This is a genomic window from Joostella sp., assembly GCF_048266025.1.
GTDB lineage: Bacteria > Bacteroidota > Bacteroidia > Flavobacteriales > Flavobacteriaceae > Galbibacter > Galbibacter atrarenae.
Genome location: NZ_JBLXAF010000001.1, coordinates 1,181,694 through 1,239,364 on the forward strand (window position 1 = coordinate 1,181,694; position 57,671 = coordinate 1,239,364).

The window sequence follows — 57,671 nt, forward strand, 5'->3', positions numbered from 1 at the left end:
TCCATCACCTTCGTTGTATGTGTTTCCATTTAGCCCAATGCTCAAATCATCATTAGAATCCGCTGTTCCAGTAACAATTGGAGTAGTATCATCAGTAACTATAAGATCTACAGTTGGCGTTGTAGGTGGCGTATTATCATCAGCAGTAATAACTGTAAGTTCATTTGTAGTGTTATCTGTTGATGAGTTTCCGCTATCGTTTGTAGCCACTGCGATAATATCATAAACACCTCCAGAAAGTGTATTTTCATCAGGAATTTGTAATGTCCAAGTATCATCTCCATTATCCGTTAAGTTTCCATCTTCTTCAGTATAGATATTTCCATCTAAACCAATATTCAGCGTGTCATTAGAATCCGCTGTTCCTGTGATGATAGGAGTTGTGTCTTCAGTAATTAATTGATTTACTGTAGGAATTGTAGGAGTGTTTGCAGGACTGGTTATGGTAAGTTCATTTGTAGTATTATCTGTTGATGAATTTCCATTGTTATTTGTAGCTGTTGCAACTATATCATAAACTCCTTCAGAAAGCATATTTTCATCAGGGATTTGTAATGTCCAAGTATCATCACCATTATCTGTTAGATCTCCATCACCTTCTGTATAATTATTTCCATCTAAAGAAACATTTAAATTATCATCAGAATCTGCAGTTCCTGTGATTATTGGTGTTGTGTCTCCCGTTGTTATTTGGTTTACTGTTGGAGTTATAGGGAATGTATTTTCATCAGGACTAACAATTTTAAGTTCATCGGTAGTGGTATCTGTAGCTGTTCCTCCAGAAGCATTCATAACAGTAACAACAACATCATACGTTTTTAAACTTAAGGTGTTGTTAGTCGGTATAGTTAATGCCCATGTGTTATCTCCGTTGTCAAAAAGACTACCGTCACCTTTCGTATATGTTTTACCATCTACTGTAACTATGAGGTTGTCGTTAGAATCTGCAGTTCCTGTAATTGTAGGAGTTGTATCTTCTGTAGTTAATTGATCAACAGTGGGAGTTGTAGGAGTAATAATTGCGCTGTTAATAGTCAGTTCATTCGTGGTGTTGTCGCTTGCAGAATTTCCAGCCATATCTGTAGCCGTTGCTATTACATCATAAACTCCTTCTGTTAAAGTATTTTCATCTGGAATCTGTAGCGTCCATGTATTGTCATTATTATCAGTTAAATTTCCATCACCTTCTGTGTATAGTATTCCGTTTACTTCAACTGTAAGATCCGTTGTAGAAGTAGCTGTACCATTAATCATTGGAGTGGTGTCTTCTGTAGCTAAGCTATTTACAGTTGGAGTGTTTGGAAGTGTGGCGTCAATCGTTAGTTCATCTGTAGTGGTGTCTACTGAAGTATTTCCGATAGGATCCATTACAGAGGCAACAACATCGTAAACACCTTCTGGAAGCTCATTAGTAGCAGGGATATTTAATGTCCATGTATTGTTTTCATTATCAATTAAATTTCCATCTTTTTCTACGTATGTGATTCCATTTACAGTAACGCTTAATTGATCTTGAGAATCTAGAGTCCCAGTAATTGTAGGTGTAGTGTCGTTTGTAATTAAACTATTTACTGTTGGAATTGTTGGATCGGCGGTATCAATTGTTAATTCATTTAATGTAGTATCAGAATTAGTATTTCCAAAGGTATCAGTAACTAGTGCTTTTACATCATAAAAACCATCAGGGAGTGCATTTCCATCTGGAATCTGTAATGCCCATGTGTTGTCACTGTTGTCGATTAAGTTTCCATCGGATTCTGTATAAGTAATTCCATTTACGGTTATCTCCAACTCATCAATGGAATTTGCGGTTCCAGTAATAGTTGGTGTATTATCTGAAGTTGCTAAGAAGTCTACGGTTGGCTCATCTGGGATACTAGTATTGATGTTTAGTTCATCTGTAGTACTATCATTTGCAATATTTCCAACTTCATCCGTGAGTATAGCCTGCACGTCATAAATACCATCTGGTAATTCATTTGCATCAGGAATTTGTAGTGTCCATGTGTCATCTCCGTTATCTGTTAAATCTCCGTTCCCTTCTAAATATGTAATTCCATTTACAATTATTTTAAGGTTATCCTCAGAAGTGGCTGTACCAGTTATAATTGGAGTTGCATCATTAGTGTCCTGTTGATTTACTGTAGGGGTTGATGGAGGAGTGGTGTCTATAGTCAGTTCATTTATAGTACTGTCGTTAGCGCTTAACATTCCATCTGAAGCTGTAGCGTTTACATCATAAATTCCGTCTGGAAGTGTGTTTGCATCTGGAATTTGCAATGTCCATGTATCATCTCCGTTATCGGTTAGGTTTCCGTCTCCCTCTGTGTATGTAATTCCATTTACTAATACAGTTAAATCATCTACAGAGTCTGCAGTACCTGTAATATTTGGAGTGTTATCATTGGTAGCAAGTAAGTCTACCGTAGGCGCATTAGGAGCTAATGTGTTTATTGTTAACTCATCTGTTGTATTGTCATTAGCGGTATTTCCAGCTATATCTTTAGCCGTTACCATGATATCGTATGTTCCATCCGGGATAGCATTTCCATCTGGAATTTGTAGCGTCCATGTGTCATTACTATTGTCGGTTAAGTTTCCGTCTCCTTCTGAGTATGTGATCCCATTTACAGTTATTTCTATTGTATCTTCTGACAATGCTGTACCAGAAATTTTAGGAGTATTGTCGTTAGTTGATAATGGAGTTACTGTCGGAATTTGTGGGTCTGTGAGGTCAATAGTCAGTTCGTTTATAGTATTATCTGTTGAAGAATTTCCAGCAGCGTCATTAACTGTTGCGATAATATCATAAACACCTTCTGGCAATTCATCTCCTGTTGGGATTTGTAACATCCATGTGTTATCTCCATTATCCGTTAAGTTCCCATCTCCTTCGGTATAGGTAATTCCATTTAAATCAATACTAAGTTGATCTGTTGAGTTTGCGGTTCCAGTTATTGCAGGAGTTGTATCATTTGTTTGTTGTTCATTTACCGTTGGTGCAGTAGGAGGAGTAACATCTATGGTGTATGTTTCTGTATCAGTACCACTACTAGTACATATAGTATTGTTGCTCTCTACTGTAGCTTGAATTGTAAGATCACTATCTGCCAGAAGATCACTTCCGTTTACTGGAATTTGAAAACTACCATCGGGTGCTACTGTTCCAGAATATTTCACTTTATTAATGGTAAGTGTGATCGAATCTCCAGGTTGTGAATCTCCTCCTGTATCTCCTGAAATAATGATAGATGTAGTAGATTCATTAATGTTAATAACATCATCGGCAGTAATATTAGTATCAAGTGTTATGGTAGGGTTTAGCGTGTTCGTTATTACATTTATTGTTGCTTGCGCTAAGTCGCCATTAGCATTATTACATCCTGTCTCATTATTGGTAATACTTACATAATAACTAATAGGAGTGTCTGTAGGTGTTAACCCAGAAACAGTAAGTCTTCCATTTTCATCAATAGTATATGTTATTGAACCTTGTGTCAAACCATCGGTAATTGGAGTTACTTTATCAGGGTCAAAAAACCAGTTGAAAGTTCCATTAATGCTGCTTGATGGTGTCAGTATAGCATTACTAGATTCACATATGTCATTTTCGGCTCCTGTTATCGTAATATCTGCAGCTGTTGGTCTATCTATCGCTCTAACATGAACAGCCACTCTTGCCGATTCTGTATCGCATCCTGATTTAACAGAAGCTACATAAAAGGTGGTGTCTTCGTTTATTGTTGGCGTCGTAAAAACATCTCCAGAGTTTGTAGATGCTATTAAGTTGCCTCCAGTTGCAGCATCATACCATCTTATTTGTAGGTCTGTTGGGTTTGTACTCGCCGTTAAGTCAGCACTTGTTCCTATGCATACTGACACATTTTTAGAACTTTCACTAATGATTGGTAAAGCAGGTGTTCTAGTAATTCCATAAAGATCCAAGCTTTGGGCAATCTCTACATTTAAAAGAGAGCTGTAGCGAACTGTAATTTTGTCTACAGGTACTCCGGGGCTAAAAGGAATTGATGTTGGTAAATTTTTATTTGCTTGTATTTGTATGAGGCTAAGTAGATCTACATCTAATAAACTTGAAAAAGGTATGTTTTGTACTATTTCACCGTCATTACTAGCGATAATATTGATGCTATTTAAAGCTCCCACTGAAATTAAAGCAGGCGATAGTTTTAATCGGATATTGAAGCTGTCTGTGGTATTTGATGATCCTTCAAAATAGATAGACTGTTGTATTGACGCTAAAACACTTAAGATTCCTAAATTTAATTCAGAGTGATTTGCTGGGTTCCCATCAATAGCATATTGAGGGTTTCTAACACCCGCACCTCCAATTTGAAGAAGGTCTAAGCTAATCCCGCTACCGTCAAATGATGTAAAGGAAGGATTCCCACATTCTAACGGATTGGTAGCATAGTAAACATCGTAAACACCAAGCCTTTTAGTGTTTCCTAGTCCTACAAGAGATCCTAATCTGTTGGTAAGTCGTACTCGGTCGTAAGCTTGGTTTGGAGTGATGGCAATAAAATATTTTCCATTTCCATCTACAACAATTCTCAATCTATCTGTGGCCATGCTGTTTTCAACCTCAGAACGGCCAGTAATAATACTAGTTCCTCCATTTAATGCTTGAACAGTAAACTCTTGATTACCTATAAGTACTGTTCCTAATACATCTGATAGCAAAGAACCTAAGCTTCCTCCTAATAAAGTGGGGAGTAGATTCTCGTCAGTGTCTATTTTTATATAAGAAGTTGTATTTGCTGGAACAGTTTGTGGAAACTTGAGTTCTATACGACCAGAATAGCTTCCCAGTCCTACTATTAATCCAGAACTTGCTCTCACATTTGCTTTGGTGTTTAAATTTCCATCGATTGCATTTCCAGAGTTGTCAGTAAATCTCTCACTAGTGATTGAACTAGTGAAAGTTTGCGATTGAGCATGAGACTCAATGTTAAACAAAAGCGCGCAAATAATCGCTGCGCAGAACTTTAATTGTGTGGTAAAATTTCTCATAGGTTATCGGTTTACGTTGGTTTGCGTAAGTAAAGGGGAAGTCAGTAATATTGGGTGTAGGGGAGGGAGTACCTATGTTTTTTGTAGCAGTATATATACTTTTTTTTTAAGTAAAAACTTATAATCCGCTAACGTGATATTGATTTTTGTATTAAAATTCATACAATCAATATTACTATATATACGAAGTTTGTTCAACCTTAGTTTTGTTAAAATGAAGTTAAAAACTCAATAATTTTGTTATGTTTTCATGTGAATAGTTACATAATTATGTTAATTGTTGCGGATATTATTAAAAGTTAATATTACTGTTATAATATTAAAAATTGAAGTTATCTATTATTAATAATATTTCTTTTTTTATGTTTTGAATTTGATTACCATATCTTTGCAAAAAATAAGTTTATGAGTAGAGAGGATAAATCAAGAAAAGGTAAGAGTTCTGGAAGAGATGCAGGAGGAAATAAAAAGTTCTCAGGAAGACAAGGAGGGAACATGAAAGGAAAGAGTTTTGCCAGAGGTAATTCCCCTGTAAAAAGTACTCCTTCTCCAAAAAAGAGTAAATCGGCTTCCGATGAAATTCGGTTAAATAAATATATCGCAAATAGTGGTGTTTGCTCTCGTAGAGATGCAGATATATATATTGCATCAGGAAATGTTACTGTTAATGGTAATGTTGTTATTGAGATGGGATATAAAGTAAAACTCTCCGATGAGGTTAAATTTGATGGACGTAGCATTACTCCTGAGAAAAAAGCATATGTTTTACTAAACAAGCCTAAAGGTTTTATAACAGGAAATTCTGAAGAAAAAGGAAAGCGTTCTGTGATGGATTTAGTAGGTAATTCTACCAAAAGTAGAATCGCACCTGTAGGGATGTTAGAGAGAAATTCTACAGGATTGCTATTGTTTACTAATGATATTGAATTATCTAGTCGCCTTACGCAAGGGCAAGGCTTTAGAAAAATTTATCATGTAACCTTAGATAAGACATTTAAACACGAAGATCTTCACAGAGTAAGAGAAGGACTAGTTATTGATGAAAAGGAGATAAAAGTAGAGGAGATTACTTTTATTGAAGGTGGAAATAAAAATGAGATCGGGATAAAAATCTATAGCAATAGAAATAGAATTGTTTCTCGTATTTTTAAACACCTAGAATATGAAATCATTAAAATTGATAGAGTTGCTTACGGCGGATTAACAAAGAAAGATCTTCCTAGAGGAACATGGAGACACCTTACAAATCAGGAGTTAATCAACCTAAAGATGCTTTAAAAGAGGTTTTTTAATAAAAACTTCTTTTAAAAAGTAGCTGTAAATAATTATGTACTCTAAGGCTACAATCCATAGGTTTTCTTTAAAAATACTTTGTGAATAGGCGTAATAGCTCAGTGCAACAACAAGAGACCAAATAATTGGATATTTATAGTTTGTAAATACACATAAAATTAGAGGAGTAGCAATATACCAAGGGTGTACGGTGGTACTCATAAAAAAGTAAAAAGTAACAGCCATTAGCATTGAAACAATCAATGTTTTTGGCTGATTGTTTTTTCTGAATATTGCTAGCGAGATAATAAATAATAAAACGGTAATCGCCATTCTAAAGCCTGCGGTTTCAATAATATTATATCCCTTTGTATAAAAACCAATCTCCCTTACGATATAATATATACTCGCATTGAACTCAAATTTTCTAAACCAAAGTCCAATAGTAGCACTATAATTATTAATTAGTTCTGAAGAAATAAAAGGGAGGAATGTTGCTAGTATCCCAATTCCAACTATAAAATAAAAAGCTGTTAGTTTTAGTGCTGATGCCTTTAATTGCTTTGAATCCTTTATAAACCACCGTAAAAAAAGAGGCAATAGGAGTAGCGGAAGGAGTTTCACTGAAATAGATATTGCTATCAATACAGCACCAAGAATCCATTTGTTTTTTAATATAAAATACAATGCTGCTACCAGAAAAAACAGCATTACACCTTCAAAATGTAGATTCCCAGTAAGTTCTATGACTATAAATGGATTTAAAAAGTACCAGAAGATCTGATGTTTCGGTAATTTTAGCAGCGATATTATTTTTAACCCAAAGTATAAGATACCAATGTCCGCAAGGATTATAAATAATCGGACTGTAATAATATTTCCTAAAATACTTTCGCTGCCAAAAAAAGCACTCAAGAAAAATAGTAACTGATTAACAGGTGGGTAATTGCTATAATGAGAGGCGCTTAGGTTTCCCATCCCGTTATAAAGAGTTTTAAAAACTTCAGAAGAAAATAAATCTTTACTTATTAGTTCGTTTGGAGTGTGTAAATAGGGGTTTATATCATTAAGAATCAACTTCCCGTCCCATATAAAACGATAAAAGTCTTGAGATAGGTTTGGCGTAGTTCCAATAAAAACTAGTCTGGCGGTAATTCCAAAAATCAACAACAATAAAAAGTTGCTCTTTTCAAAAACTATAATTTTATAAAAAAAATAGAATAAAGCGATGTATAAACTAATGAGTTTTATAAAATCTGTTCGCTCTAAATCATATCCAAAACTAAAATAGAATAGGATAGAAGCTATTATAAATAGCAAAGAATATTTATGCTTTTTCCAATAATCGAACATTTATACTCGTGACCTAATTGAATGGAAAAATACAAAACCAAAACCAATAACGAGCATTAGGTGAAAAGGGAATAAGCTAAAATCGTGTAATTTAAATGCGCTTAGCATTCCAAATAAGAAATAAATTATCAGGAGTGCTTCGAGTATAATATTCTTAGAAATGGACTTTACCATATATTTATTCCCTTTCCAAGAATCAGAAATATTTTTGATATTAAATTTTGGAGTTCTTACAAAATCACTTCGTTTTCCCATATGACCTTCGATTACAGCAAAACTGTTATGAAGTGTAAACCCAAGAATCACCGTAAAAAAGGTAACGAATATTTGGGTGTAAGCAATAAAGCCTTTAGTCCCTTTAGATTGGATATTTTTATACGTAAACCAATAGCAGACGTATAGAATTAGAGTGCTTAAAATAAATATCCCCGTGAGATCAAATATCCATTTCGGAATAAAATCTAGTTGTTTTATGAATAAAATAGGAACACTTAAAAAGGAAATAATAAAAGCACTAAGAAACATAGAGCTGTTTAATAGATGTATAAAACCGTGAAATTTTGTTTTTGCTGAAATATTTTTTGCGGCAAGTAGATTACTAACAATTTTTCTAAAATTTTCTGCTCCTCCTTTATTCCATCTAAATTGTTGTGTTCTAGCGGCACTGATAACTACTGGAAGCTCCGCAAGAGTTTCTACATCTTCTAAATACTTAAATTTCCAGTTTTTTAACTGTGCACGGTAGCTAAGATCAAGATCTTCAGTTAGGGTATCTCCTTCCCAATTTCCAGCATCTATAATGCAGCTTTTACGCCAAATACCTGCGGTACCATTGAAGTTTATAAAATGTCCTTTTGAATTTCTACCTACTTGCTCTATGGTAAAATGGGCATCTAAAGCGAAAGCCTGAATTTTGGTAAGCAGCGAATAATCTCTATTAATATGTCCCCATCGGGTTTGTACTACTCCAATTTCGGGGTCTTTAAAATAGGGAACTGTCTTTTTAAGCCAATCGTGAGCAGGAAGAAAATCAGCGTCGAATATTGCTATAAATTCTCCCGTAGCGCTTGCCAATCCTTCTTTTAGGGCACCAGCTTTAAATCCTGTACGATTCTCTCTTGTAATGTGTTTTATATTGATTCCTTTTTCTTGAAGGACTTTAATTCTTTTCGCAGTATCGTCAATAGAAGCATCGGTAGAATCATCTAATACTTGAATTTCTAACTTCTGAGAAGGGTATTCTATCTTGGCAATATTATTTAATAAGCGTTCGACAACATACTCTTCATTAAAAATAGGAAGTTGGATTGTAACGGTTGGGATTTGTTTTGCATCTAGAAAATCATACTTAGGCTCATTTTTAACAACCTTTCGATATTTTAAATAGTTGATAAGTAGATTTAATTGCGTTAAACTATAAAATAGAATAAGCATTAAAGCTAGTGTGTAAACCCCAAGAATGATGTATGAAAATATTTCAAGTATCATTTAAAACTGTATTTAAAAATCCAACTTAAAATTTTAATCCCTGCCATAATGCTTCCTTTTACAGTTCCAGAAACTTTAGAAACCCCAATTCTATTTTTATATCTAACGGGAACTTCTGCATAAGTATATTTCTTTTTTAACGCTTTTAATTGCATTTCTACGGTCCAACCATAGGTTTTATCTTCCATTTCTAACGCTAGAAGCTTATCATATTTAATAGCTCTAAAAGGGCCTAAATCTGTGAACCTAGCATTAAATAATATGCTCATTAAGGTTGTTGCTAGCCAATTACCAAAAACCTGCTGCGGAGTCATAGAGTTTTTAGCTCTTAATTCTTTCGTTCTAGCTCCAATTACAAAATCAAGATTCTCATCTACAATAGGGGCTATTACTTTTGTAAGTTCTTCCGGGTAATCAGAATAATCTCCATCTAGAAAAACAATAATATCAGGTTTGTTTTCACTCCTTTGAATGTAATCCATCCCTTTCAGACACGCATATCCATATCCCTTTCTGTCTTCAGATAAAACTGTTGCACCAGCTTTTTTAGCTACGATTTCAGTATTATCAGTAGAGTTATTACTGACAACAATAATCTCATCAACAATTTCAGGAATGTCATTTATAACATGTGCAATAGAAGCCTCTTCGTTGTAAGCGGGGATGATTACCTTAATAATATTCATTAAAAAACACCTAAATTATTTTGCAAAAGTACCACCTTCATTGTAATAAGTCGGAATAGATATGATATTATTTATTTTGTTTGATAAGATCTAGTAAATCAACATCATTACCCAGTAAAACGGCATCGCTATTAATACGACCTTTAGGAGTATCGTTTTCTAGTTTTAAAACACCTCGAGGGCAAACAGCTGAACAAATACCACATCCAACGCAAGAAGCTCTTACAATGTTTTCCCCTTTTTGAGCATAGGCTCTCACATCGATTCCCATTTCACAATAGGTAGAGCAGTTTCCACATGAAATACATTGCCCTCCATTGGTTGTAATTCTAAATTTAGAGAATAAACGCTGTTGCAATCCTAATATTGCCGCCATTGGACAACCAAAGCGACACCATACACGATTTCCGAAAATAGGATAGAAACCTGTACCAATAACACCAGAAAATATAGAACCGATTAAAAATCCGTATGTACTTCTTAGTGTTTCAGGGTTGAAAATGAAAACATTACTTCCACTGAAATAGTGAATAGCAATAAGTCCCAATGTAATCGCTAAATAACCTATTGCACCATATCGAGCGTCTTTTTTAAGTTCTTCTTTTTTAAAGATCCAGATTACAGCAAATAAAACACCTAAGAATACAGCTACTCCGATTAAGAAAAAGTCTTTATTAAGCCAATATTTAGCTGCATCGTAGCTTAAATAGCTATGGATAACAGCAGTAGTCATTAATACAGAAAAAACAAGTACGCTATGTACAACCCATCGCTCAATTTTCCATGCGTTTAAGCTTTTATCAGATAACTGTCTAAATGCATCACCAGAAGTTTCTGCCAAACCGCCACAACCACAAACCCAAGAACAATACCAGCGTTTACCGTAAAAGTAAGTTAGGATTGGAGTAATTATAAAAATAGAAGCGATTCCGAAAATAAGAAGTCCCATTCCTAAATCTCCAGAACTTATAAAGCCATCCATTCTATATTGCTCAAAATTATAATAGTTGAGAGGCCAGATATTCTTTAAGTCATAATAAGGGATATTATATGCTTCGGATGAATTAAGACGAGCCATTAACTCTGGAATTATGAAAGCAAATGCGGTCTGAAAGAACATAACACTCACTGTTCTTATAATTTCATAATTGTTATGTCTGTGTTTCCATATAAACTTTATTCCAAAGGCTAATATAGAAACGGTATAGAGCGTTCCGTATACAAACCATTGACTAGCAGGATTTCCACTTAAAAGCTCGCTTAATGGGTCGAATAAAGCGATTAAACCAACATTGCCCCCTTCTGATCTTAACCCGATGTATTGTGGGTAGAAATAGAGAACTATATAAAATCCAGTTAGAACGAGTCCGAGTAGCCAAGCTAAAAAACCTCTTGAAGAGATTGATTTAAACCAAACACCATCATTTTTTATCCCAGCAGATTTATCGCCATAAGCTCCATACGAGAATAATATTATTCCAGCAGTGATGGCTCCTAAAGAAATTGATAACCAGAGTCCTTTATTAGGAAAATTAATATTGAAAGTAGCGAGTAATAAAACCCCTAGCCCAAACATTCCTAGTACAACAGATAGCTTCTGTATTACATTAAGAGCAACTGGTGGCTCTCCAGATAAGGACATGTTTTTTTGTACTGTATTGTTCATATAAAGTTATCTTTTATGCCGTTTTAAGTTGACCTTTAAATGCTTTTTTAATTGCTGAAAAGTGTTTGCTGTAAAATTCAGGATCGAAACTCGCCTTTTTAAGGTTCTCAATTACAAAGTCTATTTTTCGACCTTCAGAAATCCATTGATCCATTACCTTATGTTCTAATCGGATTCCAAAAGTATTAATACCTAGAAATGTATTGTTTTCCTTATTATAAGAAATAGTGATGCATTTTTTACCATCTGGATGTTCCCAGAAAAAATGATTTTCATTCACTTTAGGTTTTGCCCATACCCAACCATATGTTTGGTATTCGATGTCGAAAAATTTAGCCGAATTAAACCAATTACCAGGATGATATGCTGTTTTATTTCCACAGATTGTCTGTGCAACAGCTTCTCCCATCATCCTTCCTGTGTACCAAACTGCTTCAATTGGTTTACGTTCTCCAGTAGGTTCTAATTGCTCTGCGCAATCGCCAATTCCATAAATATTTGGGATATTAGTTTCTAGATATTTATTAACCTTAAGGCCTCTTCCTGTTTCAATAGCAGTATTTTTTATAAAATCTATAGCAGGACTTACTCCAGCTGTTAGACCCACAAGATCACATTCTATTTTTTCTCCTGTGGAAGTTATAACTGCTTTCGCGCGTCCATTTTCATCAGCTATAATCTCTTTAAGTTCTGTTTCTAGTTTTAAATCAATATGATGATCTCTAATATGTCTAGTTATAAGATCGGCATCTCCTTTTGGAAGAACACTTCCCCAGAAAGATTTATCACGAACTAAAAAAGTAACAGGAATTTCTCGAGTATGAAGCATTTCTGCCATTTCTACACCTATGAGTCCGCCACCAACAATAACAGCACGTTTGCACACTTTATTATTTGGCGCATTGACTTCAAGAAGTTCTAAATCTTGTTTTGAGTAAAGACCTTGTACGCCTTTTAAGTCTTGCCCTGGCCAACCAAATTTATTAGGCTTGGAGCCAGAAGCAATAATAAGATCATCATAATTTAACGTAGATCCATCAGCAAAGAGAAGTTGTTTGTTATCAATTTTAATTTCATTTACAAACCCTTCCTTTAATTCAATTCTGTTTTTCTCCCAAAACCAATTTTCATACGGTTGCGTGTGTTCAAACTTCATATGCCCCATATAAACATACATTAATGCAGTTCTTGAGAAAAAATATTTAGACTCGGCAGAGATTACAGTTATTTTATAATCGCTTAATTTGCGAATGTGCCTTGCTGCAGTAATTCCGGCAATGCCATTACCTATAATTGCGATATGTTTCATGTGTTTTTTGATATAGAATATACGTCGTAATGCAAGGTAAGAACTTATAAGTGGTTTTTAATTTAGAAGCATTTTAAATTAATAATTGATTATTTTCACTTGATAGCTACCTACTTAGAATTTTAAGTTTAATAAAATTTTTTAGTAAGGTGACTAGTTTTAACGATATAAGCGAATATGAGATACAGTATTATTCTATTTGTGATTTTGATAATATTTAGTTGTAAATCTGAACTAAAAGAAAAAGTAAAGCGGATAAATGGAGTTAGTTTAGTGGCATCAAGAGCACCAGTATCTCCTGAACAGGCGATAGCAGTAAAAAATATCAATGCAAATTATGCGGCATTAATGCCTTTTGGATTTGTAAAAGAATTAGACCATCCAGAGATAATTTTTAATAAAGAAAAGCAATGGTTTGGGGAAACAGAAGCAGGAGTTGCCCAATATGCTGAGGTTCTAGATTCTATAGGGATAAAAGCGATGTTAAAACCTCAATTATGGATTTGGAAAGGTGAATTTACGGGAGATCTTTCTATGCGAAATGAAGAGCATTGGAAAGAATTTGAAACTCAATATCGAAGTTTTATTTTGCATTATGCGGCGGTTGCAGAAAAACTGAATATTCCTATTTTTTGTATTGGGACCGAACTTAACAACTTTGTAAGTGAACGTTCAGAATTTTTCGAGATCCTTATAAAAGAGATTAGAGAAATATATCATGGGGAACTTACATATGCTGAAAATTGGGATGTATATGCGAATGTGCCTTTTTGGAAGGATTTAGATTATATTGGAATTGATGCATATTTTCCTTTGTCTGAAGATAAAACACCATCCGTAAAAGTTTTAAAAGAGGGATGGGAGAAACATAAAGAACAAATGGAAAAGCTTTCAAAGTCTATAGATAAACCTGTTCTATTTACAGAATATGGGTATAGAAGTATGGATTATGCTGCAAAAGCACCGTGGGAGCATCATCGTTTGGAAGCTGTTGCAAATCATGAGATTCAAATAAATGCATTATCAGCATTATACGATACATTTTGGGAAGAATCTTGGTTTGCTGGTGGATTTTTATGGAAATGGTTTCCTGAGGAAACAGCGGGAGGAGAAAAAAATAACCGGTTTACTGTTCAAAATAAACCGGCTTTAAAAACTGTTACATCGTATTATAAGAAAACGAAATAATTATTTTCTTGCTTCTAAATATCTGTCGATATATTGTTGATCTAATTCTGGAGAATCCTTGTATTTCTTTCTTAGATCTTTAAGTTTTACCTTTAATTCATCAACGATATCTTTATACTCAGGATCGTCATAAACATTATTCATTTCTTGAGGATCATTCAATCGATCATAAAGTTCCCATTCGTCAACATCATAATAAAAGTGAATTAGTTTATACTTTTTAGTCACAATCCCATAGTGTCTTTTTACTTGATGAACTGCTGGGTATTCGTAATAATGATAATAGGCAGCTTCTCTAGTCCATTTTTCGTTCTCTCCTTTTAAAATTGGAGTCATGCTCTCACCTTGCATATCCGATGGAATGTCTATCCCTGCAGCGTCTAAAAATGTAGGGGCAAAGTCTAAATTCTGAACCATATCGTCATTAGTAGTTCCTTTTTCTATAACACCAGGCCAGCTAATCATCAACGGAGTTTTAAAAGACTCATCATAGATAAAACGCTTATCAAACCAACCATGCTCTCCAAGATAAAAACCTTGATCAGAAGTATAAACAATAATGGTGTTTTCGGTAAGGTCGTTTGCTTCTAAATAATCTAAAAGACGACCAACATTATCATCAACAGAAGAAATAGTTCCTAAGTAATCTTGCATATAACGTTGGTATTTCCACTTCATCTTTTCCTCATCGGTCATAGAAGGCCAATGCTCTTTAAAGTCGTTATTTATCGCATTGATAGTAGGGTCATACTTTGCCTTTTGTTCAGCATTTAATCTATTATAAATTCCTGTAAATCCACCAGGAACTTTTTTAATTTCAGGCTTAACATCTCCCATTTCCGCAAGTGTCTTAGGGCGAATTTTACTGTCGTGGCTGTATCGTAAATGATATAATAAATTCATTTCAGCAGTCTTTGCAGCAGTACCTCTATTTTTATAATCGTCGAAAAGAGTTTCAGGTTCTGGGAATGTTTTTTTAGAAAACTCTGCAAATTTTTCAGGATTAGGCCACCAAGGTCTGTGCGGTGCTTTATGCAAATACATCATCATAAATGGCTTTTCTTTGTCTCTTTTTTTATCCAGCCAATTAATAGTGTAATCCGTAATAATATCTGTTACATAACCTGTAATTGTAGTGTCTCCTTCTTTAGTAATAAACTTAGGATTAATATAATTTCCTTGCCCCGGAAGAATAGCAAAATCATCTACACCTTTAGGGTTGTTTCCAAAGTGTAACTTTCCAAACATAGCCGTTTGATATCCTGCATTCTGAAATAGCTGTGGGAATGTAACATTCGTAGTGTCAAAAGGAAAATAGTTATCTACTTTACCGTTTATATGGCTGTGTTTTCCTGTTAGAATCACGGCTCTAGAAGGAGCACAAATAGAATTAGTAACAGATGCATTATTAAAAAGCATTCCATTTTTTGCAATCCTATCGATATTTGGAGTGTTTATTAGTTTATCGGAGTAAGCGCTAATTGCTTGGTAAGCATGATCGTCCGACATGATGAAAATTATATTCGGACGCTTTTCTTCGGTTGCAGTTTCCTTTTTATCTGCTTTTTCTTGACAAGAAAATAAGGCAATGGAGAATACTGCAAATAGTAGTTTCTTAAAGTGCATTAATTTATTTTTTCTAGTTTGGTTTTGTGATAGCAATTTACGGAAAAATAAATTAAAAGTTTCGAATACTTTTTAATTAAAAAGTCCCGCCGAAGAGGCAGGACTTTATTATTTTTATGAAAGAAGTGGTTATTCTAAAATCCCATCTACAATTCCATATTCTAAAGATTCTTTGGCATCTAACCAGTAGTCACGGTTAAAATCTTTCATGATTTTCTCGAAAGACTGTCCGCAATTATCAGCTAATATACGAGCTCCAATTTCTTTAGTCTTAATAATTTCTTTAGCTTGAATTTCAATATTCGAAGCCTGTCCTTGTGCTCCACCGCTAGGTTGGTGAATCATTACTCTTGCATAAGGATAAACAAAGCGTCTTCCTTTTTCTCCTGCTGAAAGTAATATAGATCCCATAGAGGCAGCTAACCCAGTACAAATAGTAGAAACTGGACTTTTTAGCGACTTCATAGTATCATGAATAGCAAAACCAGAGGTTACATAACCACCAGGACTATTAATTATAAGTTTAATCTCTTCATTTCTAATAGCATCTAAATAAAGTAACCTGTCGATTACATGCTTAGCTGATTTATCGTCTACTTGTCCCCAAAGAAAAACTTTTCGCTCTTCTAAAAGGGAAGCATCTATTTTATCTTGAATTTTATTACTAGCCATATTTTTATTATTTATTACTGTTCAAATATACTTATTTCGATTTACTTTTTTATTAACGATTGTTAAAGGATAATAGTAAGTGAAATTTTATTAGTCTTTATTTTTTTTAGAAGCACTCCATGGATATAATTCCTGATTTATAAACTCCTGCGGGAATTTATCATCATCATGAAAACCGAGTTCAATATCTCTTCCGTCGTAAGGAATGTAATCAGTTTTAAAAATATAATCCCAGACACTAAGAGTAATTCCAAAGTTAACGCCATATTTATTTGGCATTTCTTTACTATGATGCCAAATATGCATTTTAGGATTATTGAAAATATATTTTAAATATCCGTAATCCCAACCAATATTAGCATGATTTAGATGGCCTATTGCAATATTGAAAAAGTGAACAATAGCAACTGCTTCAATATTAAAACCTCCAATAATTGCAATCGGAATGTATAGAATCGATTTATAAACAATGGGCTCCATCCAATGGTATCTAAAATGAGCTGCAAAAGCCATTTCTTTTACCGAATGGTGTGTTTTATGGAAATTCCATAAGAAAGGAACACGATGGAGTAAAATATGTGTACCCCATTGGATGAAATCTGCGGTAAGGAAAAATATAAATAGTCCTAAAAGCCATGGTAATTTTGTGGAATCAAAAAGCTGAAAACTGTCCACTGATAACCCAAAAATTCCAAGGAAATCGTTAAATATTAATTCTGCTGTATTGGAAAGTGCAATTAGTGCAATAAGATTCAGTAGAAAAAAATTAAAGAATAGATAAAAGGTGTCTAGCCAGAAATCTTTTCGGAATATCTTTTGATCTTTCCGCCACGGGAATAATATTTCTAGTCCCCAAATGGTAAGGGATATTATAAGAAGCCCATAAAAATAGTTTTCCCAATGGAAATTAGTAATCTCCGATATTAGGTAATTAAAATAACCCGAATAAGAGTTTTTTATGGTTTCAATGTATTTATTCATTTACTATTATATTTAGAGACTACTTTTAGCCTTCCCGTAAGATTTTTTAAAGTTGCTTTATTAATTTTTTGAAAAGTGTAATCATTTTTGGTTCTGCTTCTCCTGCAACTTTAATTATCTCTTGAATATCTATAGGCTGTAGGTTATCTGGATCTCCTTCATCAGTAATAACAGAAATAGCGGCTACAGGTAAACTTAAATGATTGGCAACTATAACTTCAGGAACAGTGCTCATTCCTACGGCATCGGCGCCAATTAATTTTAAGTAGCGATATTCTGCTTTTGTTTCTAATTCCGGACCAATTACAGAAACATAAACTCCTTTCTGAAGCGAAATATTTTCATCAGTGGCAGCGTCGATAATTGTTTTACGCATCTCCACATCATAAGGTTCGCTCATATCTACAAAACGATGACCAAAAGCGCCTACATCTTTAAATGCTAGAGGAGAACCTCCTTGTAAGTTTATATGATCTTCAATAAGCATTAAATCGCCTTTTTTGAAATCTAAATTTATAGATCCTGCGGCATTAGAAATTAAAAGTTTTTTAATTCCAAGTTCATGCATTGCTCGAATTGGATATGTAATATCTATAAAATCATAGCCTTCGTATAAATGGAAGCGACCTTGCATTACAACAACCTTTTTGCCTTCAATTTCTCCGAAAATTAATTTACCACTGTGAAACTCTACAGTAGCTAACGGAAAAAAAGGAATTTGGTTATAATGCGCCACAATCGGATCTTTAATCTCGTCTACCAATTTCCCTAATCCTGTTCCTAAAACGATCCCAACTTCTGGGTTATCAAATCCTTTACTTTTTAAATATGCAGTAGTTTCTTGTAATTCTTTTTTTGTCATAATTTTATTTTTTTAAAAATTTCTCAAACGCAGCATGATCCTTAATATCGTCATATACATCTACGTCGTTAAGTTCTTCTAACAAAGCTACATCAACTGTTTTTAAATCTTCTAAAGTATCTCTTAAAACAGTATTTGTGCCCCATTTTTTTTGCTGAAATATTTCTGGATATAGTTTTTTCATTCCTAAAAGATAATAGCCTCCATCTTGAGCAGGTCCAATAACAACATCATTAGTTTCTAGTTTACTAAAAGCCTCTTCAATGTGTTTTTCTGTAATATCGTATAAATCGCTTCCTATTATAATTGCTTTTTCATAACCAATAGAAAAACTATCTTTAAAAGCATTCATCATACGGATGCCTAAATCACTACCTATTTGAAGTTTTTTATCAAAAGGAGGTGTTTCCCAGATGTCATTTTCTGCCATTTCTTCAGAATAGTAAACTTTCTTCTCGCAATCACTATTTCTAGTTACTTTTGCTGTATGCTCTAATAAAAAGATATAGATTTCTAATGCTTTTTTATCGCCTATAGTTTTTGCAAGCCTAGTTTTTACCTTCCCTAACTTTGGGTTCCTAGTAAATATAAGGAGTGTATTTTTATTGTTCATTATATAAATAAATTTCGAGCTAAATTTTTATGTCCCATCAGCAGATTTGTATGTTGATATACTTCCTTAGAATAAAAAAACAAGAGCAAATTCTCACTGTTGGTACGATAAGATCCATATATGTTGATTATTGGACGTTTTTGTGGTTATTTCTTACATAAAAACATAATATATCGTAATTTAGTTCCATCAGTAAAAGTAACAGAAATAAATATATTGAATAGATGAAAAAAGGATTTTTAATAGATATGGATGGTGTTATATACGGAAACGACACACTAATCCCTGGAGCAGATAAATTTATAAAAACACTTCAGAAGGAGGAGATTCCATTTTTATTTATGACAAATAATAGCCAACGTACACCTTTAGATACGGTTAATAAAGTGGCTAGAATGGGAATTAAAATAAAAGAGGAGAATGTTTATACCAGTGCAATGGCGACAGCATATTTCTTATCGTTTATGAATCCTAATGGAACTGCTTATGTATTGGGGGAAGGTGGTTTAATTACTAGTTTACACCAACATGGTTATACTTTGGTAAATCAAAACCCAGATTTTGTTGTTGTTGGAGAAGGAAGAAATTTCACTCTTGAAATGGTAAATAATGCTGTTGATATGATTCTTTCTGGCGCAAAATTAATCGCTACAAATTTAGATCCATCTCCAATGAAAGAAGGGTGGTCTAACTTAGGAATTAAAGCAATTGTGGCTATGATAGAGGAAGCTACAGGGAAGAAAGCTTTTTCAGTAGGGAAACCGAGTCCTGTAATGATGCGTTCTGCAAGAAAATATCTTGGTTTAGAGGCTAGAGAAACGATTATTATAGGAGACACCATGGATACAGATATTTTAGGTGGTGTGCAATTAGGATACACAACGATTTTAACGCTATCTGGTGTTTCCAAAGAGAAAGACCTAAACGATTATGCTTTCAAACCAGATATGATTATTAATTCTTTAGCAGAGCTAGATCTTAAAAAAGCATTAGAGCTTCAGTAAAATTATTATCTTTAAAACCAATTAAACATACCTGCTTTATTTAAACTTTAAAGCTTTTAAAATACACCTGAATGAGTAAAGTATTACAATGGGCCATCATTATTTCCCTTGGTGGCTTTTTATTTGGATTCGATACTGCTGTAATTTCTGGAGCAGAACAAGCTATACAAAAAGAATGGGGACTTAACGATTTAATGCATGGATTTGCTATTGCCGTAGCACTTTATGGTACATTGGTAGGAGCTATTTTTGGAGGTTTTCCATCCGATAGAATTGGGAGAAGAAAGACCTTATTCTGGATTGCCATTTTATTTTTGGTTTCTGCAATTGGTTCTGCTTTAGCGCCAGATGTATACTCTTTTATAGTCTTTCGTTTTATAGGTGGAATAGCCGTTGGAGCCTCTTCTGTAACCGCGCCAATTTATATTTCTGAAATTTCTCAGGCTCAAAATAGAGGGAAATTAGTGGCTTCCTTTCAGCTAAATCTTGTGTTGGGTATCTTAATGGCTTATGTGTCTAATTATATAATTAGTTTATTAAGCCTAGAAAATTCATGGCGTTGGATGATGGGAGTAGAGGCAATTCCTGCATTAGCATTTGCACTATTAGTAAGAAAACTACCTCGAAGTCCGCGTTGGGTACTCTTAAAACATGGAGCCGAAGAAGAAGCTTTGGATACATTAAGGCAGATAAATGCAAATAATTATAAAGAAGAGTTTGAGGCTATAAAAGTATCGATGGCAGAAGATGCGTCTAAGTCGTCACTTAAAGAACGATTTTTTTCAAAGAAATTCAGTTTTGTAATTCTATTAGCTTTCCTTTTTGCTTTCTTTAATCAGTTATCAGGAATTAATTCGGTAATTTATTATGCACCTAGAATATTCCGTGACGCTGGTTTAGGGAGTGAATCTTCGCTATTTTCTACAGTAGGAATTGGAGTTGTAAACTTAATTTTCACACTAATAGGAATGTATCTTATTGATAGAAGCGGTCGTAAAAAGTTAATGCTAATTGGGTCTATAGGATATATTATTTCTTTGTTTTTTATAGGTAGAGCTTTTGATACAGGTGAAACAGAAGGGAGTATTGTGCCTATACTTTCATTTATTTTTATAGCATCGCATGCAATTGGACAAGGGGCAGTAATTTGGGTTTTTATTTCTGAAATATTCCCAAATAGAGTAAGGGCTTTCGGAATGTCTTTAGGGAGTTCTACGCATTGGGTTTTTGCGGCATTAATTACAAATTTCTTCCCTTACTTTACTGAAACTGTAGGGCCTGCTACTATATTTTATTTCTTCGCAGGAATGATGGTTCTTCAGTTATTATTTGTTATCTTTTTAATGCCTGAAACTAAAGGGAAGTCTTTGGAAGATCTATCAAAAACACTGTTGAAAGAGTAGTTTTTGAAATTGATTTTTTAGGGGAATGTTTTAGAAAGATAGCCTAAAATAGAGCACTATTTTAAATGAAGCACAACAATAATGTTAAATAAGTAACATGGTGACTTCAATTCTCCTGTTTTTATTTAACTTAACATTGGATAAACTCTTTTATTGAAATTTAATAAGAATTATAGCGATTATGAATGTTTTACTATTTGGAATTACAAAAGAGATTGTTGGGGATAGTCCCTTACATATCTCTGTGGAAAGTAATGTGAAGAATGTAAGGCAGCTGAGGTCTTTTCTATTAAAAGAATATCCTAAACTCCAAGAATTATCTTCTTTGGCAATCGCTGTAAATAATAAGTATGCCCAAGAAGACGATAATATTACAATTGATGATGAAATTGCATTGATTCCACCAGTTAGCGGCGGATAATTTTTTTGTGATTTTTAATAATAGGAAGTAGATTTTATGTTGATAGATAACCATAATAGAGTAATAAATTATTTAAGATTGGCGGTTACAGACCGTTGTAATCTACGTTGTAATTATTGCATGCCCGAAGAGGGAATCAATTTTGCAAAGCGCGATAATTTGTTCACTATGGACGAGCTTTGTAGCTTGAGTAGTATTATGGTTTCTCAGGGGATTAATAAAATTCGTTTAACGGGAGGAGAGCCTTTTGTTCGTAAAGATATCATGGTGCTTTTTCGACATTTAGCATCTTTAAAAGGGCTCGAAGATATTTCTGTAACTACAAATGCTACATTAATTGGTCCTTATATTGATGAATTAAAATCTTTGGGGATAAAAAATATCAATGTTAGTTTAGATGCTATAAATAAAGAAGCATTTGAACGTATAACGAGAAGAAATCAATACGATACTGTTTACGAAAATCTTATAAAGCTTATTTCTGAAGGCTTTAATGTTCGTGTGAATTGTATTGCATTAGAAGGTCAAAATATTGAAGAGATCCTTCCGTTAGTGGAACTTACCAAATATTATAATGTTTCGATTCGGTTTTTAGAAGAAATGCCATTTAATGGAGGTTCTAAAAGCTTTAATACTATTACGTGGGATTATAAGAAAATCTATAATTATATCTCAGAACACTATTTCAATATAGAAAAGCTAGTGTCAGAAAGTACATCTACTTCTATTAATTATAAAATTAAAGGGCATAAAGGTTCTTTTGGTCTTATTCCTTCCTTTTCAAGGACTTTTTGTGGGAGTTGCAACCGACTCCGGATTTCTGCTACAGGTGATGTTATTACATGTTTGTATGGCAAGCCAAGAATGAATATCCGAGAGATTTTACGAAGCGATAATTCTGAAGCGAAAATTAATGAACATATTTTAGCTGCCATCGGAAGTCGTTCTAAAACAGGTTTTGAAGAACAGCAAAAATATGATGGTGTTTTTAATAATTCAATGACCTCAATTGGAGGATAAAAGGAATTATAAAGTTATAAGTATGGGAAGTTAAAACCTCCATACTTAAAATCACTACTATAAATAATACGATGAATAAATTATCACATATAAATGAACATGGGGAAGCAACTATGGTCGATGTTTCCGATAAACAGGTTACGGCTAGAGTGGCAGTCGCTTCTGGCGAGGTTATTTTCCCCCAAGAAGTTTTTACGGAACTTGAGAATGCTCATTTTTCAAACAAAAAAGGAAGTATTATTCAAACGGCAGTTATTGCAGGAATTCAGGCGGTAAAGAAAACAGCAGATTTAATTCCTCTTTGTCATCAATTGGCATTGTCTAAAGTGCATATCGATATTCAGCCAAAAGAAAATTCGCTATTTATTTTGTGTACCGTAAAATGTACGGAACGTACTGGAGTAGAAATGGAGGCTTTAACGGGAGTTTCAGTTAGTGCACTTACTATTTATGATATGTGTAAGGCCTTGTCTCACGATATAAAAATCACAAACATTCAATTAGATCAAAAGTCGGGTGGCAAAAGTGACTTCAACAGATAAATTATATGGTTTAGTAATGGCTGGCGGGCAAAGTAGTAGGATGAAGTCTGACAAAGGACTTATTGATTACTACGGAATGCCACAGCGAGAGAAAGCTTATAAATTATTGAGTGAAGTTTGTGATCGTGTTTTTTATAGTATTAGAACTGATCAAAAAAGGGAATTCTCTTCCGAAGAAAATATTATTGAAGATCAGAATATTCACGTTGGTCCTTTAAACGGAATTTTAAGCGCTCATGATTACGATAAAAATGCAGCTTGGTTTATTCTAGCCTGCGATTTGCCTCTCATGAATATAAATGCGCTAAAACAGCTTAAAGAGAATAGAGATCCTAATAAATTAGTAACAGCTTTTGCTACTGAAGAGCGTAGTATTCCAGAGCCTCTCTGTGCTATTTGGGAGGCAGATGGATTAAAAGCAGTTTTAAATTTTGTTTCAGAAAAGGGAACTTATTCTCCTGTGAAATTTTTATTGAATAGTGATATCAAGATTGTGAATCCATTACAAGAAGATGTACTTTTAAATGCAAATTCAGAGGAAGATCGTATAAAAGTAATGCAAAAGTTAGCAGGTTTTGAACGAAAATAGATACATAAGGCAAACGGTTTTAAAAAGCTTCGGAGTAGAAGCACAAGAAAAATTAAAGAACGCAAAAGTATTGGTAGTTGGTGCCGGTGGGTTAGGTGTTCCTGTGTTGCAATATCTAAATGCAATGGGAATTGGTACGCTTGGTATTGTAGAGAAAGATACCGTCGATATCTCGAATTTACAACGTCAAGTTTTGTATGGAGAAGGCGATATTGGCTTGTCTAAGTTAGCTGTAATTACACAAAAATTACACGCACAGAATTCAGAAACCAAAATACAAGAATATCATACCTTTTTAACTCCTGAAAATGCTCTAGAAATAATAGAGAAATATGATCTGGTAGTCGATGCTACAGATAATTTCCCAACGAGGTATTTAATTAACGATGCTTGTGTAATTTTAAAGAAACCTTTTGTTTATGGGGCACTTCATGAATTTGAAGGGCAAGTAAGTGTTTTTAATTATAAAGGAGGGCCAACGTATCGTTGTTTGTTTCCTACCATGCCAGGAAAAGGAGAAATGCCAGATTGTAATGAAAATGGAGTATTGGGGGTTGTCCCAGGGATTATCGGGAATTTACAAGCGTTAGAAGTAGTAAAAGTAATTACAGGAATCGGAAATACACTTTCTGGAAGATTATTGATTTTTGATGGTTTAAAACAGCAATATCAGCAAATATCTTTTTCATCACAGCTAGAGAATTTACAAAGAGCACATTTGGAGTCCAGTTATGAAGCTGTTTCTTGTGATATCAATACGCTTATTTCTGTGGATGATTTTTCTGATTTCCTGATGAAAGGAACTCCTTTTCAAATAATAGATGTTCGAACACCAGCAGAATATGAAGACTTTCATTTTGATAACTCTTTAAACATCCCGTTAAACGAACTTTTGGAGAGAGTCTCAGAAATAGATAACTCTAAATCAGTTTATCTAGTCTGTCAGTCGGGGATTAGAAGTAATAAAGCACTACAACAATTAAAAAGTAAAATAAGCGCCTCTATTTTTGAATTGGAAGGCGGGATAAATAATTATTTACAACATGCAGTTAACACCTGAATCTCTTAGCATCCTTGCATTGTGTTTTTTTATAATCGCAATTTTATATTCTTCAGTTGGTTTTGGAGGAGGAAGTAGCTATTTGGCGTTGCTAACATTATTTTTTGCTAGTTTTTTTGTAATTCGTTCTGTAGCTTTAGTTTGCAATTTAATAGTTGTTTCTGGGAGCACATATTTGTATTATAAAAACGGACATTTTGATGTTAAAAAGTTCATTCCCTTTGTTGCAACGAGTATTCCTCTAGCTTTTATAGGGGCATCTTTTAGGCTGAAAGAGTATGTTTTCTTTATCATTTTAGGACTCGCTTTAATGTTGTCTGCAATATTATTGGGGAGTCAAAGTATTAAAGAACGAAAGCAAAAAACACGACTTACAGCAAAGAAATATCCAGTTTGGGTAACTTATGTTTTAGGAGCAGGAATAGGGTTTTTGTCTGGATTAGTAGGTATTGGAGGAGGTATTTTTCTGGCGCCTATTTTAAATCATATGCGCTGGGATTTTTCAATAAAAATAGCTGCCTTAGCAAGTTTCTTTATCTTAGTAAACTCTATTTCTGGGATTGCAGGGTTAATCTCTACGGGGATGTTTGTATTCCCATGGAAAGAAGGATTGGTATTAGGAGCTGCAGTCTTAATTGGAGGGCAAATAGGAATCCGAATCAGTTTAAATAAACTCAGTGGAAGAGGGATAAAACTGCTTACCGCAATATTAGTTCTTATCGTAGGAATTAGAGTTTTATTGAAAAACGGATTAGGAGTGATTGATTTTTAATCGCATAATTTAAAATAAATACAACATGATTTCTTTCGAAGAAGCACATAGTAAAGTACTAGAAAAAACAATTTCTTTTGATACTGAAAGTGTATTATTTACCAATAGCTTGGGGAGAGTTTTGGCAGAAGATATTCTTGCAGATCGCGATTTTCCACCCTTCGACCGTGTTACTAAAGACGGTATTGTTGTAAATTATGAAGCTATTAAAAATGGAAAAACAGCATTTTCTATTGAAGGAGTAGTAGCTGCAGGAACACCAAAAAGTAAATTAAAAGATAAAAATAATTGCCTTGAGATAATGACGGGAGCAGTAATGCCAGAAAATGCAGATACTGTTATTATGTACGAAGACATTACTATAAAAGAGGGAAAAGCGATTTTAAATTCTTCAGTAAAAGCATTTCAGAATATTCATAAGCAAGGAGTAGATACCCAGAAAGGAGCTATTCTTGTTAAGAAAAATACTAGAATTACAGCAGCAGAAATAGGAATTTTAGCAGCTGTAGGAAGCGTGGAAGTTGAGGTGAAAAAGTTGCCACAAGTAACATTGATATCCACAGGAGATGAGTTAGTAGCTGTGCACGAAAAACCTGCTGCACACCAGATAAGAAACTCTAATATGCTTTCTTTGCATGCGTTATTATTAGATGAACATATTCATTCCAAGCATATCCATTTAAATGATAATAAGGAGGAGATTAAAAACAATCTTATCGAGTTGTTTTCTAATAGTGATATACTCATGTTAAGCGGGGGAGTTTCCAAAGGGAAATTCGACTATATTCCTGAAGTTTTAGAAGATTTGGGTGTAGAAAAAGTGTTTCATAGGGTAAAGCAACGCCCGGGGAAACCTTTTTGGTTTGGAATTCATAAGGCTTCTAAAACAGTGATTTTTTCTTTCCCAGGGAATCCTGTTTCTACTTTCGCAAATTATCATGTTTATTTTAAAGATTGGTTGCATAAATCTTTAGAATTGGAGATGATTAAAAATACCATTATTTTAGGGGAAGAAGTTTCTAATAAAACTGATTTAACTTTATTTATTAGCGTGAAGGTTAAGGATCTTAATGGAGAAAAAAGAGCTTTTCGTGCTAAGGAAAATGGCTCTGGAGACCTTACTAGTTTGGCATTAACAGATGGATTTATCCAGCTTCCGCCAAGAGAAAATCCTTATAAAAAAGGAGAAGCAGTAACTTTTATAGCTTCGAGATAAATTATTCATGACGCACGAATTTAAAAACATAATTGAGGGTCATTTACGAGCTGTTACAAAAGATTTAAAAACAGTATTGGCTTCTGTAGTTGCTCTTGAGGGGTCTTCCTACAGGCGCCCCGGAGTTAGAATGCTTATTCGAGAGGATGGTAAAATGACGGGAGCAGTAAGCGGAGGATGTGTAGAAAAAGAAATTTTAAGACAGTCGCAGTCGGTTTTTGCAAATGGGAAACCAAAATTAATGACTTACGATGGGCGTTATAGACTTGGGTGCGAAGGGATATTGTATATTTTAATTGAGCCATTTTCAGTTAATAAAGAATTTCTTGAGGCTTTTAATAAAACTCTTCAAGAGAGAACCCCATTTACAATAACTTCTTATTTTAATAGAGATGTAGAAGAGAATGCAAACTTTGGTTCTTATGTTAAGTTTGAAGGGGAGTTGTTGTATCCTATATCAGAAAACATTTCAGAAGAAAAAGAAAACTTAGAAACGTTCTCACAAACTCTAAAGCCTTCTATAAAGCTAATAATATTAGGAGCGGAGCACGATGCTGTGCAACTATGTGCATTGGCATCTTTAAATGGGTGGGAAGTTACTATTGTAGCCCCAGAAGACGATCCAAAGACAAAATTGAATTTCCCAGGAGCAAATGTTATTATTAATACAAGTCCGCGGTCTTTTGATTATGATTTAATCGACCAAGAAACAGCAGTTGTTTTAATGAATCATAGCTTCTCAAAAGATATAGAATTCCTATCTCGTATGGTAAATTCTTCTCATAGATATATTGGAATATTAGGTCCAGGAAGGCGAAGAGAGAAGCTTTTTGATAAGTTATTAGAAAACCTTTCAGATATTGATCCTTCTTTTTTTGATAGTATTCATGCGCCAGCGGGAATAAATATTGGAGCGGAAACACCTCAAGAAATAGCAGTTTCTATTATTGCTGAAATATTAGCAGTATTTAGAGAGCAAGAGGTTTATCAGCTAAAAGATAAAAAGGGAAGTATACATGCTGAAAATTAGATTTAAGAGCTCGTTTCAGTATTATAATCCGTAAAAACAACAATCTTCAGTAATGAATAAAATAGGAATTATTGTTCTTGCAGCGGGAGCATCCAGCAGAATGGGATCTCCAAAGCAGCTTTTAAAGTGGGGAGAAACTACTTTATTAGCGCATGTGATTTCTGTGGCAAAAAATACTAAAGCAACTGAGGTATTTGTTGTTCTTGGGGCAAATGAAGATTTAATAAAAAAATCGATCGCTGTAGACGCGAACATACTATCGCATAATGATTGGGAGCAAGGTTTAGGGAGTTCGATAGCTTTTGGAGTTAAAAAGTTACAAAAACTAGATTTTGATGGGATTCTTATAATGCTAGCCGATCAACCCCTAGTTACGGATGTTTATTTAAATCGACTTCTGAAAAACTTCATCAAAGGGGATAAAAAAATAATAGCTTCGAGGTTTTCAGGAAGCGTAGGAGTACCCGCAATTTTTTCTGCTGAATATTATGATGAACTTCAGAAGCTAAATAATGATTATGGGGCTAAACATCTTATTAAATCTCATTTTGAAGATGTATGTACATTGCAAGCCGACCATTTGGTGATAGATATTGACACTATAGATGCTTATAAGGAAATCTATAAACAACAATTTGGAACTTCTCATTAATAGTATTTTAACTAGCTATTTTCTTTTTTGTGACTGGGTAGGAATAAAAAAAATCTGTAAATTTAAGATGGATATCAGATTAATTAATCCTCATGTAGAATTATGGAATTTATAGATTACTATAAAGTTTTAGAACTCGATAAAAGTGCTACTACAGCAGAGATAAAAAAAGCATATCGTAAGCTTGCTCGTAAATACCATCCAGATTTAAATCCTAATGATAAGGAAGCAGAATTAAAATTTAAGCAGCTTAATGAAGCAAATGAAGTGTTGAGCGATCCCGATAAGCGGAAAAAATATGATGAGTACGGAAAAAATTGGAGTAATGCAGAAGCTTATGAGCGTGCTAAAGCACAGCAGCAACAAAGTAGAAGGCAATCATCTTCGAGGTCATATACTCATGGCGGAGGAGGTAACTTTGGGGGTTCTGAAGAAGATTTTTCCGATTTCTTTGAATCGATGTTTGGTGGCGGTTTTTCTGGACAACGTAGGCAAGCTGGATTTAGAGGTCAAGATTACAATGCGGAATTGCATTTAGACCTCAAAGATGCATATACTTCTCATAAGCGTACGCTCTCTGTAAATAATAAAAGTATTCGGATTACAATTCCTGCAGGGATAGAAAACGGTCAGACTATAAAAATAAAAGGACACGGAGCAGAAGGGGTGAATGGCGGTCCTAATGGAGATCTTTATATTACGTTTTCTATTAATAATGATCCTTTATTTAAAAGAGAAGGAGCTAATCTGTATAAAACAGAAAATATTAAGCTCACAACTGCTGCTTTAGGAGGTGAAATAACAGCTTCTACTTTTGATGGTAAGGTAAAGTTGAAAGTGAGTCCAGGTACTCAAAATGGACAACAGGTAAAACTGAAAGGAAAAGGATTCCCATTTTATAAGAAAGATAATGTTTTTGGGGATTTATATATTACTTATCAAGTGGAATTGCCAACTAAATTAAGTGCTGAGCAAAAGAAACTTTTTGAGGAACTAAAGAATACAAACCTTTAAAATACAGACATGGTACTTAAATATAAACTTTCCATACAGAAATTTTGTGAGACCTATCAAGTAGAAAAACACTTTGTAATACGTTTTGTAGAAGCTAATCTGATAGAGTTAACAAGAGATGGTAATGAAGAATATATTAGCGAAGATCAAGTTCCTAAGCTAGAAAAAATGGTGCGTTTACATCGAGATTTAGATATTAACGAAGAGGGATTGGAGGCAATAGCTCATTTGTTGAATAGGATTGAAGGTATGAATAAGGAACTCGTTTATTTGAGGAATAGACTGAACTTGTACGAGGAATAATTATGGATGCCTTTATTGCTGTTATTTTTTGGTTAAACAAAATTAAGTAGCAAATCAGCTACTATAAAATTCATAACTTCACGTAATCATATACTTGGTTATCTTTAACCTAGAGTTGTATTAATATTTAGTAGTCCAAGGCGATATCAGTTTAGAATATCATGTTTTTGTTAAAAAGTAAAGTAATTTAATATTATGAAATTATTATTTGTAGTAAACCCCATTTCTGGAGGAGTAGATAAGAAACCTTTTTTAAGAGAAGCTGAAAGCCTATGTAATAATTATGGAATCGAGTATTCTATTTTTAAGACTACTGGTGTTAATGATGAAGAGGGTGTCAAGAAAATTATTGATGAATTTCAACCTGATAAAGTTGCTTCTGTTGGTGGAGATGGAACTACACTTTTTACTGCAATAGCTTTATTGGAAACAAAAATCCCGATGGGAATCATCCCTTTAGGCTCTGCTAACGGAATGGCTGTAGAGTTATTTGTTAATCCAAAACCCATTGAAGCGTTAAAAAATATTATCATGTCCGATGTTATTGGGCATTTAGATTTGGTTAAGGTTAATGGAGAGCATTATTCTATTCATATTGGAGATGTAGGGATTAATGCACAGATTGTAGAGGCTTATGATAAGGACGAAAATAGAGGAATGGTTACTTATGCAAAGTATTTTATAGATGAAGTAAAAAAAGTCGATTTGATACATGTCTCTATCAATGCAAACGGTAAATCTATTGATAAGTCAGGTATTATGGTTTGTATTTGTAACTCTAGGAAATACGGAACTGGAGTGCCAATTAATCTTACAGGAAACCCAATGGATGGTAAATTTGAGATTGTAGTTGTAAAGAAAATTGATACAAATTCCATTATAAAAGCTGGACTTTCTAAGTTTGAAGAAGGCTTTTACGATAGAGAAAATATAGAAATTTTAAGTACTGATAAAGCTCAGTTGAGTTTCGATAAACCAAGATTGCTACAATTGGATGGTGAAGTTATAGGTAAATATAAAGATATAGATGTGGAAATACTTTCAGGTGGTGTAAACCTGATTTCTACAAAAAATAGCCTTTCTTCGATTGTAAAATAGAATTCAAGTTTTAACAAACACATGTTTTTTTGCTTTTGAAACATAATATTTTTAATGACAATAAGAGACGTATTTTTTATTTTAATCTGAATAAAAACACATTCAACAGTATAATTCATAGTTGTTTATGTTCGTATTATAATGGATTGAATGAATGTTATGATTGAAAGTAAAGTGCTTTTGTGTTAATAGAGCACTGTTAATATTTATATTTATTTTTTCGTAACTTAGTATAATAAGAACTAAATTTGTTCCGAAAATAATAGATATTTAATCCCTCCCCCTTTTAAACACTACAGATTTATTTTTAGGATATAGACTTTTTTTAAAAGAGCTGTAAGTAGTTGTGATTTCTTGATGAAATTCTAAATTCAGTTCGTGTAAAAAGTAGATAATAGTATATGTAGTATCAAATTATGCATAAAAGCTTTTAATAACCAATTATATACTTCAACTATGAAGAAATTACACATCTTAGCGTTCGCACTATTATTAAGCAGTGTTACTTTATTTGCGCAAGAAGAGGCTGCCGAAGGGGGGCAGTCTGCGGCTCAAGCTAATAACCCACTTGCAAACATGACGGCATTAAACTTTCACAATTACTACATGCCAAAGCTCTCTAATTCACCAGATGAGCAATATATGAATACTACATGGTTGCGTTTTGCAAAGCCATTTTCAGCGGGTAAACTTTTATTGAGAGTATCCTCACCTATAAGTACAATTGGAGTTCCTCAAGGTGGCGGTAATGTAAAATCTGTTAGCGGCTTAGGAGACGTTAATGCATTTATGTCTTATAATTTTGTTTCTAATTCGTCCTCTACAGTTGGTGCAGGACCATTAATTACAGCACCTACTGCAACAAATGAATTGCTTGGTACTGGGAAATGGCAAGGTGGTTTTGCTTTGGTGGCATTCATCTCAAAATCTCCTGTATTTCAGTATGGAGCTTTAGTAACTTGGCAAACATCTTTTGCTGGTCAAAGTGATAGAGAAAGCACAAATAATGCAGCCGTTCAGCCATTTTATTTTTGGCAACTAGGAGAAGGGTTTTATTTAAGAGGAGTGCCGATTTGGTATTTCGATTTTAAAAATGACGCTTATAGTGTGCCGATGGCTTTAGGTTTAGGTAAGGTTGTTAAAGTAGGGGATACAATGATTAATTGTTTTGTAGAACCACAATATTCAATAATAACAGGAGGTGTTCAGCCAATATTTCAAGTGTTTACGGGGATAAATTTACAGTTCATGTAAAACGAGAACACCTGTATGATTATAGAAGAACTATTTAATCTTATGTATGAAGATATTTAACAAGTCTACAAATGCCGTAATATTGGGAGGGATATTTTTCCTAATCCCTTTACTTATTTTTATAGTGCTAATAACGCATGCTATCCAATTAGCAACTCCTTTGGGAAGGAAGTTGGTTGACGTTTTTCATATTCATTCTGTTTTTGGAGCTGCTACAGTTACTATTTTCACAATTGTCATTTTAATTTTAGTATGTTACATAAGTGGGTATTTAGTTCAAAAAGGACTTGTAAACGACTGGGGACAAAAAGTAGAGGATAAGTTGTTTTTACTTTTTCCTAGTTTGCAGATGTTAAAATATAGAATGCTCGGTGATAAGCCAGCTAAAGAAGATGATGATAATTGGAAGTCTATTCTCTTGAAAGAAGATCAATTTTACAGAATTGCTTTCATTACAAATTTTAAAAACGGATTCTATAGTGTTTATGTTCCAGATGCTCCGCGGATGGATGCAGGAGAAGTACGTTTTATTGAAAAAACTGATATCGATTTTATACCAATTTCAATGAAAGATGCTATGAATTCTTTAAATAGCTTCGGTAGAGATGGTAAATTAGAGAAATACATCATTAATATAACTTCGAAAGGGAATATTTCGAATTCCAATTAAAACTTAAAATTATTAAGAATATAGAAACATGAGGTTTGAATACCTCATGTTTCTGTGCTTTTATTTAAAGCTTTTTCTTGATAAGTAATGATACGGTTAGATTATAATCTTTTCATCTATAAAAAAGCATTAGTTATTTTAGAGATTTTATTATCTTACCTATTGAAAATAAAACATATGAGGGGTGTTGAAAAAAGTACTTTTTTGAAAGTATTGATATTATTAATTATTGGAATATTTTTTGGAAATAATGTGTTTAGTCAAGACATAGCTATTAGAAAAGTTGATAGAATTCATAGGGATAGTTTGATGAATTCAGATTATCCATATGTATTACCTATTTATGGAGATAGAGTTCAGAAAATGGGTCACGATTTACCGCTGCCTTTTGGAATTATGGTGAATTATGTTGGGCAAGATACCGATCTAAATATAGATAATATTGCACTGAAATTAGATGATTCCGACTATGTGGATATGGGTTTTCTAGAGTTTGAAACTTTTGAGAATACTGCTAATGTTGTTAATGTAAGGTTAGAAGCCTGGCTATTTCCTTTTTTAAATGTATATGGAATTTATGCGCATTCCGAAAGTAACAATGCGATCAAGCTAATTAATCCAATTGAGTTAGAGATTCCAACAAATCCTACAGCGAGTACTTATGGATTAGGTACAGTTTTAGCCTACGGAACAGGAAATTATTTCGCTGTCTTAAATTTTAATGCTACTTGGTCTGATGTAAGTTCGTTAGATGATGATGTTTTTGGAACGATCACTTCTTTTCGTTTGGGGCGTAGTTTTGGATTCCATAAGCGCTTTCATAATATAAATTTCAGCATTGGTGTTCAGCATCAACATTTAGATAGAAATTCTAATGGAGCACTTAGTATTAGTGAGATTTTTTCTAAGGTAGATCAAGGAAAACTTCAGGAAATAAAAGATGATGTATCTGATACGGCTAATAATTGGTATGATGATTTAAGACCAGCACAACAAGTGGTTGTTAATAAAGTGGTAAAAGAAATTGACGATTGGTTAAGCGGTAGAACGCCAGGTGATAAAACCTTAGGATACCGATTTGAAAAGGAACCTGTAAGCGAGTTTTCTTTGCAATTGGGAGTTCAATATAATCATGGAAGGAGATGGTGGTATCGTTTGGAAACTGGAGTAGGAAAGGGAAGAAATCAGATAATGTTATCTGCAAATTACCGCTTTGGGATAAATAAGAGAAAATAAATTTAAGTGATAACCAATATAAGTAAATAATAATGAAGAAGTTTTATTATCTATTAGTGCTGTTTTTGGGTGTAAGCAGTATGCAAGCTCAAGAATTTTATGTCAATTTTTATGGTAATTATGCTTTTGATGATAGTTTTGATTCGTATTACGATTATCGAGCATATTATGATGGAAAGATAAAAGGAGGCTTTCAATGGGGAGCAGGTTTAGAGTATAAACCGAGTCAGTACATGGGGTTCGAGTTTACGTATTTCCGTCAAGATACAAATTCGCCAACTTGGTATCAAACATATAATACTATAGGGGAGAGGTTTACAAATTTTGATTTAGGAATAAATTATCTGCTAGTAGGGGCGAATCGCTATTTTTCTAGACCTAGTTCACAGTTTCAAGGATACGGTGGGTTGATGGCAGGTATGGTAATTGCCAATCTTGATAATCCAGATAACGGGCGAAGCTCTGATGCAACAAAATTTAGCTGGGGAGCAAAACTAGGAGGAGTTTATTGGATGAACGATTATTTTGGAATTCGTATGCAAGCACAATTACTTTCTGCTGTGCAAGGAGCTGGTGGTGGTTTCTATTTTGATGGATATGGACCGCAGGCTACCGTTGTAACATATTCTACGTTTTACCAATTTAGCCTTGGTGGTGGAGTTGTTTTTAGTTTGAATTAAGGAAGAACAAGAAATATAAAAAAAGCTTTAGTCTTCACTAGAGCTTTTTTTAATGTTATTAAGTAAATAAAATCTATAAATCAAAAAAACCTCTCAGTTTCCTGAAAGGCTTTTCTCTTAGTAGCGGGAACTGGACTAGGATGATTGAATTGTACTGAATTTGGCTGAACTTTGGATATGATATATCTTGTTGTTTATCAATTATTTATCTTGTAATTTTATTGAGATTGTTTGACTGAGTTTGAATTGGTTTAATTTTTTTCGGGAAAATATCGGGAAAATTATTATATTTGACTAAGTGAATTTTATAGTATGGCTTCAATACGATATACAGTTAAATCAAAAAAAAATCCTGCTAATATTTATATAAGATTTTATGATAGTAAAATTTTTGATATTATCGTAAAAACAGGTTTTATTATAAATCCTAAAAGTTGGTCTAATAAACAGCAAAGAGTTACTAATTCTCTAGATTCAATTTTTGAAGCAAAAAGAGTAAATCCACAGCTTATAGGATTAAAGGAGTTTATAATAGAGGAGTATAATGCTGCCTATTCTAATGGGGATTTAATAACTAAAAATTGGTTATCAAATAGGGTGTTGAGATATAATAACAGACCATCAGAAGAATTCTTAAACTATGAAATCTTTTTTGTTCCATTCGTAGAGAAATTTATTTTAGATTCAAAAACGAGAGTAAATCCATCTACAGGAAAAATACTATCGAAAAAAACTATACAGAAGTACAATACAACCTTAGAGAGGTTAAAAGAGTTTCAATTCGAAGAGGATATTACTTTAAAAATTTGGGATATAGATTTACAATTTCATAACAAATTTTTGCATTTTCTTAAAGTGATAGGGAATTATGGTTCTACTACAATTGAGAAATATCTTAGTCAGATTAAAACTTTTTGTAGAGAGGCAAAAACACTTGGTTATAGAGTAAATCCTGAATTTGAACATAGAAATTTTACAATAAAAAGAGAAAAGCCGATAGACGTTTATTTAGATAAAAATGAAATTCAAAAAATTTACTCATTAGATCTTTCTAAAAATAAGCGACTTGATAATTCTAGAGATTTAATGATCATAGGGTTATGGACTGGTTTGAGAATTTCAGATTTAAAAAGACTTTCAGAATTTAGTATTACTGATAATACAATAGATGTTATTGATTCTACAAAAACGAGTATAAGTTTAAAAATACCTATGCATGAGCAGGTAAAGTATATTTTAAAAAAGCGAGAAAATGATTTGCCGAAGATAATTTCAGATCAAAAGTATAATAAGGATATTAAAGAAATCTGTAAGTTAGCTAGAATTGAGCAGGTGGTTATGGGAAGTAAATTAAACTCCGAAACTAAGCGGAAAGAAAAAGGTTATTATCCTAAATATGAATTGGTTTCTAGTCATACCTGTCGTAGGTCGTTTGCAACAAATCATTATGGCGAATTACCAAACCAAACTATTATGTCTATAACAGGTCATAAAAGTGAGCAACAATTTATTAAGTATGTAAAGACAACTAAAGAGGAGCATTCTCAAAAAGTTAGAGACCTTTGGGCTGAACAGTCACAGTTGTCTAATTAGGGCTTATCATGGTTGCTTATTAAGCCGTTCATATACCTTTTTAAGCATATAATTTTTAACAATTGTTCCAAAATCTTTATCATCCATCATCTTTGAAAAAATATCCTGATTTTGTTCCATACGACCTATTAACTTATCCATAAAAGCATCGTTAAAACCAAACTTAAAATTGTCTAGTGTATTATTTTGAGCTTGTTCTGATAGCTTTTCATCAGAGATTAATTCTTCCTCTATTTGATCAAAAAATAACTTGTCGGCATCAGAAAACTCTGTGCCGAATTTAGAGTTAAGAACATTGATAATTTCGGAAAGTGCTTCTTTCTCTTCTTTAGTTGCTCTAATTCCAGATTCTGAAAGTCCATCTAATCCATATTCTCCTTGACTTTCTAATACCAAATTTTGTTCTGCTATTTTTTGAATTCTGTAATATTCCAATGAAACTTCATCACCTAACTTAAACCTATCACGTTGATTTTTACGTGGCAGTTTTTTTAAAAGAAATCTACTGTATGTGAATAGTTTTTCCAAATCTACATCTGTAAAAGGCATGATTTGGGTTAAGAATGAATAGGTTCTAGTAAACGATTGCAGAGCATGTTTGAAATTGTCTTGAGTGGTCTCAGTTCCAATGATATCTTCTTTAGAATTCTCTTCTGGAAGTTGTTTGTAGCGTTCAACCGCAGGATCTATAAATGCATTTAGTTTGGCTTGTTGCTTCACATTTAAAGCATTTATAGATTTAAAATACACATTACAGAAGTTATCAACTTCCGAGTGCCAAATTACTTGTGCTTTTTCAATTTCATTTTTTAAATCATACAAGTGATTTGGATCTGTATTGGATTCAATGCTTGTTAATTCATAATAAGGCTGAAAAGAATTTACAATGTCTCCTATCTCATTGGTGAAATCTAAAATAAAAGTATCTTCTTTTCCTGCACTCATTCTATTCAGTCTAGAAAGTGTTTGTACACATTTTACCCCAGATAATTTTTTATCAACATACATAGTATGGAGTAAAGGTTGATCAAATCCTGTTTGATACTTGTCAGCTACTAAAAGTAATTGATATTCACTTGTAGCAAATTTTTTTGGCAGTTCCTTTTCTTTAAATCCATTAAGCTCAACTTCTGTAACGCCTTCAGGGTAGGTGTCATAAATAACTTTGCCAGAGAATGCTACTAATGTTTTTACATCTGTATAACCTTTATCTTTAATGAATTTGTCAAATTCTTCTTTATAACGCACAGCATGAAGCCTAGAACTAGTTACAACCATTGCTTTGGCTTTACCTCCAATTTTTTTTGAAACTACTTGCCTAAAGTGCTCAATGATTACTTCTGATTTTTGAGCTAAATTATGTGGATGCAAAGAAAGGAATCGACCTATTGCTCTTGATGCTTGTTTTTTGTTGACCTTTGGGTCTTCCTCAATTTCTTTTGAGAGCCTAAAATAAGTTTTGTAAGTCGTATAATTTTGAAGCACATCTAAAATAAATCCTTCTTCAATAGCTTGTTTCATGCTGTATAAATGAAAAGGTTTTGGTGTTCCATCAATATTAGGTGTTCCAAACACTTCAACAGTTTTGGCTTTTGGAGTAGCAGTAAAGGCAAAGAAACTTAAATTGTCTTGTTTGCCTCTAGCTTCCATAGATTTTCTGATTTCATCTTCTGCATCATCATCTAAGCCAGAATCTAACTCAAGGTCTTGGGCTTCTTCTAATGTTTTTGCAGATAAAACCTCCTTCATCTTTTTAGTAGCTTCACCACCTTGAGAGGAGTGAGCTTCATCTATAATAACAGCGTATTTTCTTGTTGGTAATTCTCCAATTTTATCAAGAATAAAAGGAAACTTTTGAAGCGTTGTGATGATTATGTTAGAACCTGCTGTTAAGGCATCTGCTAATTGTTGCGAGTTCTTATCAATTTTTTGTACTACTCCTTGTTTATGCTCAAATTGATAAATGGTATTTTGTAACTGACTATCTAGGACCTTACGGTCTGTAATTACAATTACGGAATCAAAAATACGCTCATTATTGGTATTGTGTAAACTGGATAATCGGTAAGATAACCAAGCAATTGAATTGGATTTTCCTGAACCTGCCGAATGTTGAATTAAGTAGTTTTTACCTGCTCCATTGCTTTTAGCATTTTTGGTTAACGCTCTTACCACATCTAATTGATGGTATCGAGGGAAAATCATGGTTTCTTTATTCCTTTTTACTCCATTTAACTCATACTCTTCAACATGCAAATGAAGGAACTTGCCAATAATATCCATGAAGCTATCTTTAGCCCAAACATATTTCCAAAGGTAATCTGTTCTATAACCATCTTTGTTTGGTGGATTTCCTGCTCCATTGTTAAACCCTAAATTAAAAGGCAAATATCTAGTAGCTTTAGCATTTAGTTTAGTTGTCATGTAGCATTCATCCGTATCTACAGCAAAATGCACTAAAGCTCTTTTTTTAAATGCAAATATTGGTTCGGTTGGCTCTCTGTCAAAAACATATTGTTTTTTGGCATTGCTAACATTTTGACCAGAAAACTGGTTTTTAAGCTCTATAGAGGCAATTGGCAGTCCGTTTAAGCTCAATACCATATCTAAAGAGTTATTGCCATTACGCTCGTAATAAAGCTGTCTGGTAACGCTTAAATGATTTTTTTGGTATAATACCTTATCATCTTCGTTAAGTGTGGTTTCAGGCTTAAAATAGCCCATTTTAAACTTAACCCCATAATCTGTAAATCCATTTCTAACAACATCAAGAGTTCCTCTTAAATCCAATTCTCGAATTAAACGTTGAACAACTTTGGTTTGTACATCTTCTTTATGGATGTTACTTAATTTATCCCAAGCTTTAGGTTGAGAGTCTTTAAGAAAATTAGTTATATATGTAGGGAATAAACCTAATTGAGCATCAAAGTCTTTAGATAGTCCTTTTGCATAACCACCTTCTTCTAAAAGTGATGCCTCAATAGCTTCTTCAAATGTTAGTTCAGTATGAATACCTTTTGCCATAGTATGTCTTATCTTAATTACTCACCTAGTTACTACCTTAGTTACCATCTTAGTTACTACCTTAGTTACCTAGTTAGTTACTTCATCATTTTTATCTCTATTTTTAATAGATGTAAGAACACTCTTTCCAATATTGGTAGTTACATATTTTTGATTTTGACTAGTTGGTTTATCAGGAATAGTCAATTCAATCAGATTTAAAACTACTAGAGGTTCAATATGTGTGCTAAAGTTTTTAGTTTGATTAGAAAGCCCTAAACATTCTTCTAAAATCTCTTTTCTTTTGTGAGGTTTGAGAGTAAAGTTTAAAACTTCAATTTGTTCTTTAGTTAGTTTATTTGCTTGGTCACTCACTTGGTCACTCACTTGGTCACTCACTTGATCATCAAATTCAGGATGAATAGGAATTTCAATTAAAAAATGAGTTCTTTGAGGTTCATTAGTATCAAATGTAGGACTACCAGAACCATTATCTTTTAAAGCTTTTACAATAGTTGGAATACCAGTTCCTCTACCTTCAGTAAGCCTTAATTCTTTTAAAAATTCTCCAATACGTCTATTCCTGTAACGTCTAGCTCTAACAATACCTTTATCAAAATCTTCTTGTTTTAAAGAAGGGTCAGCACCATTGTAACTAATAATTTCAATAGCATCAGGAAATATTCTCACTTCGATAGGATCTTGTAGCTCGTAATTCCTATGATAAACAGCATTAGATAAAGCCTCCTCAATAGCATTAAATGGATAATTAAAAACCCTATCGGAAGCTTCTTTATCAGCATGTTTAATTACTTTCTCTTTAATTACATTGGTTTTTATATAGGAGAGAGCATCTACTAATTGTTTTTGTATTGCCCCTTTAAAAATTTTTTCAGTAAATTCTTTTCCTGCAACGCCATTTGGAAATTCTACAACATCTATTTGAACACCTTTAAAATATTTCTCTGAATGGTCTGAAAACATGAGTAAGCCAACATTTTTAGGAAACAAATGTTCGTTTGCTCCTTGAGATAAGTTCATTTTTTCAGCAAGTTCCTCTACGGTCATTTTATTGCTTTCCTCTAACAGCCTACTTTTTGTTTTCTCAAGATGTTCACGCATAAGTGAAGAACTCATATCATTTACACTAGCTTGTGTATTAACCCTATCATCAAAAGGGATTTTGGTTGTAAGTTGCAACAATTCGGCTTCTTGCTCTGGGTTTGGAACAATACTGTTGGAGTTAAAGCGAATGCGATAGTTATAGGTTTTATGTTTCGCTAAAACATCATCTGGCACTTTGTAAGGTCTGTTACTACCTGCTGGAATCCAAATAACCAGAACATGTTTACCATCAATAGCCTCTAAAGATGTACGAGGGAAATAAGAAGGTTTTATTTGATTGCAATATCCCAGAAGTTCTTTTTCAACCGACTCTAATTGGTTTGGGTTAAACCCCAAAACAGGTCTTATTGGCTTACCATCTACTTCATCTACACCTACAATAATATAGCCACTACCTTCATTCTCAAAATCGTTAGCAAAAGCACATACAGAACGCATAATGGGTTTAGGATTCCATCCTTTTTTAAACTCCATACGTGTACCCTCTACCACGTTTCCAGATAATAAATCTTCTATGCTAACTAATATGCTCATAGGTTATCAAGATAAGACTTTATATTAAATTTTGAGAACAATGCTTTTGATGGTAAATACAATGGATGTCTAGGATGGTTATGTTTAGTCAACTCATGCAAATAAATCCAATTCTTATCATAACCAATGGTTTCAACCAAATCCCTTAAACAATCTTTTAAATACTTCCTTCTATCTATTTCAGTTCCCCAAGCTGCACAGATGTCAAAATGTTTGTGTTCATCAATAAATTGTTTGACCTGTTCAATGTGTTCTTGGTGCATTACAGTATCAATCTCAAGGTGCATATCCTTTGGGTTTGTTGCCCTTTGAGGATATACATTAAGCATCAACCAACCATCATAACCATTGTTGAAAGCAAAACTCTCAACCCTTGCAACTGTTCTATCTAAATCGTCAGGTCTTGCAGTACTTGGATTAATTCCAACAAAAAATAACATTTTATTGCCTAGCTTACCAAGTGTATATCTAGCAGAATTATCTTCATTAGTTATGTAAGTCCATTTAATCATTAGATTTAAGCTTTAAGAAGTAGTAATTATTGATTTGAATCCAATTAAAGGCATAACTTTTAGTTAGAGTAATATTGACTTCATAACCACCAATTGGTGTAGTTCTTACAGTCTCTCCGTTTAGAAAAGTACCTTCTGAAATATCGTAATCCCATTTTTTACCATTTTTAGATTTAGGAAAAGGGATTCTGCCCAAATCGGTCATCACTAAACCAATACCATTACTGTAATGGGTGTTTTTTGAGTAACTTTCCAATAGCTCTAAATCTTGATACACATCTTTCATAAAAATATCAGAAGCTCCTCGTTTACCACCACTTGAGGCATACTCTTTATAGCATTTCATCTCTATAGGCAAATACAGTTCGGTTTCTCCTTTTGTCATTTGGATAACTATATCACATTCTCTTAAACGTCCATTTACAGGAATAGCTGTTTCCAGTTCGAGTTCCACTGACTCATCATCATTATAAACTGCTAAATCAAGACTGTTTTTTAAAATGTATGCAAATTGCAATTGCATAGAAGCTTCTTTGTTAATAACAACAAGACCACAGCCAACCTTTGCTGAAAAACTATCCCAACAAATATCAACTATGTTTTTAACTCTATTAACTAATTGTTCCATGTTTAATTTAAAACTTCTTCTCTAACATCAATTTTACCTGTAACTACATCGCTAATTAATGTGGTTTTGTATTCTTTTAAAAGATTAATTTCATTAGTGATTTTTATATTTAAATCTTCAATTTCTTTATTTTTTGAATCTAAAAAATCAACTATTTCAACTTGCTCTTCAATACTAGGGCATCCTAATCTAATATCTTTTAAAATTTGTTGACTAATATTTGGTTGACCTCCACCAATCGATAAATTTATAATATGTTCTTTCTTTGCTTTAAACCAATACTGTAGAAATTTTACAGAAATAATATCACTTACTCCAAATACACAACAAGCTTGATTTGTTGTAGTTTCAAAATTCAACAATGCTGTTTTACCGATAGTTGCTCCATACATTGCGATAACTAATGAGCCTTTTGGATAAGTTTTTAATGACGAATAATCTTCAATCGCTTTATTCGTTATTTTTTTAGAACAACTATTTAGCATTTTATCATTTAAATCTCCTGTGTTTAACCAGTTGATAGTACCGTTTTCATGATAAATAGGATTGCCAGATTCAGGAGTAGTCCCACTACCAATATTTTGAAATGCATGAGAGATTTTCCATGATTCCCAATGCTCTGGAATCTCACCCAACCAATCAATACCAGAATCTTTCATTGGCACATCTGAGTTAAGTCCTTTGGTTACTGCTTGATTTATAATGGCTATTCGCTCTTCTTCGAGTAGTTGAATAAGTTGTTCTTTTTTGGCAATTAATTCATCTATTTGAATTATTTTTTGGTCAAGGTAATTGGCTATTTGAGTTTGCTCCTGTATTGAATCTGGCAATGCAATATAAAAGTTGTTAAGTGTTCCAGAAGTCAATTGATTAATGGTGGATGTTAAAAAAAGTCCAGACTGCGATTTGAAAATAGGAGAGTTGAAAAAGTGTGATAAAAAACGCCAATTTTCAGACCTAAATATCATCATAAAAGCACCAAAGGTACTTCCTTCCGTTCTCTCATCAATACATATATTTTTGCCAATTAAATGCTTACTCCCATTTCTGGAACAAATCAAAATATCACCTTTTAAAAGAACCTTTTTGTCAACTATGTTAGTTTTTATATAGACATTATCTTTTAGACTTAATTGACCTTTTTGAATATTGGAAGACCTTAAAACCAATATACCTTCCTCCTCTGATTCTACAACATCATTTGGGGAATAGGTTACACCTCCAATGGAATTTCCAAGAAATTTCATTCTAGTAACCTTCCAATGTTCTGGAATTTCACCAATCCATCTTATACCAGAGTCTTTATATGCTTCGTAATGCTTCATTAAGAAATTACTTCTTTAATTAAACCATCGGTTTGTTCTTCTAAAGCTAAAATGTCAGCTCTAATCTCCTCTAAAGACCTTAATGGCTTATACTCATAAAAGTATTTTGTAAAGTTGATTTCGTAACCAATTTTGGTTTTCTTTTCATCGACCCAAGCATCAGGTACATGAGGCAATACCTCACGTTTCATATAGCTTGTAATATCTTCTTTTAAGGGAATGTTTTCGGTGTCTCTTAAACTACTATCTGGTTTTGGGTTGCCACTACGGTCTGTTACTATTTTGCCATTTTCTTTAAGAGGTCTTTCAACAGTTACTTTAGAATAGCCAAAATCTTCATTGTCAAAAATTTTGCAATATTTACTTTCTTTAAAATTACCATAAAGCTCTGTTATTTCCTTAATATGGTCATCACTCAATTCATTACGCTTATCGCCTAAAGACTTGCTCATTTTCTTGTAGAAATCTATTGCATTAACCAGTTGTACTTTGCCTTTACGTTCAGCAGTTTTATGATTGCTAATTATCCAGATATAGGTACTTATACCAGTATTGTAAAATAATTGATTAGGGAGTGCTATAATGGCTTCTAACAAGTCGTTTTCAATTATCCATTGACGAATGGAACTTTCATTCTTTTTACTACTAGGTGAACCAGAAAATAATGGAGACCCATTAAAAACAATGGCTAAACGAGAGCCACCTTGTTCTTTAGGCTTCATTTTGGACATTAGGTTCATTAAAAACAGGAAAGAACCATCACTAACAGAAGGTAATCCTGCTCCATAACGTCCACCATGACCAAGCTCGTTATGTTCGTCTTTTACTTCTTTTTCAACTTTCTTCCATTTCACTCCAAAAGGAGGGTTTGTAATTAAGTAATCGAATTTATGATTAACAAATTGGTCGCCTTTTAGTTTAGTGTCATCCTTACGTTTTAAACTATTTCCTTTTGCTACGTTTGAAGGGTTTTGCCCCTTAATTAGCATGTCGGATTTGCAAATAGCATACGATTCTGGGTTTAATTCTTGACCAAATACCTCCAAACGTGCATTTGGATTTAGTTCAGCTAAATATTCTTCTGCTACCGAAAGCATGCCTCCCGTACCCGCACAACAATCAAATATGGTTTTTACAATACCTTTTTGGGTGAGGATCTCTCGATCGTTCATAAATAATAAATTGACCATTAAGCGAATTACTTCTCTAGGTGTAAAGTGTTCCCCTGCTGTTTCGTTTGATATTTCAGCAAATTTCCTGATGAGTTCTTCAAACATATAACCCATTTCCATGCTAGAAATTTGTTCAGGATGTAAATCCACTTCCTGGAATCGTTTTAAGATCATAAATAACAAGTTAGCATCATCAAGTTTGGTAATTTGGTTATCAAACTCAAACTGTTCTATGATCTCTCTAGCATCTTCTGAAAAGCCGTTGATGTAATTTCTTAAGTTGGAGGCAATATTATTTGGGTCTGCTATCAATTTATTAAAGTCGAATAGGCTTTTGTTATGAAAGTTGTACCCAGCAATTTTGTTAAGGATAGGGTCAAGATTTTGGATGTTCATGGTCTTAACTTGTTCATGCTTTTTAAGCACATCTGCTTTAGTGCTTTCTAGTACACAATCTAAGCGCCTTAAAACAGTTAAAGGTAAAATAACTTTTCCATAGTCGCTTTGTTTGTAATCGCCTCTTAAAAGGTCTGCAATTGACCAAATGAAATTAGCTGACTCTTTTATGTTTGTCATAAATCTAATTAGATATATTTAATTTAATAATGGAGAGAATTAGCGATAAATATAGTGAAGTTAGTGTAAATAGGTTATAGTTTTTTTAATTTAGTTGAATGCTATCAAATGGTTAGAAAACTAAATAATATAAAATGAATTACATAAAGAATGATTTTCTGGAATCGAACGATTATTATAAGGAAAGAGAGACGCTTAGAAACTTAATGTTACAAATAGTAATGTGCCAAGATATTGATTTTTTATTTTATAATCATTTCTATTTAAAAGCCAAAAATCAATATCCAAAAGACTTTAAATCAGGAACACTGCTAGAGGATGAATTTACATATATTTTGAGTGAAGTTGAAATGAATAGTTTATTAGATGAGAATTCAAGTGATAATTATAAGCGCATACTTAACAGAAAATATTCGTCCTTTCATAACGATGTAAGGTTATTTCAATTAAAATTTCAAGAACAGGAATATGATTTTGATATGGTAAGATTGTTTATTGAATTTATGTATTCTATTCAGTATATGTTTAAAAACTATAACCCTAATCGACAAGTGAAAGGTTTAAGTATAGATATAAAAAATTTCTATTTATCAAAGAATAGACAATTGCTCCAAGAGCTTGTTAAAGATTTAGAGTGGAGAGCAGGTCGTCTAAATTACTTAAATCGATTTGATTATATTCCAGAAGACAAAGAATTTATGAAATGGGTTTCTTGTGTTTTTCGATCTGGAATTGGTCTTATTAATGAAGATAAATTTAAAGAGAATAGTAATGAAATATATGCGCTCATGGTTCCAAAGTTTATTGAGAAAATACCTTTTGAGACCTTTTGCGGTATTTTTTCTTCTTCAATGAGGGCTTTCCCAGCTAAAATCTCATGGGGGACATCATTAAATAGCCTTAGATATTTCATAAAACATCTTCAAGACCTAGGTAAAACTAAAAATAATAAAAATTTTAAGGTCGTTGAAGAGTTATTTGTTTGTAATGGTAATAGAATTACAAAGCTTTCTAACAATAAAAGTATGACAACTGAAGCTTCAGAGCTAGATTCTATTATACAGCTTTTCTAAATAGATACCATTAGATACCTTCATTTTAGTATTAGAATAAGGCAAGCCCTATTAAATTTAATTATAAATACCACTTGATACCATTTGATTTCACAAGGTGTTGATTGTTAGTAAATTGCGGAATAATTTTAAATTAAATAACATGAGTTATGTAAATTGGGGTTGGACAAGCCCTCAAGAAAAATTGTTCCGTAAGAATTTAGATTGGTGTGAAATTACTTCAATGGAGACTGCTAAAATGGAAGAAAAAGAAGAGTTTTTGACAAGAGAAGAAACTGCCAAATTATGTAGGGTGAAATCATTAACTACCTTATGGTATTGGTGTAAAAAAGGAATTTTAGTTCCTGCTTTGCGATCGGGTAGAAAACCTTTGTACAGAAAATCAGATGTTATTAACTATTTAGAAGGGAAGGAGGTTGATAATGATTAATTGGTATAATAATCTAAAGACAAGTAGGATAATGAAAACGACCAAAATAAATGAAGTAATCGAAACAATAAAGACTGGAGGTGGATATATTACGGATGTTTTAAAAGCTAGAGAAATGTATGGAGTTGATAAAAATGAGTATGACAGAATAAAGCAGAGCTGTTTGCCATGCTATGCTTTAAATTTTGAGTTTCACTCAGGTAGAAAAAAAGAATTGATTAAAGATAGCACGGGGTATATCTACCTAGATGTTGACGGAGAAACTGATTTTGACTATAAACATCATCTAGTTTATGCTTCATGGGTTTCGTTATCGGGTAATGGTAGAGGAGTGCTTGTAAAAACAGAAGAAGTTAATCCAAATAACTTCAGCTATGTATATACGGAGCTGTCAAATGCCTTAAATATTGAGACGGATAAATATGCATCTAAGCCAACTCAACCTAATGTATTGTCGTATGATCCAGAGATTTATATTAATGTTAATTCAGAAATTTGGAACAGTAATTCATCTTTAGAATTCCCCCATTACAATTACATTACTAATAATAAAAAAGAAAAGAAACATGATGTAAATGTAACGGGGGTGAATTTCTCTAATTTACGTTTTAATAATTTATGTGATATTGCTGAGCAAATAGATTTTAATGGAGAACTTTATAAAGATTTTCCTGATAAGATTGAATATGCAGAAGCTTATTTGCCATATGGGAAAATTTTGGAAGGGAGTAGGAATAATGTATTATATAGTTATGCCAAGCAGATTAGGGCTTTGTCAGTATATATTAATACTACATCTCTTTATAGATTGATATATAAAGCTAATAAAGATAAATGTGTTCCTATGTTAGAAGAAGGGGAGTTAAAGCAAATAATTAATAGCGTTATGAGTATTCCTGATAATCAATTAGTGCCTTTGTATAATAAAAGAAGAAGATTTTTCTATAATTCTGATTATGATTTATCAGTTCTTCAGAGGAAGCAAATATCTATGAAAGCGATAAATGAAGGTCGAAAGGAAAAATCAATACAAAAAATTACTGAAGTTATAAATAATTGGAATTTTGTTGAAGATGGTAAGATTACTCAAAAAAGTATTGATAAAAAAAGCACGCTGAATATTAAGACAATTGAAACACATTATCATGTATTCAAAAAAGATATAAAAAGATTAAATAAAGAATATAAGAGGAAAATGTAATAATTTATAATTGGTGACAACAACCCAACTGAGTTCTTCTTGGTTGGGTTGTATTATTTAAGTATGTATTTTAATTTTATTACCTAGTTGGGTTCTGTCTAATTTATATTATTAAGAAAGTTTTTAAATGCATTTTTTAATCTATTAGCTTCTTCAGGAGTAGTGGTAATCTCAAAAGAGCTTCTTATGTCGCATTGTATTACTTCTGAATTGCCATTTTCATCATATTTCGTTAGTCTAAGTTTAAATGCATCAGGATTCATATAGTTTGCAGAGAATGTCAACTGAGCAACATTGCTTTCATAGTATTCACTATAATATTCTGAAACTTCAATGTTGTTTGAGTTTAATTCTTGAAGCGGTACTTCCCAGCTTGTAATTGCTCTCAGCTTATTAGAGTAGTAATCAAATTGAACTTTTTCAATATAGAAATTTTGATTATCATCATTTAAATTGAAATAAATATCTGTTTTATATCCTGAACGAGTTTTTTCACCGTTAAACTGAATAACTTCTTTTGTCCTTAACTCAATATAGTTTGATTTTGAAAGAAGGTTTAAATACTTTTTAGCATTTGAATTTAATGACAATTCACATTTTCGTGACTTCTCATAGTCAAGAAACCCACATGTGTCTTGGTTTTTGCAAGAGAAAATGATTAGAAGTATAAGTGGTGTTAATAGTATTTTCATAATAGGAAGTTGAAGAGTTTATTAGGGAGGTTTTATTTTGTAAATCATTTACTTATAATCCAATCTGATGGATTAAAAAGTTTTGAGTAATGACATCATTGTCGCCTGTTGAAGTGTATTGGTTATTATTAAAAGAATAAAGGGGTGGTAATGTTATTTTTTTAACTTAATCAAGTTTATTAAATTCCGTGAAATTATATTTAATTGAGTTCTCATAAGAAACATGGGTTTTAATCCTCATAATTGTATTATTTTCTTTGAAAGTTATTATTGGTCTGCTGTCATTAAATGAATCGTATGGGTCTATGTTTTTATAGTAGAATGAAATTTGTCCATCTTCAAATTCAATCCAGTTGCGATCATCATATGAATTATATAAAATACACTCCCCATTATCGTTAATTTTATAAAGGTCTTTTATAAAAGTTCCGTCTTTATAGATGTTCCATGTTTCGGAACATTCTGGGTTGTAGTATTTTGTATTGACTTCTTCATCACTCGTATTTATTTTCCCTTCTCTTGACACTCTCCATGAACCAATAATTAATTCTGACGTTTTATTAGAGTTTGAATTCTCTGAGTCATCGGAGTCGGAAGAACAAGATAGAATGATAGTTAATATCAATGTTAAAAGTAGTTTGTTTTTCATTTTAAGAGTCTTATAATTAAATGGGTAGCAAATATTTCGAAATTAATTAAGTTATCATTACGGTATTCCTCATATGGGGAAATTTTAATTCTATAAATCAAAAAGACAGCCCAGCTCCTTTAGGTGATAATTTGTGTGTTTTTAAAGGTTCTACAATAATAATTTACACTATTGTGCATAATAGTTATTATGTACTAAATTTTAATTTTTTGTATAAAAAAGGGTATCGTCCTTCTTTTATGAGTGATATGATTATTTGTTTTTTTGCTTCCCCCTCCTGAGAATTGATAAAAAATAGAACTAATAATTTTGTATTTAAGTCTTTAAGAAGAGTAGCTATGTGTATTTGTCGGGAAAATTTCGGGAATAAAAAAAGCTATTTAGTTAATTTACAACCAAATAGCCTTTATTTTAGTAGCGGGAACTGGACTCGAACCAGTGACCTTCGGGTTATGAGCCCGACGAGCTACCTACTGCTCTATCCCGCGATGTTTGCGAGTGCAAATATACAACCTTTTTGCTTTTGTGCAAGAATAAAATGAAATTATTTTAAAAAAAGTGTCTTTTATCTATTTTCCTTTCCTGAATCCAAGTATTTAGTTACTTTAGTTTTTATGAACAAAATTAATGAAGCTATTAGCTCCCTAATTCCCTTTGCAGAATGGATTATGCTCTTTTTTGTGATTGGAGGAGGAATCTTTTTACTTATCTATTCTAGGTTTAAACCGTATCTATTATTTCGTCATGCAATCCAGATTTTAAGAGGTAAACATGATGATCCTAATGATCCAGGTGAAATTAGTCATGTGCAGGCCTTGTCTTCTGCAGTAGCAGCTACTGTAGGTCTCGGTAATATTTCGGGAGTTGCAATTGCTATTTATCAAGGTGGGCCAGGGGTGGTTTTTTGGATGTGGGTTACTGCAATTATCGGAATGGTTATAAAATTCTATTCGTGTAGCTTGGCAGTAATGTTTAGAACTATAGATGATAAAGGAAATATAGAATCTGGACCAATGCATTATATGACCAAAGGATTAGGAATTAGTGGAAAACCGTTAGCTATTTTCTTTTCCGCAGCAGGACTCATTGGTTTTTTAGGTGTTTTTACAGTTAATCAGTTTACACAAACATTTATGAGTGTTGTAAATCCTGATGTTAATATCGCCGCATTAGGAGATTTCAATTGGAAATTAATTATCGGATTAACTCTTTCAGCATTAACATCATTAGTGATTTTCGGGGGACTTAAAAAAATAGCTAAGGTAGCAACTGCAATCGTTCCATTTATGGTAGCACTTTATTTTATAGCGGTTTTAGTCATTATGTTTACCAATGTAAGTGATATTATTCCTTCTTTTAAATTAATATTTCAAGAAGCTTTTAATATAGAAACAGCTGTAAAAGGTGGTTTTTGGGGCTTGGTAATATTAGGAGTTCGAAGAGCTGTCTTTTCTAATGAGTCTGGTTTAGGAAGTGCGCCTATGTATCATGGAGAGTCTAAAACAAACGAACCTGTTCAAGAAGGACTTGTAGCGATGTTAGGTCCTTTTATAGATACAATTATTGTTTGTACACTTACAGCTCTTACTATAATTATAAGTGGTGCGTATTTAGATGTAGAAAGCAACGGTATTGCGATGACCTTATTGGCTTTTGAAAAGTCGCTGTTTGGATATGGGGATATTTTATTAATGTTTATAGTTTCTGCTTTCGCTATGTCTACGTTATTTACATACTCTTATTACGGAACAAAATGCCTCACATTTCTTACCAATGTTAAAATTGGCAAGTTTTTTAATATTTATTACGTAGCTACCATTACCTTTGCAGCAATTACTTCTGTGGGAGTTGTTATCAATCTTATAGATTTGGCATATGCTTTAATGTGTATTCCTAACATGATAGCAGTTATCTATTTAGCTCCAAAAGTTAATAGTTCTATGAAGGTGTATTTAAAAAAGATAAAAGATGGAGAAGCATAAAGCCGGTTTTGTAAATATCATAGGAAATCCTAATGTTGGGAAATCTACATTAATGAATGCTTTTATTGGTGAAAAGCTATCCATTATAACATCTAAAGCACAAACTACAAGACACCGTATTTTTGGGATTGTAAATGGTGATGATTTTCAGGTAGTATTGTCTGATACTCCAGGGATTATAAAGCCAGCATATGAGTTGCAAGAATCTATGATGGATTTTGTGAAATCTGCTTTCGAAGATGCAGATGTCCTTATATATATGGTAGAAATAGGAGAACGAGAGTTAAAAGATGAAGCTTTTTTTAATAAGATAACATCTTCGAAATTACCAGTTTTATTATTGCTGAATAAAATAGATATCTCTTCACAAGAAGTTTTGGAGGAGCAAGTACAATGGTGGAGTGAAAAAGTTCCTAATGCTGAGATTTATCCTATTTCCGCTTTAACCAATTTCAATATAGATACTATTTTCAACCGTATTTTAGAATTGTTGCCAGTATCGCCTCCTTTCTATCCAAAAGACCAGATTACAGATAAACCTGAACGATTTTTTGTGAATGAAACCATTAGAGAGAAAATCCTTATCAACTACAAAAAAGAAATTCCTTATGCTGTTGAAGTAGAAACAGAAGAGTTTTTTGAAGATGAAGATATTATCAGAATTCGTTCTGTTATTATGGTAGAACGAGAAACTCAAAAAGGAATTATAATAGGCCATAAAGGGGCTGCTCTAAAACGCGTAGGAATTCAAGCGAGAAAAGATTTAGAAAAATTCTTCGGAAAACATGTGCATATAGAAATATATGTAAAGGTTAATAAAAATTGGCGTTCTAATCAAAACCAGCTTAAGCGTTTTGGTTATAATCAGAAGTAACAATTTATTTACGCTATTTAGTAGTTAGATAACTCAAACTTACTATTCAACTAACACTAACTTAAAGGTGCTTCAGTTTCTTTGGGGGAATTAATAACTCTATCAAATGAAACTTAAACACATTCCCGCTATTGCCATAATGGCTATTGCGTTTGCTTCTTGCACTAATGATGATGACAGTGCAACTACAGAAGTTCCTGAAGCTGTAAATGTAAATTTTCAGCATATATCAACATTAAATCCTGGTGGCGCTACAGAAATTTCTGCTTTTGACCCAGTAACTAAAAAGCTATTTACTATAAATCCAGATGCAAATCAGGTAATGGTATTTGATTTATCAGATCCATCTGCGCCTATTCAAAGTACAGCAATCGATGTAAGCGCTAATGGAACTCCTAATAGTGTTTCAGTAAACAATAAATTACTGGCAGTTGCTGTAGAGGCTTCTAATAAGCAGCAAAACGGACATGTTTTAGTTTATAATACAGAAAATGAGACTTTAGTAAATAATTTCACTGTAGGGGCGTTGCCAGATATGGTTTTATTCTCTCCAGATGGAAAATATCTTGTTACTGCTGATGAGGGAGAGCCTAGCTCCGATTATTTAACAGACCCAAAAGGAAGTGTTAGTATTATTGAGGTTACTTCTGGAAATGTAATGACCCTAACTTTTGATGATTTCTCAGCTCAAGAGTCAACACTCAAGGATGGTGGCTTTAGAGTTTTTGGACCAGGAGCTACTTTAGCTCAAGATATAGAACCAGAATATGTAGCAATTTCTGAGGATTCTAAAACAGCATGGATTACATTACAAGAGAATAATGGTATAGCAAAGGTAAATCTAGAAACTAAGAAAATCGAAGCTATTTATCCATTAGGATTTAAGGATCATATGTTGGCTCAGAATATGTTAGATGCTAGCAATAAAGACGATGAGACAGTGCTTAAAAATTGGCCTGTTTATGGTGTTTTTATGCCCGATGCAATTAAATATGCTAAAGTTGATGGCGTAGATTATATCATAACTGCCAATGAAGGGGATTCAAGAGATTATGATGGTTTCTCTGAAGAGGAAAGAGTAAAAGATCTTGAGTTAGATCCGATTGCTTTTCCAGATGCAGCGTCACTTCAGGAAGATGAAAATTTAGGAAGATTAAAAATAACGACTACATTAGGTGATACAGATAATGATGGAGATTACGACGAACTTTATTCATATGGAGCGCGTTCTTTTTCAATTTGGTCGGGAGACGGTGTATTAGTCTACGATAGCGGAAGTGATATTTCCGAAAAAGTTTTAGCATATACTCCAGGAAGTTTTAATGCAGATGAAGGAGAAGTTGATGGTAGAAGTGATGATAAAGGTGCAGAACCAGAAGCTGTAGAAACCGTGTTAATAGGAGAAAGAACAATCCTTTTTGTTGGCTTAGAGCGTAATAGTCAGATTATGGTATATGATATAAGTAATCCGTCAGCTCCAGAGTTTATACAGTTTTTAGAACAGTCTGGAGATATGGCTCCAGAAGGAGTCCTTGCTATTTCTGCTGATGATAGTCCTTCAGAAAAAGAACTTTTAGTAGTTACAAACGAAGGGAGTGGAACGATAAGTATTTATGAAAACGAATAATATATAAGATTAATTTTAATTCCGCAGAAGAGGTTGTCTATTTTATAGTCAGCCTTTTCTTTTTTATATGAATTATTTTATGTTAAAGATTTATGGTGCAACTTTTTAATTACCGAAAAGCAATCATTAAAAACTGAAAAAATAGAATTACCTTTGCGCCATAAAATTTTTAGTATGAGTGCTATTGTAGCCATTGTAGGAAGACCGAATGTCGGGAAATCAACTCTTTTTAATCGTATGATTAAAAGAAGAGACGCTATTGTTGATGAAATTAGTGGAGTAACCCGTGATCGTCATTATGGAAAATCAGATTGGAATGGTCGTGAGTTTTCTATTATTGACACAGGAGGTTATGTTGTAGGAAGTGATGATATTTTTGAAAAAGAGATTGATAAGCAAGTGGAACTTGCTATTGATGAAGCAGATGTAATAATATTTGTTGTAGATGTTGTTTCTGGTGTTACAGGAATGGATGAGGAGGTAGCTCAATTATTACGTCAAGCAAACAAACCTACTTTTATTGCTGTAAATAAAGTAGACAGTGCTCTTAGAGAAGCAGACGCTGTAGAGTTTTATTCTTTAGGTTTAGGAGAGTATTATACAATTTCAAGTATAAATGGTAGTGGTACAGGAGATTTATTAGATGCTGTAGCTGCAAGTTTACCAGAAGATGTAAAGGAAGAAGCGCAAGAAGAATTACCAAGATTTGCTGTTGTAGGACGTCCTAATGCAGGTAAATCATCTTTTATAAATGCACTTTTAGGAGAAGATCGTTATATCGTAACCGATATTGCAGGAACTACAAGAGATAGTGTTGATACTAAATACAACCGTTTCGGATTCGATTTCAACTTAATGGATACGGCAGGAATCCGTAGAAAAGCTAAAGTAAAAGAAGATTTAGAGTTTTATACGGTAATGCGTTCTGTTCGTGCGATTGAGCATAGTGATGTTTGTTTGTTAGTATTAGATGCAACCCGTGGGTTTGAAGGGCAAGATCTTAATATTTTTTGGCTTGCTGAAAGAAATAGAAAAGGAATCGTTATTCTAGTGAATAAATGGGACTTGGTTGAAAAAGATACCCATACTGTAAAGAAATTTGAAGCATACATTAGAGAGCAGATTGCGCCTTTTACCGATGTCCCTATTATCTTTATCTCAGCATTATCAAAGCAACGTATATTTAAGGCGATAGAGACTGCTGTTGAAGTTTATAACAATAAAACAAAGCGTATTAGCACTTCTAAGCTTAACGAAGTGATGTTGCCAATTATTGAGAACATACCACCTCCTTCTCATAAAGGGAAGTATGTTAAGGTGAAATTCTGTACGCAGTTACCAACACCTACACCTCAATTTGCTTTTTTTGCTAATTTACCGCAGTATGTGAAAGAACCATACCGTAGGTTTATTGAAAATAAATTAAGAGAGAATTTCGATTTCCACGGAGTTCCAGTGCAAGTTTATTTTAGAAAGAAATAATAAAAGTTAAAGTATTATTAAAAAGTAAATAATACGTTTATTGGTAATGGTTTTGTTCTATTTTCGGAGAAACTATACCAAAAACAAAATGATGATAAATTTTCAAACAGACCTCTTTTGCTTTTCTGCATTAGAGGCTTTTATTTTCTGTAATTCAGTAAAAATTCCCCTAGCCGTTAAACCTTATTTAGAAATGAAAGTCTTAGAAGCATGATAAACTTAAAAGACAACCAAATGAAAAAGCAGTTAGCATTGTTATTTTTCCTAGTCACCACCTTTTACTCATATTCACAAGAATATGAAGTTACCGGAAAAGTAATTGATGAAACTACAAAAGAGCCTTTAGAGGCTTCTACTATTTATGCAGAAACTATTAAGGATAGTACGATGGTCTCTTATACAATTTCTGATCAAACAGGAAGTTTTATTTTAGATCTAAATTCTGCTCAAAAAAAACTCAATTTATATATAATCTACAATGGTTATTCTCCCGTTAAAAAAACAATTACACTCGATAAGAAAATAATTGCTTTAGGGGAGATAGCATTGGCTTTACAAGCAGAACAATTAGAAGGTGTTAGCGTTGTTGGAGAGCGTATTCCAATTACTATAAAAAAGGATACCTTAGAATTTAATGCTGACTCTTTTAAAACACGACCAGATGCCAATGTAGAAGATGTGCTAAAAAAGCTTCCTGGAGTTGAGGTTGATACCGATGGAAATATCACTGTTAATGGAAAAGAAGTGAATAAAGTATTGGTAAATGGACAAGTTTTCTTTAGTGATGATCCTAAAGTGGCTACTAAAAGTTTACCAAAAGAGATTATAGATAAGATTCAGATTTCTGATACCAAATCCAAAACACAAGAATTTACTGGAGATGAAGGTGATGGTGAAAATAAAACCATCAATATAACTATCAAAAAGGATAAAAATAAAGGATACATGGGGCGTGCTTCATTGGGGTACGGTACCGATGAACGTTATCAAGTAAATGGTTTGCTTAATTATTTTAAAAATAAAGAGCGAATTAGCTTTATAGCGAGTTCTAATAACATTAATAACGCTGGTTTTTCTTTTGATGATGTTTACGATATGGTTGGGAATACTCGAGGAGGGTATTCTACACTTACAGATAATGGTTTGATAAATAGCTACGGAAGGGGGATTACAACATCTTCTACAGTTGGAGCCAGTTATGCAAATGCTGAAAAAGATGCTTATGAATTGAGTGCAAACTATTTTTTTGCGTATAGCGATTCTTATAACGATCAAAAAACGTCTAGAGAAAACTTATTGCCAGAAGGTAGCTTCTTTACCAATAGTGAATCTCGTTTTGACGGTTCTACAAATTCAAATAGCGGTTCAGCAAATCTAGAATTTGACATTGACGAAACATTACGTATTTCCTTAGACCCATCTTTGAATGTGACAAGAACAAACTCTATGGATACGAGTATGACAAACTCTACAGATGTAGATGGAGAATTGTCAAATAGTAATGAAACACAAACCTTAGATGATGGGTTACAAAGAAGTTTTTCTAATAGTTTAAACATTATCAAGAAGCTAGATACAGTAGGTAAGTTTGTAAGAGTTACTTTTTCTAATAATAACTCTAAAAATGAAAATGAATCTAATTTTCAATCTACGAGAGAGGTTTTTGGAGATGATCCAACTTTAGAATCAGTAAATCAATTTACTGAAACGGATAATAGAACTGATAGTTATCAAGTTGGAGTTTCTTATAGACAGCCGCTTGGGAATCAGTTTTTTTTAGATTTTGGCTATGATTATGAAGATAAAAAACAACGTAATGAGAACGATGTTTTAGACTTTAATGAAAATACGTTAGCGTACGACGACTTTAACGATGACCTTAGTACTAATTTTGAATTCAGTAATACTCAACAAAGACCGTCTTTTGGAATACGTAGAGATGGTGAGAAATGGCGTTGGAGAGTAGGGGCAGATTATGCACTAACAGATATTGATAATCAAGATTATTTACATGAGGGGACTTTTGAAAGGAGTTACGAGAACTTATTACTTAGTGCTTCATCATCATATAGGTTCAGTCAAAATTCGCGTTTCCGAGTAAATTATCGAACAAATATTGACGTGCCTTCAGTTGGGCAGCTCCAGCCTGTAATAAATATCAGTAATCCATTAAATATAAGACAAGGTAATCCAGATCTTGATGTTTCTAAAACACATCGTTTGTCACTGAATTTCAATAATTTTAATTGGAGAGAGCGTACAGGAGTGTTTTTATATGCTGGAGGAGAAATTCAAGATGATAAAGTAGTAAGTGTTACTACAACGGATGAAAATCTTTTACGTACTACTACCTATACAAATGTTAATGGAAATTATAATACATACCTAGGTTTTGGATATTCTAAGCAAATTAAGAAGGATACTACGTATACTATAAAGCTTAATTTTCGCCCAAACATGAGTTATAGTAAAGATGTAAGCT

The 57,671-nt window shown here is 33.1% G+C and carries 48 protein-coding genes and 1 tRNA gene (1 of these 49 only partly in view); 29 read left to right on the forward strand and 20 right to left on the reverse strand.

Annotation, left to right across the window (positions count from 1 at the left end):
- On the reverse strand, positions 1–5,031 hold a 5,031-nt coding region (locus ACN0TY_RS04920; protein WP_417443594.1), incomplete at its 3' end, for a beta strand repeat-containing protein.
- A 405-nt stretch (positions 5,032–5,436) separates the two neighbouring features.
- Between ACN0TY_RS04920 and ACN0TY_RS04925 the strand changes: the two genes are divergently transcribed.
- Positions 5,437–6,309, forward strand: coding sequence for a pseudouridine synthase (locus ACN0TY_RS04925; protein WP_236957921.1), 873 nt, complete (start codon positions 5,437–5,439; stop codon positions 6,307–6,309).
- On the opposite strand, the gene ACN0TY_RS04930 is transcribed toward ACN0TY_RS04925, so the two are convergent.
- From ACN0TY_RS04930 to ACN0TY_RS04950, 5 genes are all read right to left on the reverse strand, one after another.
- Positions 6,295–7,656 carry a mannosyltransferase gene (locus tag ACN0TY_RS04930; protein ID WP_417443595.1) on the reverse strand — a complete coding sequence of 454 codons (1,362 nt, stop codon included), beginning with the start codon at positions 7,654–7,656 and terminating at the stop codon, positions 6,295–6,297. The two genes, ACN0TY_RS04925 and ACN0TY_RS04930, sit on opposite strands and share 15 nt — an antisense overlap.
- Complete coding sequence (locus ACN0TY_RS04935) at positions 7,657–9,144, reverse strand: cellulose synthase family protein (protein WP_236957923.1); 1,488 nt, start codon at positions 9,142–9,144, stop codon at positions 7,657–7,659.
- Positions 9,141–9,830 carry a glycosyltransferase family 2 protein gene (locus ACN0TY_RS04940; protein WP_417443596.1) on the reverse strand — a complete coding sequence of 230 codons (690 nt, stop codon included), beginning with the start codon at positions 9,828–9,830 and terminating at the stop codon, positions 9,141–9,143. Before ACN0TY_RS04940 ends, ACN0TY_RS04935 begins: the two co-directional genes overlap by 4 nt.
- 67 nt (positions 9,831–9,897) lie before the next feature.
- Complete coding sequence (locus ACN0TY_RS04945; protein ID WP_417443597.1) at positions 9,898–11,496, reverse strand: 4Fe-4S binding protein; 1,599 nt, start codon at positions 11,494–11,496, stop codon at positions 9,898–9,900.
- 13 nt (positions 11,497–11,509) lie between these two features.
- Entirely contained in the window at positions 11,510–12,805 is a 1,296-nt protein-coding gene (locus ACN0TY_RS04950; protein ID WP_417443598.1) for an NAD(P)/FAD-dependent oxidoreductase, read from the reverse strand.
- Between the two features lie 177 nt (positions 12,806–12,982).
- On the opposite strand from ACN0TY_RS04950, the gene ACN0TY_RS04955 reads away from it, so the two are divergent.
- Positions 12,983–13,993 carry a glycoside hydrolase family 113 gene (locus ACN0TY_RS04955; protein WP_417443599.1) on the forward strand — a complete coding sequence of 337 codons (1,011 nt, stop codon included), beginning with the start codon at positions 12,983–12,985 and terminating at the stop codon, positions 13,991–13,993.
- On the opposite strand, the gene ACN0TY_RS04960 is transcribed toward ACN0TY_RS04955, so the two are convergent.
- From ACN0TY_RS04960 to ACN0TY_RS04980, 5 genes are all read right to left on the reverse strand, one after another.
- Positions 13,994–15,619, reverse strand: coding sequence for a sulfatase (locus ACN0TY_RS04960; RefSeq protein ID WP_236957928.1), 1,626 nt, complete (start codon positions 15,617–15,619; stop codon positions 13,994–13,996).
- Between the two features lie 129 nt (positions 15,620–15,748).
- On the reverse strand, positions 15,749–16,291 hold the full coding sequence (locus ACN0TY_RS04965; RefSeq protein ID WP_417443600.1) for a ClpP family protease: 543 nt from the start codon (positions 16,289–16,291) through the stop codon (positions 15,749–15,751).
- Positions 16,292–16,381: 90 nt separating this feature from the next.
- Entirely contained in the window at positions 16,382–17,272 is an 891-nt protein-coding gene (locus ACN0TY_RS04970; RefSeq protein WP_417443601.1) for a sterol desaturase family protein, read from the reverse strand.
- 46 nt (positions 17,273–17,318) lie between these two features.
- Positions 17,319–18,134: a purine-nucleoside phosphorylase gene (locus ACN0TY_RS04975; RefSeq protein ID WP_417443602.1), complete on the reverse strand. Its 816-nt coding sequence runs from the start codon at positions 18,132–18,134 to the stop codon at positions 17,319–17,321.
- 4 nt (positions 18,135–18,138) lie between these two features.
- Complete coding sequence (locus tag ACN0TY_RS04980; protein WP_417443603.1) at positions 18,139–18,747, reverse strand: TIGR04282 family arsenosugar biosynthesis glycosyltransferase; 609 nt, start codon at positions 18,745–18,747, stop codon at positions 18,139–18,141.
- 224 nt (positions 18,748–18,971) lie between these two features.
- On the opposite strand from ACN0TY_RS04980, the gene ACN0TY_RS04985 reads away from it, so the two are divergent.
- The 19 genes from ACN0TY_RS04985 to ACN0TY_RS05075 all read left to right on the forward strand — a co-directional run bounded on the left by ACN0TY_RS04985 (position 18,972) and on the right by ACN0TY_RS05075 (position 36,304).
- A complete protein-coding gene (locus tag ACN0TY_RS04985) occupies positions 18,972–19,751 on the forward strand; it encodes an HAD-IIA family hydrolase (protein WP_236957933.1) in 780 nt (259 codons plus the stop codon).
- A gap of 71 nt (positions 19,752–19,822) precedes the next feature.
- Positions 19,823–21,154, forward strand: a complete 1,332-nt coding sequence (locus ACN0TY_RS04990) for a sugar porter family MFS transporter (protein ID WP_417443604.1) — start codon at positions 19,823–19,825, stop codon at positions 21,152–21,154.
- 181 nt (positions 21,155–21,335) lie between these two features.
- Positions 21,336–21,575, forward strand: a complete 240-nt coding sequence (gene moaD, locus ACN0TY_RS04995) for a molybdopterin converting factor subunit 1 (protein WP_236957936.1) — start codon at positions 21,336–21,338, stop codon at positions 21,573–21,575.
- 36 nt (positions 21,576–21,611) lie between these two features.
- Positions 21,612–22,595, forward strand: a complete 984-nt coding sequence (gene moaA, locus ACN0TY_RS05000) for a GTP 3',8-cyclase MoaA (protein WP_417443605.1) — start codon at positions 21,612–21,614, stop codon at positions 22,593–22,595.
- Between the two features lie 71 nt (positions 22,596–22,666).
- Positions 22,667–23,137 (forward strand): cyclic pyranopterin monophosphate synthase MoaC, encoded by a 471-nt coding sequence (gene moaC, locus ACN0TY_RS05005; protein ID WP_417443606.1) that lies wholly within the window; start codon positions 22,667–22,669, stop codon positions 23,135–23,137.
- Positions 23,112–23,726 carry an NTP transferase domain-containing protein gene (locus ACN0TY_RS05010; protein ID WP_417443607.1) on the forward strand — a complete coding sequence of 205 codons (615 nt, stop codon included), beginning with the start codon at positions 23,112–23,114 and terminating at the stop codon, positions 23,724–23,726. The genes moaC and ACN0TY_RS05010 overlap by 26 nt, the downstream gene beginning before the upstream one ends.
- Positions 23,713–24,786 (forward strand): ThiF family adenylyltransferase, encoded by a 1,074-nt coding sequence (locus tag ACN0TY_RS05015; RefSeq protein ID WP_417443608.1) that lies wholly within the window; start codon positions 23,713–23,715, stop codon positions 24,784–24,786. The genes ACN0TY_RS05010 and ACN0TY_RS05015 overlap by 14 nt, the downstream gene beginning before the upstream one ends.
- Positions 24,770–25,558 carry a sulfite exporter TauE/SafE family protein gene (locus ACN0TY_RS05020; protein WP_417443609.1) on the forward strand — a complete coding sequence of 263 codons (789 nt, stop codon included), beginning with the start codon at positions 24,770–24,772 and terminating at the stop codon, positions 25,556–25,558. The genes ACN0TY_RS05015 and ACN0TY_RS05020 overlap by 17 nt, the downstream gene beginning before the upstream one ends.
- 25 nt (positions 25,559–25,583) lie before the next feature.
- A complete protein-coding gene (locus tag ACN0TY_RS05025; protein WP_417443610.1) occupies positions 25,584–26,774 on the forward strand; it encodes a molybdopterin molybdotransferase MoeA in 1,191 nt (396 codons plus the stop codon).
- Between the two features lie 7 nt (positions 26,775–26,781).
- Entirely contained in the window at positions 26,782–27,804 is a 1,023-nt protein-coding gene (locus tag ACN0TY_RS05030) for an XdhC family protein (protein WP_417443611.1), read from the forward strand.
- A gap of 52 nt (positions 27,805–27,856) precedes the next feature.
- Positions 27,857–28,456: a nucleotidyltransferase family protein gene (locus ACN0TY_RS05035; RefSeq protein ID WP_417443612.1), complete on the forward strand. Its 600-nt coding sequence runs from the start codon at positions 27,857–27,859 to the stop codon at positions 28,454–28,456.
- Between the two features lie 102 nt (positions 28,457–28,558).
- Positions 28,559–29,470: a DnaJ C-terminal domain-containing protein gene (locus ACN0TY_RS05040; RefSeq protein WP_417443613.1), complete on the forward strand. Its 912-nt coding sequence runs from the start codon at positions 28,559–28,561 to the stop codon at positions 29,468–29,470.
- 9 nt (positions 29,471–29,479) lie between these two features.
- Positions 29,480–29,773, forward strand: coding sequence for a chaperone modulator CbpM (locus tag ACN0TY_RS05045; protein WP_236957946.1), 294 nt, complete (start codon positions 29,480–29,482; stop codon positions 29,771–29,773).
- Positions 29,774–29,968: 195 nt separating this feature from the next.
- A complete protein-coding gene (locus ACN0TY_RS05050; RefSeq protein WP_417443614.1) occupies positions 29,969–30,871 on the forward strand; it encodes a diacylglycerol/lipid kinase family protein in 903 nt (300 codons plus the stop codon).
- Between the two features lie 456 nt (positions 30,872–31,327).
- Entirely contained in the window at positions 31,328–32,125 is a 798-nt protein-coding gene (locus tag ACN0TY_RS05055; RefSeq protein ID WP_236957948.1) for a hypothetical protein, read from the forward strand.
- Between the two features lie 46 nt (positions 32,126–32,171).
- Positions 32,172–32,795: a hypothetical protein gene (locus ACN0TY_RS05060; RefSeq protein ID WP_417443615.1), complete on the forward strand. Its 624-nt coding sequence runs from the start codon at positions 32,172–32,174 to the stop codon at positions 32,793–32,795.
- Between the two features lie 204 nt (positions 32,796–32,999).
- Positions 33,000–34,031, forward strand: a complete 1,032-nt coding sequence (locus ACN0TY_RS05065; RefSeq protein WP_236957950.1) for a hypothetical protein — start codon at positions 33,000–33,002, stop codon at positions 34,029–34,031.
- 32 nt (positions 34,032–34,063) lie between these two features.
- Positions 34,064–34,711 carry a hypothetical protein gene (locus ACN0TY_RS05070; protein WP_417443616.1) on the forward strand — a complete coding sequence of 216 codons (648 nt, stop codon included), beginning with the start codon at positions 34,064–34,066 and terminating at the stop codon, positions 34,709–34,711.
- A gap of 312 nt (positions 34,712–35,023) precedes the next feature.
- Positions 35,024–36,304: a tyrosine-type recombinase/integrase gene (locus ACN0TY_RS05075; protein WP_417443617.1), complete on the forward strand. Its 1,281-nt coding sequence runs from the start codon at positions 35,024–35,026 to the stop codon at positions 36,302–36,304.
- Positions 36,305–36,310: 6 nt separating this feature from the next.
- Here the strand turns inward: ACN0TY_RS05075 and ACN0TY_RS05080 are convergent, their stop codons facing one another.
- The 6 genes from ACN0TY_RS05080 to ACN0TY_RS05105 form a co-directional block, all read right to left on the reverse strand.
- Positions 36,311–39,328 carry a type I restriction endonuclease subunit R gene (locus ACN0TY_RS05080; RefSeq protein ID WP_417443618.1) on the reverse strand — a complete coding sequence of 1,006 codons (3,018 nt, stop codon included), beginning with the start codon at positions 39,326–39,328 and terminating at the stop codon, positions 36,311–36,313.
- A gap of 69 nt (positions 39,329–39,397) precedes the next feature.
- Positions 39,398–40,966 (reverse strand): RNA-binding domain-containing protein, encoded by a 1,569-nt coding sequence (locus ACN0TY_RS05085; protein ID WP_417443619.1) that lies wholly within the window; start codon positions 40,964–40,966, stop codon positions 39,398–39,400.
- On the reverse strand, positions 40,963–41,478 hold the full coding sequence (locus ACN0TY_RS05090; protein ID WP_417443620.1) for a DUF1643 domain-containing protein: 516 nt from the start codon (positions 41,476–41,478) through the stop codon (positions 40,963–40,965). Before ACN0TY_RS05090 ends, ACN0TY_RS05085 begins: the two co-directional genes overlap by 4 nt.
- A complete protein-coding gene (locus ACN0TY_RS05095) occupies positions 41,471–42,106 on the reverse strand; it encodes a hypothetical protein (RefSeq protein WP_417443621.1) in 636 nt (211 codons plus the stop codon). Before ACN0TY_RS05095 ends, ACN0TY_RS05090 begins: the two co-directional genes overlap by 8 nt.
- A 2-nt stretch (positions 42,107–42,108) precedes the next feature.
- Positions 42,109–43,431, reverse strand: a complete 1,323-nt coding sequence (locus ACN0TY_RS05100; protein ID WP_417443622.1) for a restriction endonuclease subunit S — start codon at positions 43,429–43,431, stop codon at positions 42,109–42,111.
- On the reverse strand, positions 43,431–45,179 hold the full coding sequence (locus ACN0TY_RS05105; RefSeq protein WP_417443623.1) for a type I restriction-modification system subunit M: 1,749 nt from the start codon (positions 45,177–45,179) through the stop codon (positions 43,431–43,433). Before ACN0TY_RS05105 ends, ACN0TY_RS05100 begins: the two co-directional genes overlap by 1 nt.
- A 134-nt stretch (positions 45,180–45,313) precedes the next feature.
- Here ACN0TY_RS05105 and ACN0TY_RS05110 point away from each other — a divergent pair, with 134 nt between their 5' ends.
- The 3 genes from ACN0TY_RS05110 (at position 45,314) to ACN0TY_RS05120 (ending at position 47,883) form a co-directional block, all read left to right on the forward strand.
- Positions 45,314–46,252, forward strand: a complete 939-nt coding sequence (locus tag ACN0TY_RS05110; protein ID WP_417443624.1) for a hypothetical protein — start codon at positions 45,314–45,316, stop codon at positions 46,250–46,252.
- Positions 46,253–46,394: 142 nt separating this feature from the next.
- Entirely contained in the window at positions 46,395–46,682 is a 288-nt protein-coding gene (locus ACN0TY_RS05115; RefSeq protein ID WP_417443625.1) for a helix-turn-helix domain-containing protein, read from the forward strand.
- A gap of 31 nt (positions 46,683–46,713) precedes the next feature.
- On the forward strand, positions 46,714–47,883 hold the full coding sequence (locus ACN0TY_RS05120) for a BT4734/BF3469 family protein (RefSeq protein WP_417443626.1): 1,170 nt from the start codon (positions 46,714–46,716) through the stop codon (positions 47,881–47,883).
- Between the two features lie 98 nt (positions 47,884–47,981).
- On the opposite strand, the gene ACN0TY_RS05125 is transcribed toward ACN0TY_RS05120, so the two are convergent.
- The 3 genes from ACN0TY_RS05125 to ACN0TY_RS05135 form a co-directional block, all read right to left on the reverse strand.
- Positions 47,982–48,575 (reverse strand): hypothetical protein, encoded by a 594-nt coding sequence (locus ACN0TY_RS05125; RefSeq protein WP_417443627.1) that lies wholly within the window; start codon positions 48,573–48,575, stop codon positions 47,982–47,984.
- 166 nt (positions 48,576–48,741) lie between these two features.
- On the reverse strand, positions 48,742–49,224 hold the full coding sequence (locus ACN0TY_RS05130) for a hypothetical protein (protein WP_417443628.1): 483 nt from the start codon (positions 49,222–49,224) through the stop codon (positions 48,742–48,744).
- A gap of 415 nt (positions 49,225–49,639) precedes the next feature.
- Positions 49,640–49,712, reverse strand: a tRNA-Met gene (locus ACN0TY_RS05135).
- Positions 49,713–49,838: 126 nt separating this feature from the next.
- Between ACN0TY_RS05135 and ACN0TY_RS05140 the strand changes: the two genes are divergently transcribed.
- The 5 genes from ACN0TY_RS05140 to ACN0TY_RS05160 form a co-directional block, all read left to right on the forward strand.
- The gene (locus ACN0TY_RS05140) at positions 49,839–51,206 is read left to right on the forward strand and encodes an alanine/glycine:cation symporter family protein (protein WP_236957952.1); all 1,368 of its coding nucleotides are present in this window, start codon (positions 49,839–49,841) and stop codon (positions 51,204–51,206) included.
- The gene (gene era / locus ACN0TY_RS05145; RefSeq protein ID WP_417443629.1) at positions 51,193–52,080 is read left to right on the forward strand and encodes a GTPase Era; all 888 of its coding nucleotides are present in this window, start codon (positions 51,193–51,195) and stop codon (positions 52,078–52,080) included. Before ACN0TY_RS05140 ends, era begins: the two co-directional genes overlap by 14 nt.
- A gap of 106 nt (positions 52,081–52,186) precedes the next feature.
- Positions 52,187–53,707 (forward strand): choice-of-anchor I family protein, encoded by a 1,521-nt coding sequence (locus ACN0TY_RS05150; protein WP_417443630.1) that lies wholly within the window; start codon positions 52,187–52,189, stop codon positions 53,705–53,707.
- 174 nt (positions 53,708–53,881) lie between these two features.
- Complete coding sequence (gene der, locus ACN0TY_RS05155) at positions 53,882–55,189, forward strand: ribosome biogenesis GTPase Der (protein WP_236957955.1); 1,308 nt, start codon at positions 53,882–53,884, stop codon at positions 55,187–55,189.
- A 234-nt stretch (positions 55,190–55,423) separates the two neighbouring features.
- Positions 55,424–57,671, forward strand: partial view of an outer membrane beta-barrel protein gene (locus ACN0TY_RS05160; RefSeq protein WP_417443631.1) — the 5' portion only. The gene runs 521 nt beyond the window's last position; only the first 2,248 of its 2,769 coding nucleotides appear in the window; its start codon is at positions 55,424–55,426; its stop codon lies off the right edge, out of view.

Coding starts and splice junctions, on each gene's coding strand:
- ACN0TY_RS04925 (WP_236957921.1), top strand. CDS start 5,437: ATGAGTAGAGAGGATAAATCAAGAAAAGGTAAGAGTTCTGGAAGAGAT.
- ACN0TY_RS04930 (WP_417443595.1), bottom strand. CDS start 7,656: ATGTTCGATTATTGGAAAAAGCATAAATATTCTTTGCTATTTATAATA.
- ACN0TY_RS04935 (WP_236957923.1), bottom strand. CDS start 9,144: ATGATACTTGAAATATTTTCATACATCATTCTTGGGGTTTACACACTA.
- ACN0TY_RS04940 (WP_417443596.1), bottom strand. CDS start 9,830: ATGAATATTATTAAGGTAATCATCCCCGCTTACAACGAAGAGGCTTCT.
- ACN0TY_RS04945 (WP_417443597.1), bottom strand. CDS start 11,496: ATGAACAATACAGTACAAAAAAACATGTCCTTATCTGGAGAGCCACCA.
- ACN0TY_RS04950 (WP_417443598.1), bottom strand. CDS start 12,805: ATGAAACATATCGCAATTATAGGTAATGGCATTGCCGGAATTACTGCA.
- ACN0TY_RS04955 (WP_417443599.1), top strand. CDS start 12,983: ATGAGATACAGTATTATTCTATTTGTGATTTTGATAATATTTAGTTGT.
- ACN0TY_RS04960 (WP_236957928.1), bottom strand. CDS start 15,619: ATGCACTTTAAGAAACTACTATTTGCAGTATTCTCCATTGCCTTATTT.
- ACN0TY_RS04965 (WP_417443600.1), bottom strand. CDS start 16,291: ATGGCTAGTAATAAAATTCAAGATAAAATAGATGCTTCCCTTTTAGAA.
- ACN0TY_RS04970 (WP_417443601.1), bottom strand. CDS start 17,272: ATGAATAAATACATTGAAACCATAAAAAACTCTTATTCGGGTTATTTT.
- ACN0TY_RS04975 (WP_417443602.1), bottom strand. CDS start 18,134: ATGACAAAAAAAGAATTACAAGAAACTACTGCATATTTAAAAAGTAAA.
- ACN0TY_RS04980 (WP_417443603.1), bottom strand. CDS start 18,747: ATGAACAATAAAAATACACTCCTTATATTTACTAGGAACCCAAAGTTA.
- ACN0TY_RS04985 (WP_236957933.1), top strand. CDS start 18,972: ATGAAAAAAGGATTTTTAATAGATATGGATGGTGTTATATACGGAAAC.
- ACN0TY_RS04990 (WP_417443604.1), top strand. CDS start 19,823: ATGAGTAAAGTATTACAATGGGCCATCATTATTTCCCTTGGTGGCTTT.
- moaD (WP_236957936.1), top strand. CDS start 21,336: ATGAATGTTTTACTATTTGGAATTACAAAAGAGATTGTTGGGGATAGT.
- moaA (WP_417443605.1), top strand. CDS start 21,612: ATGTTGATAGATAACCATAATAGAGTAATAAATTATTTAAGATTGGCG.
- moaC (WP_417443606.1), top strand. CDS start 22,667: ATGAATAAATTATCACATATAAATGAACATGGGGAAGCAACTATGGTC.
- ACN0TY_RS05020 (WP_417443609.1), top strand. CDS start 24,770: ATGCAGTTAACACCTGAATCTCTTAGCATCCTTGCATTGTGTTTTTTT.
- ACN0TY_RS05025 (WP_417443610.1), top strand. CDS start 25,584: ATGATTTCTTTCGAAGAAGCACATAGTAAAGTACTAGAAAAAACAATT.
- ACN0TY_RS05030 (WP_417443611.1), top strand. CDS start 26,782: ATGACGCACGAATTTAAAAACATAATTGAGGGTCATTTACGAGCTGTT.
- ACN0TY_RS05035 (WP_417443612.1), top strand. CDS start 27,857: ATGAATAAAATAGGAATTATTGTTCTTGCAGCGGGAGCATCCAGCAGA.
- ACN0TY_RS05040 (WP_417443613.1), top strand. CDS start 28,559: ATGGAATTTATAGATTACTATAAAGTTTTAGAACTCGATAAAAGTGCT.
- ACN0TY_RS05045 (WP_236957946.1), top strand. CDS start 29,480: ATGGTACTTAAATATAAACTTTCCATACAGAAATTTTGTGAGACCTAT.
- ACN0TY_RS05050 (WP_417443614.1), top strand. CDS start 29,969: ATGAAATTATTATTTGTAGTAAACCCCATTTCTGGAGGAGTAGATAAG.
- ACN0TY_RS05055 (WP_236957948.1), top strand. CDS start 31,328: ATGAAGAAATTACACATCTTAGCGTTCGCACTATTATTAAGCAGTGTT.
- ACN0TY_RS05060 (WP_417443615.1), top strand. CDS start 32,172: ATGAAGATATTTAACAAGTCTACAAATGCCGTAATATTGGGAGGGATA.
- ACN0TY_RS05070 (WP_417443616.1), top strand. CDS start 34,064: ATGAAGAAGTTTTATTATCTATTAGTGCTGTTTTTGGGTGTAAGCAGT.
- ACN0TY_RS05075 (WP_417443617.1), top strand. CDS start 35,024: ATGGCTTCAATACGATATACAGTTAAATCAAAAAAAAATCCTGCTAAT.
- ACN0TY_RS05080 (WP_417443618.1), bottom strand. CDS start 39,328: ATGGCAAAAGGTATTCATACTGAACTAACATTTGAAGAAGCTATTGAG.
- ACN0TY_RS05085 (WP_417443619.1), bottom strand. CDS start 40,966: ATGAGCATATTAGTTAGCATAGAAGATTTATTATCTGGAAACGTGGTA.
- ACN0TY_RS05090 (WP_417443620.1), bottom strand. CDS start 41,478: ATGATTAAATGGACTTACATAACTAATGAAGATAATTCTGCTAGATAT.
- ACN0TY_RS05095 (WP_417443621.1), bottom strand. CDS start 42,106: ATGGAACAATTAGTTAATAGAGTTAAAAACATAGTTGATATTTGTTGG.
- ACN0TY_RS05100 (WP_417443622.1), bottom strand. CDS start 43,431: ATGAAGCATTACGAAGCATATAAAGACTCTGGTATAAGATGGATTGGT.
- ACN0TY_RS05105 (WP_417443623.1), bottom strand. CDS start 45,179: ATGACAAACATAAAAGAGTCAGCTAATTTCATTTGGTCAATTGCAGAC.
- ACN0TY_RS05110 (WP_417443624.1), top strand. CDS start 45,314: ATGAATTACATAAAGAATGATTTTCTGGAATCGAACGATTATTATAAG.
- ACN0TY_RS05115 (WP_417443625.1), top strand. CDS start 46,395: ATGAGTTATGTAAATTGGGGTTGGACAAGCCCTCAAGAAAAATTGTTC.
- ACN0TY_RS05120 (WP_417443626.1), top strand. CDS start 46,714: ATGAAAACGACCAAAATAAATGAAGTAATCGAAACAATAAAGACTGGA.
- ACN0TY_RS05125 (WP_417443627.1), bottom strand. CDS start 48,575: ATGAAAATACTATTAACACCACTTATACTTCTAATCATTTTCTCTTGC.
- ACN0TY_RS05130 (WP_417443628.1), bottom strand. CDS start 49,224: ATGAAAAACAAACTACTTTTAACATTGATATTAACTATCATTCTATCT.
- ACN0TY_RS05140 (WP_236957952.1), top strand. CDS start 49,839: ATGAACAAAATTAATGAAGCTATTAGCTCCCTAATTCCCTTTGCAGAA.
- era (WP_417443629.1), top strand. CDS start 51,193: ATGGAGAAGCATAAAGCCGGTTTTGTAAATATCATAGGAAATCCTAAT.
- ACN0TY_RS05150 (WP_417443630.1), top strand. CDS start 52,187: ATGAAACTTAAACACATTCCCGCTATTGCCATAATGGCTATTGCGTTT.
- der (WP_236957955.1), top strand. CDS start 53,882: ATGAGTGCTATTGTAGCCATTGTAGGAAGACCGAATGTCGGGAAATCA.